This is a genomic window from Allobosea sp. TND4EK4 (assembly GCF_900156025.1).
In the GTDB taxonomy this organism is placed as follows: Bacteria; Pseudomonadota; Alphaproteobacteria; order Rhizobiales; family Beijerinckiaceae; genus Allobosea.
Genome location: NZ_FTMO01000007.1, coordinates 168503 through 219587, shown reverse-complemented (window position 1 = coordinate 219587; position 51085 = coordinate 168503). Strand labels below are relative to the sequence as shown.

At 67.8% G+C, this 51085-nt stretch carries 47 protein-coding genes (1 of these 47 only partly in view); 36 read left to right on the top strand and 11 right to left on the bottom strand.

Annotated elements, in window-relative coordinates; translation table 11 throughout:
* On the bottom strand, positions 1-1049 hold a 1049-nt coding region (locus BW981_RS14335), incomplete at its 3' end, for a HAMP domain-containing protein (RefSeq protein ID WP_139333765.1).
* A gap of 207 nt (positions 1050-1256) precedes the next feature.
* Here BW981_RS14335 and hslV point away from each other — a divergent pair.
* From hslV to BW981_RS14245, 18 genes are all read left to right on the top strand, one after another.
* Positions 1257-1826, top strand: a complete 570-nt coding sequence (gene hslV / locus BW981_RS14330; protein WP_076440352.1) for an ATP-dependent protease subunit HslV — start codon at positions 1257-1259, stop codon at positions 1824-1826.
* Positions 1823-2911 carry a DUF2339 domain-containing protein gene (locus tag BW981_RS14325; RefSeq protein WP_076440289.1) on the top strand — a complete coding sequence of 363 codons (1089 nt, stop codon included), beginning with the start codon at positions 1823-1825 and terminating at the stop codon, positions 2909-2911. The genes hslV and BW981_RS14325 overlap by 4 nt, the downstream gene beginning before the upstream one ends.
* A gap of 67 nt (positions 2912-2978) precedes the next feature.
* Positions 2979-4289, top strand: a complete 1311-nt coding sequence (hslU, locus tag BW981_RS14320; protein ID WP_076440287.1) for an ATP-dependent protease ATPase subunit HslU — start codon at positions 2979-2981, stop codon at positions 4287-4289.
* A gap of 26 nt (positions 4290-4315) precedes the next feature.
* The gene (gene murJ, locus BW981_RS14315; RefSeq protein ID WP_076440285.1) at positions 4316-5887 is read left to right on the top strand and encodes a murein biosynthesis integral membrane protein MurJ; all 1572 of its coding nucleotides are present in this window, start codon (positions 4316-4318) and stop codon (positions 5885-5887) included.
* Between the two features lie 127 nt (positions 5888-6014).
* Positions 6015-7076, top strand: a complete 1062-nt coding sequence (trpS, locus tag BW981_RS14310) for a tryptophan--tRNA ligase (RefSeq protein ID WP_076440283.1) — start codon at positions 6015-6017, stop codon at positions 7074-7076.
* Positions 7077-7158: 82 nt separating this feature from the next.
* Entirely contained in the window at positions 7159-7653 is a 495-nt protein-coding gene (locus BW981_RS14305) for a universal stress protein (RefSeq protein WP_076440281.1), read from the top strand.
* A 92-nt stretch (positions 7654-7745) separates the two neighbouring features.
* On the top strand, positions 7746-8306 hold the full coding sequence (locus tag BW981_RS14300) for a NifU family protein (protein ID WP_076440279.1): 561 nt from the start codon (positions 7746-7748) through the stop codon (positions 8304-8306).
* Between the two features lie 82 nt (positions 8307-8388).
* Positions 8389-9072 (top strand): tRNA (adenosine(37)-N6)-threonylcarbamoyltransferase complex dimerization subunit type 1 TsaB, encoded by a 684-nt coding sequence (gene tsaB / locus BW981_RS14295; protein ID WP_076440277.1) that lies wholly within the window; start codon positions 8389-8391, stop codon positions 9070-9072.
* 53 nt (positions 9073-9125) lie between these two features.
* The gene (locus BW981_RS14290; RefSeq protein ID WP_076440275.1) at positions 9126-9635 is read left to right on the top strand and encodes a GNAT family N-acetyltransferase; all 510 of its coding nucleotides are present in this window, start codon (positions 9126-9128) and stop codon (positions 9633-9635) included.
* Positions 9632-10516 (top strand): lysophospholipid acyltransferase family protein, encoded by an 885-nt coding sequence (locus BW981_RS14285; protein WP_244560328.1) that lies wholly within the window; start codon positions 9632-9634, stop codon positions 10514-10516. Before BW981_RS14290 ends, BW981_RS14285 begins: the two co-directional genes overlap by 4 nt.
* 107 nt (positions 10517-10623) lie before the next feature.
* On the top strand, positions 10624-11994 hold the full coding sequence (gene miaB, locus BW981_RS14280) for a tRNA (N6-isopentenyl adenosine(37)-C2)-methylthiotransferase MiaB (RefSeq protein WP_076440348.1): 1371 nt from the start codon (positions 10624-10626) through the stop codon (positions 11992-11994).
* 225 nt (positions 11995-12219) lie between these two features.
* Positions 12220-13293 (top strand): PhoH family protein, encoded by a 1074-nt coding sequence (locus BW981_RS14275; protein ID WP_244560332.1) that lies wholly within the window; start codon positions 12220-12222, stop codon positions 13291-13293.
* Between the two features lie 215 nt (positions 13294-13508).
* Positions 13509-13967, top strand: a complete 459-nt coding sequence (ybeY, locus tag BW981_RS14270; protein WP_348521407.1) for an rRNA maturation RNase YbeY — start codon at positions 13509-13511, stop codon at positions 13965-13967.
* Positions 13968-13972: 5 nt separating this feature from the next.
* Positions 13973-14965: a hemolysin family protein gene (locus BW981_RS14265; protein ID WP_076440273.1), complete on the top strand. Its 993-nt coding sequence runs from the start codon at positions 13973-13975 to the stop codon at positions 14963-14965.
* Positions 14965-16572: an apolipoprotein N-acyltransferase gene (lnt, locus tag BW981_RS14260; protein WP_076440271.1), complete on the top strand. Its 1608-nt coding sequence runs from the start codon at positions 14965-14967 to the stop codon at positions 16570-16572. Before BW981_RS14265 ends, lnt begins: the two co-directional genes overlap by 1 nt.
* A 113-nt stretch (positions 16573-16685) precedes the next feature.
* Complete coding sequence (locus BW981_RS14255) at positions 16686-17096, top strand: helix-turn-helix domain-containing protein (RefSeq protein WP_076440344.1); 411 nt, start codon at positions 16686-16688, stop codon at positions 17094-17096.
* 150 nt (positions 17097-17246) lie between these two features.
* The gene (metK, locus tag BW981_RS14250) at positions 17247-18452 is read left to right on the top strand and encodes a methionine adenosyltransferase (RefSeq protein WP_076440269.1); all 1206 of its coding nucleotides are present in this window, start codon (positions 17247-17249) and stop codon (positions 18450-18452) included.
* A 231-nt stretch (positions 18453-18683) separates the two neighbouring features.
* Complete coding sequence (locus BW981_RS14245) at positions 18684-19385, top strand: tRNA (guanine(46)-N(7))-methyltransferase TrmB (RefSeq protein ID WP_076440267.1); 702 nt, start codon at positions 18684-18686, stop codon at positions 19383-19385.
* On the opposite strand, the gene BW981_RS14240 is transcribed toward BW981_RS14245, so the two are convergent.
* Entirely contained in the window at positions 19360-20451 is a 1092-nt protein-coding gene (locus tag BW981_RS14240; RefSeq protein WP_076440265.1) for a DUF2336 domain-containing protein, read from the bottom strand. The two genes, BW981_RS14245 and BW981_RS14240, sit on opposite strands and share 26 nt — an antisense overlap.
* A gap of 233 nt (positions 20452-20684) precedes the next feature.
* Here BW981_RS14240 and rimP point away from each other — a divergent pair, with 233 nt between their 5' ends.
* From rimP to truB, 6 genes are all read left to right on the top strand, one after another.
* Complete coding sequence (rimP, locus tag BW981_RS14235; protein WP_139333763.1) at positions 20685-21380, top strand: ribosome maturation factor RimP; 696 nt, start codon at positions 20685-20687, stop codon at positions 21378-21380.
* A gap of 5 nt (positions 21381-21385) precedes the next feature.
* Positions 21386-22990 (top strand): transcription termination factor NusA, encoded by a 1605-nt coding sequence (gene nusA / locus BW981_RS14230; protein ID WP_076440261.1) that lies wholly within the window; start codon positions 21386-21388, stop codon positions 22988-22990.
* A gap of 14 nt (positions 22991-23004) precedes the next feature.
* The gene (locus BW981_RS14225) at positions 23005-23694 is read left to right on the top strand and encodes an RNA-binding protein (RefSeq protein WP_076440259.1); all 690 of its coding nucleotides are present in this window, start codon (positions 23005-23007) and stop codon (positions 23692-23694) included.
* Positions 23691-26507, top strand: a complete 2817-nt coding sequence (infB, locus tag BW981_RS14220) for a translation initiation factor IF-2 (protein ID WP_076440257.1) — start codon at positions 23691-23693, stop codon at positions 26505-26507. The genes BW981_RS14225 and infB overlap by 4 nt, the downstream gene beginning before the upstream one ends.
* Before the next feature lie 228 nt (positions 26508-26735).
* A complete protein-coding gene (gene rbfA / locus BW981_RS14215; RefSeq protein WP_076440255.1) occupies positions 26736-27194 on the top strand; it encodes a 30S ribosome-binding factor RbfA in 459 nt (152 codons plus the stop codon).
* On the top strand, positions 27184-28131 hold the full coding sequence (gene truB / locus BW981_RS14210; RefSeq protein ID WP_076440253.1) for a tRNA pseudouridine(55) synthase TruB: 948 nt from the start codon (positions 27184-27186) through the stop codon (positions 28129-28131). Before rbfA ends, truB begins: the two co-directional genes overlap by 11 nt.
* Before the next feature lie 139 nt (positions 28132-28270).
* Here the strand turns inward: truB and hemA are convergent, their stop codons facing one another.
* The 3 genes from hemA to BW981_RS14195 form a co-directional block, all read right to left on the bottom strand.
* Positions 28271-29482, bottom strand: a complete 1212-nt coding sequence (gene hemA / locus BW981_RS14205; protein WP_076440251.1) for a 5-aminolevulinate synthase — start codon at positions 29480-29482, stop codon at positions 28271-28273.
* Positions 29483-29623: 141 nt separating this feature from the next.
* Positions 29624-30883, bottom strand: coding sequence for an allantoate amidohydrolase (locus tag BW981_RS14200; protein WP_076440250.1), 1260 nt, complete (start codon positions 30881-30883; stop codon positions 29624-29626).
* 75 nt (positions 30884-30958) lie between these two features.
* Positions 30959-31705 (bottom strand): SDR family NAD(P)-dependent oxidoreductase, encoded by a 747-nt coding sequence (locus tag BW981_RS14195; RefSeq protein ID WP_076440248.1) that lies wholly within the window; start codon positions 31703-31705, stop codon positions 30959-30961.
* Positions 31706-32179: 474 nt separating this feature from the next.
* Here BW981_RS14195 and BW981_RS14190 point away from each other — a divergent pair, with 474 nt between their 5' ends.
* The 5 genes from BW981_RS14190 to BW981_RS14170 all read left to right on the top strand — a co-directional run bounded on the left by BW981_RS14190 (position 32180) and on the right by BW981_RS14170 (position 37650).
* A complete protein-coding gene (locus BW981_RS14190; protein WP_244560327.1) occupies positions 32180-32986 on the top strand; it encodes a WecB/TagA/CpsF family glycosyltransferase in 807 nt (268 codons plus the stop codon).
* A gap of 102 nt (positions 32987-33088) precedes the next feature.
* Positions 33089-34132 carry a GMP reductase gene (locus BW981_RS14185; RefSeq protein WP_076440246.1) on the top strand — a complete coding sequence of 348 codons (1044 nt, stop codon included), beginning with the start codon at positions 33089-33091 and terminating at the stop codon, positions 34130-34132.
* A 112-nt stretch (positions 34133-34244) separates the two neighbouring features.
* Positions 34245-35276 (top strand): amino acid ABC transporter substrate-binding protein, encoded by a 1032-nt coding sequence (locus tag BW981_RS14180; protein ID WP_210188670.1) that lies wholly within the window; start codon positions 34245-34247, stop codon positions 35274-35276.
* 164 nt (positions 35277-35440) lie between these two features.
* Positions 35441-36604 (top strand): amino acid ABC transporter permease, encoded by a 1164-nt coding sequence (locus BW981_RS14175; RefSeq protein ID WP_076440242.1) that lies wholly within the window; start codon positions 35441-35443, stop codon positions 36602-36604.
* The gene (locus BW981_RS14170; RefSeq protein ID WP_139333762.1) at positions 36601-37650 is read left to right on the top strand and encodes an amino acid ABC transporter permease; all 1050 of its coding nucleotides are present in this window, start codon (positions 36601-36603) and stop codon (positions 37648-37650) included. The genes BW981_RS14175 and BW981_RS14170 overlap by 4 nt, the downstream gene beginning before the upstream one ends.
* A 176-nt stretch (positions 37651-37826) precedes the next feature.
* Here BW981_RS14170 and BW981_RS14165 read toward each other — a convergent pair whose 3' ends face one another.
* Positions 37827-38369 carry a GcrA family cell cycle regulator gene (locus tag BW981_RS14165; RefSeq protein ID WP_076440240.1) on the bottom strand — a complete coding sequence of 181 codons (543 nt, stop codon included), beginning with the start codon at positions 38367-38369 and terminating at the stop codon, positions 37827-37829.
* Between the two features lie 563 nt (positions 38370-38932).
* On the opposite strand from BW981_RS14165, the gene BW981_RS14160 reads away from it, so the two are divergent.
* From BW981_RS14160 to BW981_RS14150, 3 genes are read left to right on the top strand one after another with little or no spacing between them, the layout of a single operon-like run.
* On the top strand, positions 38933-40153 hold the full coding sequence (locus tag BW981_RS14160) for an aspartate aminotransferase family protein (protein WP_076440238.1): 1221 nt from the start codon (positions 38933-38935) through the stop codon (positions 40151-40153).
* A 34-nt stretch (positions 40154-40187) separates the two neighbouring features.
* Positions 40188-41111 carry an ornithine carbamoyltransferase gene (gene argF, locus BW981_RS14155; RefSeq protein WP_076440236.1) on the top strand — a complete coding sequence of 308 codons (924 nt, stop codon included), beginning with the start codon at positions 40188-40190 and terminating at the stop codon, positions 41109-41111.
* Complete coding sequence (locus BW981_RS14150; RefSeq protein ID WP_076440234.1) at positions 41111-42109, top strand: Hsp33 family molecular chaperone; 999 nt, start codon at positions 41111-41113, stop codon at positions 42107-42109. The genes argF and BW981_RS14150 overlap by 1 nt, the downstream gene beginning before the upstream one ends.
* Before the next feature lie 115 nt (positions 42110-42224).
* On the opposite strand, the gene argE is transcribed toward BW981_RS14150, so the two are convergent.
* Complete coding sequence (gene argE / locus BW981_RS14145) at positions 42225-43403, bottom strand: acetylornithine deacetylase (RefSeq protein WP_280174201.1); 1179 nt, start codon at positions 43401-43403, stop codon at positions 42225-42227.
* Positions 43400-43837 (bottom strand): Co2+/Mg2+ efflux protein ApaG, encoded by a 438-nt coding sequence (gene apaG, locus BW981_RS14140; RefSeq protein ID WP_076440232.1) that lies wholly within the window; start codon positions 43835-43837, stop codon positions 43400-43402. Before apaG ends, argE begins: the two co-directional genes overlap by 4 nt.
* A gap of 155 nt (positions 43838-43992) precedes the next feature.
* On the opposite strand from apaG, the gene BW981_RS14135 reads away from it, so the two are divergent.
* The 3 genes from BW981_RS14135 to BW981_RS14130 all read left to right on the top strand — a co-directional run bounded on the left by BW981_RS14135 (position 43993) and on the right by BW981_RS14130 (position 45954).
* The gene (locus tag BW981_RS14135; RefSeq protein ID WP_076440230.1) at positions 43993-45081 is read left to right on the top strand and encodes a 2'-deoxycytidine 5'-triphosphate deaminase; all 1089 of its coding nucleotides are present in this window, start codon (positions 43993-43995) and stop codon (positions 45079-45081) included.
* A 69-nt stretch (positions 45082-45150) separates the two neighbouring features.
* The gene (locus BW981_RS23095; protein WP_175624132.1) at positions 45151-45327 is read left to right on the top strand and encodes a hypothetical protein; all 177 of its coding nucleotides are present in this window, start codon (positions 45151-45153) and stop codon (positions 45325-45327) included.
* Positions 45328-45354: 27 nt separating this feature from the next.
* Positions 45355-45954, top strand: coding sequence for an SCO family protein (locus BW981_RS14130; RefSeq protein ID WP_076440229.1), 600 nt, complete (start codon positions 45355-45357; stop codon positions 45952-45954).
* Here the strand turns inward: BW981_RS14130 and BW981_RS14125 are convergent.
* The 3 genes from BW981_RS14125 to BW981_RS14115 all read right to left on the bottom strand — a co-directional run bounded on the left by BW981_RS14125 (position 45899) and on the right by BW981_RS14115 (position 49825).
* Complete coding sequence (locus BW981_RS14125; protein ID WP_083712357.1) at positions 45899-47827, bottom strand: glycosyltransferase; 1929 nt, start codon at positions 47825-47827, stop codon at positions 45899-45901. The genes BW981_RS14130 and BW981_RS14125 overlap by 56 nt on opposite strands.
* A 118-nt stretch (positions 47828-47945) precedes the next feature.
* A complete protein-coding gene (trpB, locus tag BW981_RS14120; RefSeq protein ID WP_076440227.1) occupies positions 47946-49163 on the bottom strand; it encodes a tryptophan synthase subunit beta in 1218 nt (405 codons plus the stop codon).
* A complete protein-coding gene (locus BW981_RS14115; RefSeq protein ID WP_076440225.1) occupies positions 49160-49825 on the bottom strand; it encodes a phosphoribosylanthranilate isomerase in 666 nt (221 codons plus the stop codon). The genes trpB and BW981_RS14115 overlap by 4 nt, the downstream gene beginning before the upstream one ends.
* Before the next feature lie 136 nt (positions 49826-49961).
* On the opposite strand from BW981_RS14115, the gene BW981_RS14110 reads away from it, so the two are divergent.
* Positions 49962-51085, top strand: the 5' portion of a protein-coding gene (locus BW981_RS14110; RefSeq protein ID WP_076440223.1) for a TAXI family TRAP transporter solute-binding subunit. It continues 163 nt past the right edge of the window; the window shows 1124 of its 1287 coding nt (coding positions 1-1124); its start codon is at positions 49962-49964; its stop codon lies off the right edge, out of view.

Here is a 51085-nt window from a genome sequence, read left to right as displayed (position 1 = left end):
TCAACCCGGCTCGTCAGATCCCCGCCCGCAATCGCCTGAAGCGCCCCGGCAAACTCCGTCGTCGCCGAATCCACAACCGCGTTGATCTCGTTGATCCCGGCCACCAGCTTCTGCATCTGCTCGTCGGCATCCTCGATCTGCAGGCGCGCCGAGAAGTCGCCAGCAGCCGCAGCCGAAACGACATCCCCCACATCCGACACCACAGCCTCCATCGACTGCGCGCGCGCAAGACGCGCCGCAGAAGCGGTGCGCTCCTGCTCCTGAAGCGCCGCCACCTGGGCGGTCGCTTCCTTCAGCACGGAGACCGAGCGCGCCATGGCGCCGATCTCGTCCTCGCGGTCGGCATGCGGCACCTCCGCTTTCAGGTCGCCTGCCGCGAGCCGTTCCATCACCCGCGAAAGCGCCAGGATCGGCCGCGTGATCGACCGCTGAGCGAAGGCGAGCGCGATGCCGAAGCTCATGAGAAGCGTGACAAGGAGTGCACCCGGGAGCACATAGGTCGCGCGAATCGTAAAGCTGTCCGCTTCCTTGGACTGCACGTTGCTGAGGCCGATATTGGCTTGAGCGAAAGCCACGATGAGGTCGCCAAGCGCCTTTCGGTTGGCGCGGTTGGCCTCGTTGTTGCCCTGTTCGTTCGCCGCCTGAGGAGAGACGGTGCGGCCGAGCCGCACAGTCTCGGTCCTGAACGCGATGAAGTCGTTGATGGCGCGCCCAACCTTGGCGGCAGGCTCGCGCTCGTACTCGGGAACCTTGGCCAGCAGCTCGTCGGAATGCTTGCGCAGTTCAACGAGGCGGTTCTCGACGCCCTTGGCGAAGGGTTCAGCTTCCTGCGAACTCTTCGACATGTAGATGCCACGTGCATCCATCACCACGCCAAGGACAGTCGCATTGATCCGCTCGGTGACGATGGCGATCTCATCCAGGCTGTTCGCGCTCTTGTTGAGACGGTTCGCCTCGAGCAGCGTGTACACGCTGAAGACAGCGCAAAGCACGGCGCCGCCGGCGACGATCGCCAGCATTGCCATGATCTTGAGGCGGATCGATTTCATGGGTTGGTCCTTGGCGCTTTCGCCTGCAGCCGGCTCATTTGGGGCAGCTTTGGCCGCAATCGCTAAAAAAGAGATTAAGGGCTTCACCTTACGTTATCCGTATGGGGCGGCGCGGGGCGCGACGGCAGCGACGATCGACTCGCCTCTTGATACTGGCGTCGCGCCTCAACATCTTGGCTCGCAGCTCTCTTCATGACCGGTCCCGCGATGTCCGAACCCAGCCAAGCTCCCCTGATGCACGCCACCACGATCCTGATGGTGCGCAAGAGCGGGCGGGTCGTCATTGGCGGCGACGGGCAGGTCTCGCTCGGCCAGACCATCATGAAGGGCAATGCCCGCAAGGTGCGCCGCCTCGCCAAGGGGGCGGTGATCGCGGGCTTCGCCGGCGCCACCGCCGACGCCTTCACGCTGTTCGAGCGGCTGGAGACCAAGCTCGAGCAGTATCCGACGCAGCTCCTGCGCGCCTGCGTCGAGCTCGCCAAGGACTGGCGCACCGACCGCTATCTGCGCAGGCTGGAGGCGATGCTGCTCGTCGCCGACAAGGAGGTTTCGCTGCTGATCTCAGGCACCGGCGACGTGCTCGAACCGGAATCAAGCGAGCACGGTTCGGTGATGGCGATCGGCTCCGGAGGCAATTACGCGCTGTCCGCGGCGCGCGCGCTGATCGACATCGAACCCGACGCCGAGGCGATCGTGCGCAAGGCGATGAAGATCGCCGGCGACATCTGCGTCTATACCAACCACTCGCTCGTGATCGAGACATTGGACACGCCATGATCGCCGAGCAGGACCTGCAGGCCGCGGTGGCGGAAGGCATCATCGACCAGGCGCAGGCCGTGCGCATCGCCCATCTGGCGCGGATGCGCCTCGAACGGCAGAGCGCGGCGCCGCCACGCCTGGGTGACCGCATTGTTGCCGGGGCCGGCCGCCCCATCGACCCCGATGACGAGCGCTTCCGGCTGATCGGCGGCTTCAACGACGTCTTCGTGGCGATCGGCGTCGGGCTGCTGGCCGGCGCGCTGCTGGGCCTGTCGCGCGTGGTGGGCTTCGGCGATGCCTTTTCCGCCGTCGCGCTCGTCGCCGCCTGGGCCCTGAGCGAGATCTTCGCCCGGCGCATGCGGCTGGCCCTGCCCTCGATCCTGCTGGCGGCGATGTTTTGCGCCTCGGCCGCGCTGCTGGTGGCGCAACTCACCGCCGATCGCGGCCTGCCCTCCTTCCTCTATGGCGGCTGGGTGCTCGCCGCCCTTGCGTTCTCCGGCGCCGCGCTGCTGCATCACTGGCGTTTCCGCGTGCCGATCAACATGGCCCTTGTGGCGAGCGGGGCCATTGGCTCGGTTCTCGCGCTGGTCTCGGCGCTGGCGCCGGCCCTGGCGCAGGCTTACCTCAATCCGATCCTGGCTCTTTGCGGCCTGTCGGTCTTCGCGCTCGCGCTGCGGCTCGACATGCGCGATCCGCGCCGGCTGACCCGGCGTTCGGATGCCGCCTTCTGGCTGCATCTGCTGGCGGCCGGGCTGATCGTGCATCCGGTGTTCCGCGGCATGGTCGGTGCCGCGGGCAGCTTCACCACCGCGACCTCGCTCGTCGTGCTCGGCCTCTTCGCCGTGCTCGGCATCATCGCGCTGGTGATCGACCGGCGCGCGCTGCTGGTCTCGGCGCTGAGTTATGCCGGCATCGCGGTGGCCTATCTGATCTCGCAGAATCTTTCGGGCGACCTCGGCCTGCCGCTGGCGCTGCTTGGCCTTGCCATGCTGGTGCTGGCGCTCTCGGCCGGCTGGCGCAGCCTGCGTCGTCTGCTGCTGCCGGCGCTGCCGCTCGGGCGCTGGCGCGACAGGCTGCCGCCGATCGACGCGACACCGGCATGAGCCGGCATCATCACATCGTCGCGCATTCAGGCCCGGCGCGCCCTACGCTTCAGGACAAGCGGACATCATGACATCGTTTTCCCCCCGCGAGATCGTCTCCGAACTCGACCGCTTCATCGTCGGCCAGAACGACGCCAAGCGCGCCGTCGCCATCGCGCTGCGCAATCGCTGGCGCCGCCAGCAGCTCGAAGGGCCGCTGCGCGAGGAGGTTTCGCCGAAGAACATCCTGATGATCGGCCCGACCGGTTGCGGCAAGACCGAGATCGCGCGGCGCCTCGCCAAGCTGGCGAATGCGCCCTTCCTCAAGGTCGAGGCGACGAAGTTCACCGAGGTCGGCTATGTCGGCCGCGATGTCGAGTCGATCGTACGCGACCTGCTCGAGGTGGCGATCGCGCTGGTGCGCGAGAGCCGGCGCAAGGATGTCGAGGCCAAGGCTCATCTCGCTGCCGAGGAGCGCGTGCTCGACGCACTGGTCGGGGCCAATTCCAGCCAGGCGACCCGCGATTCCTTTCGTCGCAAGTTGCGCGCCAACGAACTCGACGACAAGGAGATCGAGGTCGAGGTGGCGGCCGGCGCGGGCGCTTCCGCGCCGATGTTCGAGGTGCCCGGCATGCCCGGCGCTTCGATCGGCGCGATCAACCTCTCCGAGATGTTCGGCAAGGCCTTCGGCCAGAAGGGCAAGCCCCGGCGCATGCTGGTGAAGGATGCCTATGCGCCGCTGCTCGCCGAGGAGAGCGACAAGCTGATCGACCAGGACGCCATTATCCAGGCCGCGATCCGCGAGGTCGAGAACAACGGCATCGTCTTCCTCGACGAGATCGACAAGATCTGCGCCCGCGAGGGCAAGGGCGGCGCCGACGTCTCGCGCGAAGGCGTGCAGCGCGACCTGCTGCCGCTCATCGAGGGCACCACCGTCGCCACCAAGCACGGTGCGGTGAAGAGCGACCACATCCTCTTCATCGCCTCGGGCGCCTTCCACGTCTCGCGCCCCTCGGACCTGCTGCCGGAGCTGCAGGGGCGCCTGCCGATCCGTGTCGAGCTTAATCCCCTCGATATCGAAGACTTCAAACGTATCCTGACCGAAACGGAAGCCAGCCTGATCAAGCAGTCTGTGGCGCTGATGGCGACGGAGGCCGTGCAGATCAGCTTCGAGCCGGATGCGATCGACGCCATCGCCCGCATCGCCGTGCAGGTGAATTCGACCGTCGAGAACATCGGCGCGCGTCGGCTGCAGACGGTGATCGAGCGCATCCTCGACGACATCTCCTTCACCGCGCCCGACCGCTCCGGCGAGACGGTGACGATCGATGCGCCTTACGTGCAGTCGCGCATCGGCGACCTGGCGAAGAACGCGGATCTAAGCCGGTTCATTTTGTAACCGGCCGTTGAAGGGGGAGGACGGCGATGCCGGCCGAACCGACAAAGCTCGCCCGCAACTCGCTCGTCGTCGGTCTGGCGACGGTGCTGTCGCGCCTGCTCGGCTTCGCCCGCGACATGCTGATCGCGCGGATGCTTGGGGCAGGACCGGTGGCGGATGCCTTTCTCGTCGCCTTCCGGCTGCCCAACCTGATGCGCCGCGTGCTGGGCGAAGGCGGGCTGAACGCGCCTTTCGTCCCGGTCTATCTCGATCTGCGGACCGAGGCGGGAGTCGAGGCGGCCAAGCGCTTCGCAGGCCAGGCTTTCGCCTGGCTCGCGCTGGCACTCGGCGTGGTCACCGCGCTTGGGCTCTTGCTGGCGCCCTGGCTCGTGCTGGCGATCGCCGGCGGTTTCCACGACGCGCCGGAAACACTCGCCATGGCGACGGGCTACACCCGCATTGCGCTGCCCTTTCTCGCCTTCACGACGCTGGCCTCGCTCCTGGCGGCGGTGCTGAATTCCGAGGGACGCTTCCTCGTCGCCGCGCTTGCGCCCTCCCTGCTCAATCTGGTGCTGATCGCGGCGCTGGTGCTGGCGCTCTCCACGGACCTGCCCTCTCAGCAAGGTGCAGCGCTGATTGCGGCGGCGGTCAGTCTCGGGGGGGCGCTGCATCTGCTGATGGTCGCGGTCGCGCTCTGGCGTGGGGAAACCGGGCTGGCGCGGCCACGACTGCAATGGTCGCCCGGGATGACGCGGCTCGTGAAGCTTGGCGGGCCGGCGCTGCTGGCGGCCTCGACCTCGCAGCTCGTGCTGCTGGTGGCGACGCAGATCGCCTCGGCGCAGCCCGGCGCCGTGTCCTGGCTGTATTATGCCGACCGCGTCTTCCAGCTGCCGCTCGGCTTCGTGGCGGTGGCCATGGGGGTGGTGCTGCTGCCGGCCATCGCCGCCCAGGAAAGCGCGGGCGACGCGGCGGGGCGGTGGCAGACGATCGACCGCGCGCTGCTGCTGGGACTCGCTTTGGCGGTGCCGGCCGCGACGGCGCTCGCCTGGCTGGCGGACCCGATCATCTCCGTGCTGTTCGAGCGCGGGCGTTTCACCGAGCTCGACCGCATCCGGACCGCCGACGCGATGCGCGCCTTTGCCTTCGGTCTGCCCTTCGCCGTGATCGCAAAGGTCTTCGCGCAGGTCTATTTCGCCCGCCAGACGCCGCGCCTGCCGCTTTATGCCGGGCTCGCTGCACTGATCGTGGCGATTGTCGCCGGCCAGTCCGCGACGATGGCGATGCCCGCAACCAACGCAGCGGCCGCAGCCAGCCTCGCCTTCGTGACGCAGGCCGGGGTTCTGGGCGGCTTTCTGCTGCGCGACGGGCTCTGGCGGCCGCGGCGCCGGATGCTGCGGCCGATCCTTGCCATCCTGGCGGCCGATCTCGTTATGCTCGCGGGAATCGAAACCGTGATGCCCCGGCTTCTCGCCAGCCTGTCCGTCGAGGCCGCGCTGAGCTGGCGTATCGGCGCGCTGACCCTGCTCTGCGGCCTGGGTTGCGTGCTCTATGCGCTTGCCGGGCGGATTCTGGGGGCTTTCCGGCTGCGCGAGCTCGGGCGGCTCGGGAAGATGTCCTGACCGGCCACGCCCTGGCGGCTGCCTTGCGATGCGGCTCCCGTCACCCGCCTGCGCCCCTTGCGCCCCGCGCGGGCTTCGGCGAGAACGCGGCACTCCAAACGACCCCCTCTCTTGCGGGAGCGCCCCGATGGCGACGACTTTTCACCAGCGCGTCTTTTCCGGCATGCAGCCGACCTCGACGCTGCATCTCGGCAATTATCTCGGCGCCCTGACCAACTGGGTCGCGATGCAGGATACGCATGAGTGCATCTATTGCGTCGTCGACATGCACGCGATCACGCAGGGGCTCGATGTCTGGGGCGGCCCCAAGGTGCTGACCGGCGCAATTCGCGAGGTCGCGGCCGCCTATATCGCGGCTGGCGTCGACCCAAGGAAGAGCATCATCTTCAACCAGAGCCAGGTCGCCGGCCATGCGGAGCTGGCCTGGGTGTTCAACACGGTCGCCCGGCTCGGCTGGTTGAACCGCATGACCCAGTTCAAGGAAAAGGCCGGCAAGGACCGCGAGAACGCCTCGGTCGGTCTCTACGACTATCCGGTGCTGATGGCGGCCGACATCCTGCTCTACAAGGCGACGCATGTGCCTGTCGGCGAGGACCAGAAGCAGCATCTGGAGCTGACCCGCGACATCGCCCAGAAGTTCAACAACGACTTCGCCGAGCGGATTGCCGAGCTCGGGCTGGGAACCGGTGACCAGGGTTATTTCCCCCTGGCCGAGCCCATCATCATGGGCCCGGCACAGCGGGTCATGAGCCTGCGTGACGGCACCAAGAAGATGTCGAAATCGGACGCCTCCGACAATTCGCGCATCAACCTGACCGACGACGCCGAGACGATTGCCCAGAAGATCCGCAAGGCCAAGACCGATCCGGACGCGCTTCCCTCGGAGCCGAAGGGACTAGAAGGCCGGCCGGAGGCGGAGAATCTCGTCGGCATCTATGCCGGCCTCTCCGGGCAGACCAAGGAGGCCGTGCTGAAGCAGTTCGGCGGCAGCCAGTTCTCCGGCTTCAAGGCGGCGCTGGTCGATCTCGCGGTCGAGAAGCTGAGCCCCATCGCCGGCGAGATGCGCCGCCTTCTTGCCGATCCGACTCATATCGATGCGATTCTCGGCGAAGGCGCGGGCCGGGCCGAGGCGATCGCAGCGCCGATCATGCGCGAGGTCAAGGATATCATCGGCTTCGTCCGCCGCTGACGATGAGGGATGCGAGGGGCTTGCGCCGGGCACCCGGCGCGGGCCACCATCGGCTCTCCTGAAGCGGCGGCAGGTCCAGTTCATGGTGAAGAGACGGCGGTCCTACGAGACGGGCCATCGCGCGAAGTTTCTCGTCGTGGTCGATGACAGTGACGAATGTGCCAAGGCGATCCGCTTCGCGGCGCGCCGCTGTGCCCGTGTCGGCGCGGCCATCGTGCTGCTCGGCGTCGCGCTGCCGCCCGAGCACGAGACCTGGCTCGGCGTCGGCGATGTCATGCGGGCCGAGGCCGAAGCGCAGGCCGAGAAGCAGCTCGACGAAGCGGCCGGCGCGGTCCGCGCCCTGGCCGGGCTGGAGCCCGAGAAGGTCGTCCGCACAGGCGACAAGGCCGCCGAGCTGGTGAAGCTCATCGAGGAGGACGAGGACATCTCGCTGCTGGTTCTGGCAGCGGGCACCGGCCGCGACGGGCCCGGGCCGCTGGTCAGCGCGCTCGCCGGCAAATCCTCCGCCAGCTTCCCGATTCCCCTGGCCATCGTGCCGGGGCATCTGGAAGATGAGGAGATCGACGCGCTGGCGTAATCCGTTGCCTCTCCCGGCTGGAATGATTCCAGCGGCAGGCCTATATCGGAGCCAGGAACGGCGGCCTTGAACCGCCGGTACCGGAGGCAGACATGTTCATCCAGACCGAAGCCACGCCGAATCCGGCGACCTTGAAATTCCTCCCCGGCCGCATCGTCATGGGCAGCGGCACCCTCGATCTGCGCGAGGGCGTGGACGCCGACCGTTCCCCACTGGCGCAGCGCCTTTTCGGCGTGCCGGGCGTTTCGGGCGTCTTCCTCGGCTCCGATTTCATCACCGTCACCAAGTCGGACGGCGAATGGCCGCATCTCAAGCCGGCGATCCTGGGCGCGATCATGGAGCATTTCATGTCGGGCGCCCCGGTGCTCGCCGAAGGCGCGGACCGGGAGATCAACGAGGAGGGCGAATTCTTCGCTCCCGAGGACGCCCGGACCGTCGAGACGATCAAGGACCTGCTGGAGACGCGCATTCGCCCGGCCGTGGCCGGCGATGGCGGTGACATCACCTTCCGCGGTTATCGCGAAGGCACGGTCTATCTGGCGATGAAGGGAGCCTGCTCCGGCTGCCCCTCCTCGACCGCGACGCTGAAGCACGGCATCCAGAACCTGCTGCGCCACTTCCTGCCCGAGGTGCAGGAAGTCGAGGCGATCTGACCCTTCCGGTTCGCGCACGGCAAGCGGTCTTCCTGGGCGTGAGATGTTGCGTCTCTGACGGGGAAGAGGGTAAGCCACCCGGATGCGCATCCTCGCCATAGATACCGCGCTCGGCGCCTGCTCGGCCTGCGTCCTGGAGGCTGGTGCCGACCGGACGCTCGCCAGCGAGCAACTGGCGATGGATCGTGGCCATGCCGAGGCGCTGATGCCGCTGGTCGAGCGCGTGATGAAGCGGGTGGACGGCGGCTTCGTCTCGCTCGGCCGCGTCGCCGTCACGGTCGGTCCCGGCAGCTATACCGGCCTGCGTGTCGGGGTCAGCGCCGCACGCGCGATCGCCTTCGCCGCCGGCATCCCGGTTGTCGGCGTGACCACCGTCGCGGCCTTCGCCGCCCCGCTGATCGGGCGCGAGCCGGGCCGCGTGGTCGCCGCCGCGCTGGACGCCAAGCACGGCCAGGTCTGGTTCCAGGCCCTGAGCTCGGAAGGCAAGCCGCTCGTCTCGCTGCGGCAGGTGAGCTATCGCGATGCGGCGCGGGCGATCGGCGCCGGCCCGGTCAGCCTCGTCGGGTCCTCGGCCCTCGCCGTCGCGAACGAAGCCTGGGCGATCGGGCTCGACGCGCTGGTGATCGACGATGCGAAGGCACCGGACATCGCCTGGGTGGCGCGGCTTGGCCTCATCGCCGATCCGGACAATGCGCCGCCGCGCCCGCTCTATCTCAAGGCGCCCGAGACGACGCCACAGGACAAGGCCCGGTTGCCGCGCCGGTGAAGGACCCCCGCAAAACCCTGTTGACCTTGCGGGACGCCGTGCCATCAAACGGCATGGCGAACACGGTCGATTGGTTGCGCAAGCTGCTGCATTCCGAAGCCGGTCCGGCGCGCACCGGGCGGCTCGATGGCTGCCATGCCGCCGCCGTCGCCGCACTCCATCACCAGGGAGGCTTCGCCCGCGGCTGGGAACCGGGCGAATGCGCGGCGCTGATCGCGGATGCCGCGGTGATCTCGGACGGCGTATTCCGTGCCAGCGCTCGCGAGCCGTCTGGCTTCGTCCTGTCGCGCAAGGCCGCCGACGAGGCCGAGATCCTCAGCGTCGTCGTCGCGTCGTCGCACCGCCGCGAAGGCCTCGGCCGTGCCCTGCTCGCGGCCCATCTGGCACGGCTCGCCGGCGAAGGCGTTGCTCATGTTTTCCTTGAGGTCGAGGAGGGCAACGGCCCGGCCGAGCGCCTCTACCGGCATTTCGGCTTTCGCGAGGTCGGCCGGCGCAAGGGCTACTATCCCAAGCCCGACGGCACCCGCGCCACGGCCATCGCCATGAGGCTCGACCTGGCATGACCAGCCTTTCGGATCGGACGACGGCCGGGAGTCCGGAACGGGCAGGCAACCCCCCCCGCCGCCGGCGCGGCAGCCGGGTCGGGAGCGGCATCGGCCTCGGCGCCATGCTCAGGCTCGGTGCTCTCGCCGCCGGCACGCTCGCCTTGCTGCCGCTGCAGCTGGCGGCGATGCGCCTGGCCCCGGAGCGGGCCGGCGCCCTGCCGCGCCGCTTTCACCGTCTCGCCTGCCTGTGCCTGGGCGTGCGCCGACGGGTCAGGGGAACGCCCCCGCCCCCCGGCGCCGGTGTCCTGATCGTCGCCAACCATGTGTCCTGGCTCGACATCTGCGTGCTCGGCGCCGAGCGCACGCTCTCCTTCGTCGCCAAGAGCGAGGTCGCGGGCTGGCCGGTGATCGGCTCGCTCGCCGACCTTCAGCGCACCGTCTATATCGACCGGCAGCGCCGCGGCGCCACCGCGGGCACGGCGGCACTGATGGGCGCGCGGCTCGCGGCAGGCGATGACATCGTGCTCTTCGCCGAGGGCACGACCGGCGACGGAACCCGCATCCTGCCCTTCCGTTCCTCGCTGCTCGGGGCCGCGCATCACGCCATCGACGAGGCGGGCGGGGACGTCACCGTCTATCCGCTCGCCATCACCTATACGGGGATCCAGGGGCTGCCAGGCGGCCGCACCGGCCGGGCGGCGCTCGCCTGGTACGGCGACACCGAGCTCGTGCCCCATCTCAAACATGTGCTCGCCTCCGGCAAGATCGACGTCGAGCTGGAATGGGGCGCGCCGATCGCGATGGGCCGGGCGACCTCCCGCAAGGACGCCACGCGGCTGGTCGAGGCGAGCATCCGCACCGCCCGGCGACAGGCCGTGGCAGGCCGCGCCGGGGGCTGAGTCCCTTCTGGCGCGGAGCTTGCTTCGGGGGTGGCAGGATGCAGGCCACCGTTTCCAAGCAGCGCGAACAGGGATAAGGAGACGGTTTGGAGAATCCGACCGCGACGATGAAGAAAGTCCACATCAAGTCCTTCGGCTGCCAGATGAACGTCTATGACGGGCAGCGCATGGCCGACATCCTGGGCGAGCAGGGCTTCGAGGAGACGGCGTCGCCCGAGGGGGCGGATCTCATCCTGCTCAACACCTGTCATATCCGCGAGCGGGCGGTGCAGAAGGTCTATACCGAGCTCGGCAAGCTGCGCGACATCAAGAACGCGCAGAAGGCGGAGGGCCAGGAGACGCGCATCGTCGTCGCCGGCTGCGTCGCCCAGGCGGAGGGCGCCGAAATCCAGCGCCGGCAGCCGGCGGTCGACCTCGTCGTCGGCCCGCAGGCCTATCATCGCCTGCCGGAACTGCTGGCGGAAGCTGCGAGCAAGCGCGTCGTCGATACCGATCTGCCGATCGAGGACAAGTTCGGCTTCCTGCCGGCGCCGAGGCCGCAGGCGATCCGCGCCCGCGGCGTCTCCGCCTTCGTCACCGTCCAGGAAGGCTGCGACAAGTTCTGCGCCTTCTGCGTCGTGCCCTATACGCGCGGCGCCGAATTCTCGCGGCCCGTCGCCCAGGTCCTGGCCGAGGTCGAGCGTCTCGCCGAGTCAGGGGTGCGCGACGTCACCCTCATCGGCCAGAACGTCAACGCCTATCACGGCGAAGGGCCGGACGGTTCGGTCTGGAGCCTCGCCCGGCTGATGCACCGCGTCGCCGAGGTGCCGGGCATTGCCCGAATCCGCTACACCACGAGCCATCCGCGCGACATGGACGACGGCCTCGTCGCGGCCCATCGCGATCTGCCGCAGGTGATGCCCTTCCTGCATCTGCCGGTCCAGGCCGGCTCCGACCGCATCCTGGCGGCGATGAACCGAAAGCACACCGCGGACGAATATCGCCGCCTGATCGATCGCATCAGGCAGGCCCGGCCGGACATCGCATTGTCATCGGACTTCATCGTCGGTTTTCCCGGCGAGACCGATGCCGAGTTCGAGGACACGATCCGCCTCGTCGACGAGATCGGCTTCGCCTCGAGCTATTCCTTCAAATATTCTCCGCGCCCCGGTACACCTGCGGCCGATCTGAGGGCGCAGGTGCCGCGCGAAATCATGGACGAGCGACTCTATCGGCTGCAGGAGCGCATCGAGCATCATCGCCAGGCCTTCAACACCGCGATGATCGGCCGCGAGGTCGAGGTGCTGCTGGAGCGTGCCGGTCGTTATCCCGGCCAGCTTGCCGGCAAGTCGCCTTATCTGCAGGCTGTGCAGATCGAGAGCGAGACGAATCGGATCGGCGAGATCGTGCGGGTGGTGATCGAGCGGACCAGCACCAATTCCCTGTTCGGCCGTCCCTTGCCGCACCAGGACGGGGCGCGGAAGGGAATGGCCGCTTGAGCGCGCCCGTCATCGCCCCCATCTGCGCGTCGAGGGCGTTCTGTCATCAGGCTGAAATCGTTGCGTTCGGTTATGCTGCGAGACGACCCGGCCGGTCGTTCCTGCCCGGCGGGACTGGTGCTCAGGGAGATGACGCTTTTGGCACAGGCTGACACGACGACGCCGAGACCCGACCGGACCCCGCGGCGCGAGCCCGCGCGGAGCGAAAGCCTCGCCAGCGGCGGCTTGCCGGCGACCGAGGTCACCTTGACCTTCGAGGACAACCGTCTCGCCAGCCTCGTCTTCGGCCAATACGACCAGCATCTTGCCCATCTCGAGCGAAGGCTCGGCGTCGTCGTCAGTCCCAACGGCAACCATGTCACCGTCAAGGGCCCGCGCGAGACCGCCGAGCAGGCCGGCCGCGTGCTGAAGACGCTCTATGCCCGGGCCAAGGCCGGCGCGGCGGTGGCGCTGGGCGATGTCGACGGCGCCATCGAGGAAAGCAATGTCCAGCGCTCGCTCTTCCCGACGGCGGATGCCGGCAAGGCCTCCTTCGACGCGATCGTCACCCGCAAGCGCGGCCCTGTCAGGGCCCGCAATGCGGCGCAGGACGCCTATCTGCGTCAGCTCAAGCGCCACGAGCTGACGCTGGCCGAAGGGCCGGCCGGCACCGGCAAGACCTGGCTCGCGGTTGGCCACGCCGTCTCGCTGATCGAGCAGGGCGTGGTCGAGCGCATGGTGCTGTCGCGCCCGGCGGTGGAGGCGGGCGAGCGGCTCGGCTTCCTGCCCGGCGACATGCGCGAGAAGGTCGATCCCTATCTGCGGCCGATCTACGACGCGCTCAACGACTTCATGGAGGCCCGCCATGTCGAGCGCGGCCTGCAGACCGGAATGATCGAAATCGCACCGCTCGCCTTCATGCGCGGCCGCACGCTCTCCAATGCGGTTGTGCTGCTCGACGAGGCGCAGAACGCCACCTCGATGCAGATGAAGATGTTCCTAACCCGCCTGGGCGAGGGCTCGCGCATGATCATCACCGGCGACCCCTCGCAGATCGATCTTCCGCCGGGGCAGCGCTCCGGCCTGGTCGAAGCGGTCAAATTGCTCAAGGATGTTGAGGGCATCGGCTATGCTCGCTTCGAGGAGGGTGATGTCGTCCGCCATGATCTGGTGCGCCGGATCGTCATGGCTTATGAGACAGCGGCCCGTCGCGAGCGCGACGAGCGCGAGGAAGCCATGCGTCGCCCGGTCTCCGAGCCGCAAGGCGAGGGCGACAGCGAAGGATTGAAGCGGATGTTGGCGCGGGAGCGGCCGCGATGACAGATCGACCTCGCGCGCGGCGTTCGGCGCCGCCCGCGAAGACCGGAGCGTTGTCGAGCCAAGTGAGCACCGCTTCGCCTGAAGACAATGCGACAACACCAGAATCGCAAGCCTCTGCGCGAGGTGGAGAAGCAGGCAGAGGCTCCAGCCCGGATGTTGCGCTGGATATCCGCGTCCAGTCGCGCCGCTGGCGTGAACTCGGTGACCTGAAGAGCCTGCGAATGCTGGTGAACGAGGCGCTGGCGGCAGGGCTCGCCGTGGCCCCTCGCCGGCCTTTGGCGGGTGCCGAACTCAGCGTGCTGCTCACCGACGATGCCCGCATCCGGCGCGTCAACCGCGACTGGCGCGGGTTCGACAAGGCGACAAACGTCCTGTCCTTTCCCGCTGCCCCGCCCGCCCGCATCGCGCAGAGCCCGCTGCTCGGCGACATCGTACTGGCGTTCGAGACGGTCGAGCGGGAAGCGCAGGCGGAAGGCAAGACCCTGCCGGATCATCTGCGCCATCTCGTGATTCACGGCCTGCTTCACTTGCTGGGCGAGGACCATGAGACCGAGGCCGAGGCCACGCGCATGGAAGCGCTCGAGGTCGCGGCGCTCGCCAGCCTCGGCATCGCCGACCCTTACGCCGATGCGGACCTCGTGACCGCCGCGGCCCCTTTCCCGACAGAACCCTGAAGACGATGAGCGACGACAGTCGACACTCCCAGAACGACAATGGCAGCCGCGGTCTCGGCCACTGGCTCGGACACTTCCTCGACCGGCTCGGCCTGCGCGGCGGCGGCACCGCCCGCGAGGAGATCGTCGAGGCGCTGGCCGAGGCGAATGGCGAACTGGCCGATCTCTCGGCGCAGGAGCGGGCCATGCTCACCAATGTGCTGAGCCTGCGCGAGCGCCGCGTCGGGGATGTCATGATCCCGCGGGCCGATATCGCCGCCGTGCCTTCCGACGTCACGCTGGACCAGCTTCTGGCGGAGTTCCGCAAGGCCGGTCATTCGCGCCTCGCTGTCTTCGACGACTCGCTCGACGACCCGCGCGGCATGGTCCATATCCGCGACTTCCTCGAGCTGATTGCGGAAAAGTCGCTGTCGCCGGCCGCCAGGGCGGTTCCGCCTGACGAACTGCCGACCTCGACGCCGCACAATCTCGCCTCGGTCGATCTTTCCAAGCAGCTTTCGGCGACGAAACTGCTGCGCCCGGTCCTTTATGTTCCGCCCTCCATGCCGGCCGTGGACCTGCTCGTGCGCATGCAGGCGACGCGGACCCACATCGCTCTGGTCATCGACGAATATGGCGGCACCGACGGCCTCGTCTCGATCGAGGACCTGATCGAGATCGTCGTCGGCGACATCGAGGACGAGCACGACATGGATGAGGCCAGCATCGTCGCAGCCGGCGAGGACTGCTTCACCGCCGATGCCCGCGCCACCCTCGACGAGCTCAAGCAGGCCACCGGCGTCGACCTTTCCGGCAATGAAGTGGCGGACGACATCGACACGCTCGGCGGCCTCATCGTCACGCTGGCCGGTCGTGTCCCGACCCAGGGCGAGGTGGTCGAGGGGCCGGAAGGACTCAGCTTCGAAGTGCTGGATTCCGACCAGCGCCGGGTCAAGCGCCTGACCATCCGACGCCGCGACGAGCGCGCGCGCCAGGAAGCGGCGATGGAACCGGGCTGATGCGGCTCGCAGGCGTCGCAGAAGCCGTCATCCTCGCCTGGGGATGGCGCAAGCGCCTGATCGCCTTCGCGGCCGGCGCCTGCGGCGCGCTTGCGCTCGCGCCGCTCGATCTGTGGCCGTTCGTCGTCGTCCCGATGACGGTCGCGATCTGGCTGATCGACGGGGCGGTCGGCACGACGGCCGGGCAGCGCTTCCGGGCCGGTTTCGCAGCCGGCTGGTGGTGGGGCTTCGGCTTCTTCGTCGCCGGGCTCTGGTGGCTGGGCGCGGCCTTCCTGGTCGAGGCCGACAAATTCGCCTGGGCCATGCCTCTCGGCGTTGTGGCGCTGCCGGCCTTCCTCGCGGTCTTTCCAGCCTTTACCTTCGGCGCGGCACGGCTGTTCTGGCCCGCCGGCGCGACCCGCATCCTCGTCCTCGCCGCGATGCTGGGCATCAGCGAGTGGTTGCGAGGCCATGTACTGACCGGCTTCCCGTGGAACGTCTACGGCATGATGCTGACGGGCGAGGTCCATCTCGAGCAGGTTGCTTCGCTGATCGGCCTCTATGGGCTGACGCTCTTCGCCGTCGCGATCGGTGCTGCGCCGGCGACGCTCGGCACAGGTCGCGGCGTTGGCCGATGGGCGCCGTCGGTTTTTGCGCTCATCGGGCTCGCCGGCTTCTTCGGCTTCGGCCTCTGGCGCGTGCCCAGCGGAGCATCGCCGGTCGTTCCGGGCGTCAAGCTTCGCCTGATGCAGCCCAATCTCTCTCAGGACGCCAAGTTCAACGGGACCCACGGCCCCGCCATCCTGGAAAAATACCTCGAGCTGAGCGACAGGGCGACGAGCCCGGAGAATCCTGGCCTTCAGGGCGTCACCCACCTGATCTGGCCTGAATCCGCGTTCCCCTTTCTGCTCGGCCGGACCCCCGGCGCCCTCTCGCGCATCGCCAGCGCCCTGCCGCCGGACGTGACACTGATCACCGGTGCGGCCCGCGCGGGCGAGGCTCTGCCTGGCGAAAGCCGGCCGCCGATCTATAATTCGATCCAGGTGGTTAACGACGAGGGCGCCATCCTCGCCAGCTACGACAAGGTCCATCTGGTGCCATTCGGCGAATATCTGCCGCCGGTTCTGGGAACGCTGATCAGGGCCGTCGGACTCTCTCAATTCGTCTCGGTGCCGGGTGGGTTTTCGTCCGGGACGCGCCACGCGCCGCTCGCGATCAAGGGCCTTCCGCCGGCTGCCCCACTGATCTGCTACGAGGTGGTTTTTCCCGGCGAAGTCACGCCGCGCGGCCCGCGCCCGGCCTTTTTCCTCAATCTGACCAATGATGGCTGGTTCGGCCTCACCAGCGGGCCTCATCAGCACTTTGCACAGGCGCGATTGCGCAGCGTCGAGGAGGGGCTGCCGCTGGTGCGCGTCGCCAATACCGGCATTTCGGGCGTCGTCGATGCCTATGGCCGCGTGGTGGCGAGCCTGCCGTTGGGGGCCGAGGGCGTCCTCGACACCGCCCTGCCGCGCAGGGGGCCCGCGACGCTGTACGGCCGTGCGGGCGATGCCGTCTTCGCCGGGCTCGTGGTCTTATTTTTGGCCATATCGTCTTTCACACGGCGGCGGCGACGACAGCGGACGTAACGTCAACGCGGTAGACCACGTTCCGATGTTGTAATACATCACGCATCCCGCCCCGACCAGGATTGCGGCTCCTGGCCTGACGACGTTTGAGAGCAGGTGACCAGGTGACAGTACTGAAGAAGATTCCGAATCCGATCGACCGCCATGTCGGAAGCCGCGTCCGCATGCGTCGTATGCTTGCTGGAATCAGCCAGGAAAGGCTCGGCGAGGCGCTTGGGCTGACCTTCCAGCAAGTCCAGAAATACGAGAAAGGCTCGAACCGCATCAGCGCGAGCCGCCTGCAGCAGATTGCCAAGATGTTGGACGTGCCGGTCGCGTTCTTCTTCGATGGCGCCCCCACCGGCGACCTGTCGCCTTCCGGCTTCGCGGATATGGGCTCGACGACCTACATCTCCGACTTCCTCGCCACGAGCGAGGGCGTTCAGCTGACCAAGGCGTTCACGCGGATCAAGAGCACGCGCCTGCGCCGCAAGGTGATCGACCTGGTTGAGGCCATGGCCGAGGAAAACGGCGAAACCGCCTGATTTCTGTTGTTCTCCGTTCGGGTTGTCGAACGCTCTTCCCGAAAAACGGATTTCATGCTTGACGGCGAACGCCGTCGGCTGCATTGACGTGCCCGCCATTCGTAAGCCGGCGCGATCGCGCCGCGTTGTCCTGCCGGATCGAGGTCGACCGTGTCACGCCAGAACTACCTCTTCACCAGCGAGTCGGTCTCGGAAGGCCATCCCGACAAGGTCTGCGATCGGATTTCCGACGAGATCGTCGATCTGTTCTTCAAGGAGGCGATCAAGGCGGGCTACGACCCGGCCAAGGTCCGCGTCGCCGCCGAAACGCTCGCCACGACGAACCGCGTCGTCATCGCCGGCGAGGTCCGCACCCATCTCGACGAGAAGCAGATCAAGTCGAAGGTAAAATCGGTGGCCCGCAAGGCGATCCGCAACATCGGCTACGAGCAGGACGGCTTCCACTGGAAGAAGTGCAAGATCGACGTGCTGCTGCATCCGCAGTCCGCCGACATCGCCCAGGGCGTCGACGAGGCCGGCAACAAGGATGTCGGCGCCGGCGACCAGGGCATCATGTTCGGCTATGCCAGTCGCGAGACCCCCGAGCTGCTGCCGGCCCCTATCTACTACGCCCACAAGATCCTCGAGACGCTGACGCTCGCGCGCAAGAAGGGCGAGGGCGACGCCGCCAAGCTCGGCCCCGACGCCAAGAGCCAGGTCACGGTCAGGTACGAGAACGGCAAGCCCGTCGGCGTGACCCAGATCGTGCTGTCGACCCAGCATCTCGACGAGACGCTGACCTCTGCCGATGTCCGCAAGATCGTCGAGCCTTATATCCGCGCGGCGCTGCCGGAAGGCTGGATCAGCAAGGACACCGTCTGGCACATCAACCCGACCGGCAAGTTCGTCATCGGCGGCCCCGACGGCGATGCCGGCCTGACCGGCCGCAAGATCATCGTCGACACCTATGGCGGCGCGGCTCCCCATGGCGGCGGCGCATTCTCCGGCAAGGACCCGACCAAGGTCGACCGCTCGGCGGCCTATGCGGCGCGCTATCTCGCTAAGAACGTGGTCGCGGCGAAGCTCGCCGACCGCGCCACCATCCAGCTGTCCTACGCCATCGGCGTCGCCAAGCCGCTGTCGATCTATGTCGACCTGCACGGCACCGGCAAGGTCGACGAGGCAAAGCTGGAGGAGGTCCTCGGCCAGATCGTCGATCTGTCGCCGAACGGCATCCGCACCCATCTCGGCCTCAACAAGCCGATCTACGCCAAGACCTCGGCCTACGGCCATTTCGGCCGCAAGGCCGGCCGCGACGGCTCCTTCTCCTGGGAGAAGACCGATCTGGTCGACGCGCTGAAGAAGGCCGTCGCCTGAGCATCGCCCATCGGGTGACCTGATGAGGCCGGAGCGGATCGCTCCGGCCTTTTCCTTTTGCTACATATCTCTCCCCAACGCGCCGTCATCCCGGGCGCAGCGAAGCGAAGACCCGATCCATGCCGGAACCCTCCCTGGTGAGGCTCAGGCATGGATCCCGGATCTGCGCCGCTTCGCGGCTTGTCCGGGATGACAGCCCGTCTCTCGCATCCGGTTACAGCGCGTCTCACCATGTCCGAACCGACACACGACTACGATCCCGACCGGGCGTTCTTCGGAAGGCGCAAGGGCAAAGCCCTGCGCGAAGGCCAGAGCACGATGATCGACACCGTGCTGCCCAGGCTGCGGCTGCCCGAGGCGGACATCCCCGACCTTGCGGCCCTGTTCCCTCAGCCGGTCGACGCCGTGCGGCTGGAAATCGGCTTCGGCGGCGGCGAGCATCTGCTTCACCGCATGCGCGAGAGCCCGCAGATCGGCTTCATCGGCGTCGAGCCCTTCATCAACGGCATGGCGAAGTTCCTTGCCGTGATCGAGCGCGAAGGGCTCACCAACATCCGGATCTGGGATGGCGATGCGGCTCTGATGCTGCCGCGACTGCCGGCCGGCTCGCTCGACGCCATCGACCTGCTCTATCCCGATCCCTGGCCGAAGCGACGCCAACGCAAGCGCCGCTTCGTTTCGGACCGGACATTGGCGCTTTTCGCCCGCGTGCTGCGGGATGGCGGGCGCTTCCGCTTCGCCAGCGACATCGACGACTATGTCGGCTGGACGCTGTCGCGCCTCCTCGCCTCGCCGGATTTCGACTGGGCCGACGAGCGGGCCGAGGATTGGCGGCAGCCTTATCCGGGCTGGCTGCGGACGCGCTACGAGGCCAAGGCGGTGCGCGAGGGCCGCGTCTCGAGCTACCTTACGGCTTTGCGTCGCGCATCCTGAGGAAGCCGAGCACGCGCTCCGCGGTGCCCTTGCCGATATTGCGGAAGCTCGTCCGCGCCCGGTCCAGCGCCGCGTCGGACTTGCCGAGATCCTTGCGCAGCGTGATCAGCGCGGCGGTTGTCTCCCAAGACCAGCCGAGCCCGCGCCCGACCAGCAGCACCGCCTCGCGATCGGCTCCGAGGATGACCTGCTCGCTGGCGGGCAGGCTCAGCTGCGCCAGCAGGGCCAGCGCGCAGATCGCGTGTTCCGTGGCGCCCTGGCGGGCGAAATCGCGCAGATGCGCCTCATCGAGCCGGCCCTCGTCCTTCAGCGCCTGCACCTCCGCGAGCGCGCCGCCGACCGAGTCGAGCTCGCCTTCCATCGCCGGCGTGGCGGCCAGGGCCGCTGCCCCGCGCTCGACCGCGTTGTCGAGGTCCTGTGCGGCGACGCCGGGGGCCATGCTGCCCGCCAGCCGGTGCCGGGCCGCGGCCTTGGCTGCGGCCATGAGCTGGTCCGCGAGTTCGTTGGGAATGTCGTGGCGCGTGCCCAAAGTCGACTGCAGCAGGTCGTCCTGGCCGGCGCGCATCACCAGCACGCCCATGCCATGGCGGGAGAACCGGGCCGTCAGGTTGGCGGCGACCGCGTGGGTCACGACGCGCCCGCCGCGCAGGATCAGGAAGTCGGTGACCGGCTCGCCGAGATCCGGCCGTTCCGAGATGGCGAGCATGTGGTCGCGTCCCTTTGCGGCGGAAATCGCGACGAGGTCCTGGTCGCTGAGCCGGGGCGACCGGATCAGCACCGGACGCGCAACGGCGATCTCGTCGAGCGCCAGTTGGCGCACGACGCTGCCCGGCGCGTTCGGCACCGGCGCCAGGCGTTCGGCGAGTTCTGCGCGGGCCCGCAGCTCGATCGCGCGGGAGAGCCGCCCGATGATCACGTCGAACACGCCGATCTGCTCGTCGCTCATCAGCGGAGCCGAGGCGAGGAACAGGTCCGTCAGATGCAGCAGCATCGCTTCGCGCTCCGCCTCGGAGCCGCGCTGCATCGTCGTTTCCAGGTCCCGCAGCAGCGTGCCGACCGCGCTCATCGCATATCCTCGCAGAGTTCAGCTGTGCAGTATCTCAGCCAAGGATGACCAGGATGTTAGCGTGATCGGCTGCGCTCCGTGCTGCTTGCATCTCGGAGCGCGCCGGATTACATAGCGCTCAACAGCTCTGGTATCGGTCTAGGCCGGTGATCAAGAGCGGGCCCACCGGCCCGCTCTTTTTTATTGGCTTCGACCCTGCGGGCACAGCGACGGTCCGGCTCATGGACGAACCGATGAACGAAGAACAGCACTCTGCACAGCCTGCGACCCCCGAGGCGCGTATTGTCGTCGAAACCGGCGTCGCCGCCCGTGTCGCCGCGATCATCGAGCCCGCGATCGAGGATCTCGGCTACCGGCTGGTTCGCGTGCGGATCAACGGCCAGAATGGCTGCACGGTACAGATCATGGCCGAACGGCCGGACGGCACGATGAATGTCGAGGGTTGCGAGGAGATCAGCCAGGCGATCTCGCCGCTGCTCGACGTCGACGATCCCGTCCAGACCGCCTATTATCTCGAGATCTCGTCGCCCGGGATCGATCGCCCGCTGGTGCGCGCCGGCGATTTCGACCGTTGGGCCGGCCACCTCGCCAAGATCGAGATGACCGAGCCGGTGGGCGGCCGCAAGCGCTATCGCGGCATCCTGCGCGGCACCGACGGCAAGAACGCGCTGCTCTCGCGAGACGATGCCAAGGGCGACGAGGAGCGTGACGTCGGCGTGCCGATGGCGCTGATCGGCGAGGCGCGGCTGGTGCTGACGGATGCGCTCGTCACCGAATCGCTGCGCCGCGGCAAGTCCGGACTGCCGCCCGAAATGCCGGCGGCGGACGATATCGCGGCCCCCAAGAAGGGCCGGGGAAAATCGCTGGGGCCGCGGCCCGGCACCAAGAGCGGACCTGCTCCGCACGAAACCGACACGGAAGAGGAGTGAGCGCCATGGTGGTCGCCGCCAACAGGCTCGAATGGCTGCAGATCGCGGACGCCGTCGCCCGCGAGAAGTCGATCGACCGTCAGATCGTGCTCGACGCGATGGAGGACGCCATCGCCCGGGCCGCCCGCTCGCGCTACGGTGCCGAGACGGACGTGCATGCCGAGATCAACACCAAGACCGGCGAGCTTCGCCTGGCCCGCCACCTGCAGGTGGTCGATCAGGTCGAGAATCCGGCCATCGAGATCACTGTCGACGAGGCCAAGCGCCACAATCCGGCCGCCCAGGCCGGTGACGTCATCGCCGATCCGCTGCCGCCCTTCGATTTCGGCCGCATCGCCGCCCAGTCGGCCAAGCAGGTCATCGTGCAGAAGGTGCGCGAGGCCGAGCGCGACCGTCAGTACGACGAGTACAAGGATCGCATCGGCGAGATCGTCAACGGCGCGGTCAAGCGCGTCGAATACGGCAATGTCTTCGTCGATCTCGGCCGTGGCGAGGCGATCATCCGTCGCGACGAGATGATCCCGCGCGAGACCTTCAAGGTCGGCGACCGCGCCCGCGCCTATGTCTACGATGTCCGCCGCGAGCCGCGCGGCCCGCAGATCTTCCTCTCCCGCACCCATCCGCAGTTCATGGCCAAGCTGTTCGGCCAGGAAGTGCCGGAGATCTATGACGGGATCGTCGAAGTCAAAGCCGTGGCCCGCGACCCCGGCTCGCGCGCAAAGATCGCCGTCATCTCCCGCGATTCCTCGATCGACCCGGTCGGTGCCTGCGTCGGCATGCGCGGCTCTCGCGTGCAGGCCGTCGTCGGCGAGCTTCAGGGCGAGAAGATCGACATCATCCCGTGGTCGCCGGATATCGCGACCTTCGTCGTCAACGCGCTGCAGCCGGCGGAAGTCGCCAAGGTCGTGCTCGACGAGGAGGCCGACAAGATCGAGGTCGTGGTGCCGGACGAGCAGCTCTCGCTCGCCATCGGCCGTCGCGGCCAGAACGTCCGCCTCGCCTCGCAGCTCACCGGCTGGGACATCGACATCCTGACCGAGGCCGAGGAATCGGAGCGGCGCCAGAAGGAGTTCGTCTCGCGGACGGACATTTTCATGAACGCGCTGAACGTCGATGAGACGGTCGGCCAGCTGCTCGCCTCGGAAGGCTTCCGCACGGTCGAGGAGGTCGCTTATGTCGATCTGGGTGAACTCGCCTCGATCGAAGGCTTCGACGAGGATACCGCGACCGAGATCCAGACCCGCGCACAGGACCACCTCGCCGCTGTCGAGGCCGAACTCGATGAGAAGCGCCGGTCGCTCGGGGTCGACGATGCCTTGCGCGATGTCGAGGGCGTCACCACCTCCATGATGGTCGCGCTCGGCGAAAACGACGTGAAGACGGTCGAGGATCTGGCCGGCTGCGCCACCGACGATCTCGTCGGCTGGACCGAGCGCAAGGATGGCGAGGCCACGCGGCACTCCGGTTATCTCGACGGGTTCGACCTGTCCCGCCAGGAGGCCGAGGCGATCATCATGTCCGCGCGCGTCCACGCCGGCTGGGTCGAGGCACCGGCCGAAGTGGCTGAAGCTGAGGCCGAGGCTGAGGTCGACGAGGCTGGACAGGGCTGAAGCGGGCTCCCGCGGTGAAAGCGGCGCAGAAGGAGGGGCCTGAGCGGAGCTGCGTCGTCACGCGCACCGTCAAGGCGCCCGAAGATCTGATCCGTTTCGTTGCGGGTCCCGACGGGGCATTGGTTCCCGATCTGCGGCGCAAGCTTCCCGGCCGCGGCGTCTGGGCCAGCCTCAGCCGCAAGACGGTTACGGAAGCCATCCGGCGCAAGGCCTTCGAGCGCTCGCTCAAGGCGAAGGTGACGGTGCCGGCCGATCTGGCCGAGACGGTCGACGCGCTGATGCATCGCGATGCGCTTCAGGCGCTGTCGATGGCGAACAAGGCGGGGCTGGTCACGGCCGGCTTCGCCAAGGTCGAGGCTCAGATCGAAAGCGGGCGCTGCAAGGCGGTCATCGCGGCCAGCGATGGCGCCGAGGACGGCAAGCGCAAGATCGGCCAGGCGGTCAGGCGGGCTTCCGCCACCCGGCAGGGCGAAGGGCTGAAAGCCCGGGAACTGCCCGTCGTCGCAATTTTCTCGGCGGCGGATTTGGAATTGGCGTTGGGGCGGGCACATGTGATACATGCCGCGCTTGCTCCGGGTCCGGCGACTGAGGGTGTCCTCTCCCGCTGGCGTCGGCTCGTCCGCTACCGGACGGACGATACCGCCGCATCCGACCAGAACGATACCGAAGATACGACCGAACCGGCAGGACCGAACGCTGAATGACCGATACCAAGACCCCGGGCGACAAGACTATCTCCGTCAACCCGCCCAAGACCCTGTCGCTGAAGCGGCCCGAACAGAGCACTGTTCGGCAGAGCTTCTCGCATGGGCGCACCAAGCAGGTCGTCGTCGAGGTCAAGCGCCGCGTCGCGGGGCCTGAGGCGCCGGCTCCGCGTGCGCCGCAGCCGGCTCCGGCCGCTCCGGCTCGCCCGGCTGCGCCCAATCCGGGGCCCGCTTCGGCTCCCCCGCAGCGCCCGGCCGGCAGCATGCTGCTGCGTACCCTCTCCGACGAGGAGAAGGAAGCGCGCCAGCGCGCGCTGTCCGATGCCCGCAGCAGCGAGGCCGAGGCCCGCCGCATCGCCGAGGAGGAGGCGCGCCAGCGCGCCGCCGCCATCGAGCGCGAGCGCCAGGAGCGCGAGGCCGCCGCGGCGCGTCAGCGCCAGGAGGAAGAGCGCCGTCGCCAGGAAGAAGACCAGAAGCGTCGTACCGAGACCGTCGTGCGCCAGCGCGACGAGCAGGTCGCGCCGCGTCCGTCGGCGCCCCCGCCGCCCGCCCGTCCGGCTTCCGCGCCCGCTCCGCAGCCGACCCAGTATTTTGGCCGCCCTGCTCCGTCCGGCCCGCGCGAGTTCGCACCCCGTCCGGCGGGCGGTCGCGACATCGGCGCCCGTCCGCCCCGTCTGGATTCCCGTCCGCCGCGCCTTGACACGCCGCGGCCCCCGCGGGTCGATGCGTCGGCTCCGGCCGAGCCCGCCATCACCCGGCCGGCCCGCCAGGCCCCGTCCAGCGGTGCCCCGCGCAACCGGTCGGACGATGTCGACGTCAAGGCAGCCTTCCGGCGGCCCGCGCTCGGTGCGGGTCCGCGCGGTGCCGCTCCTGCAGCCCCGAAGACGCCGAAGGTCACCGGTGGTGACCGGCCTCGCGGTCGCCTGACGCTCTCCACCGCGACCGGTAGCGAGGACGAGCGGACACGCTCCGTCGCCTCTTTCCGTCGCCGCGTGCAGCGCATGACCGGTCATCGCGCCTCCGATGCCCAGAAAGAGCGCGTGATGCGCGAGGTGATCATCCCCGAGACGATCACCATCCAGGAACTCGCCAACCGCATGACGGAACGGGCGGTCGATGTCATCCGCCTGCTGATGAAGCAGGGCGCGATGCACAAGATCACCGACGTGATCGATGCCGACACCGCCCAGCTCATCGCCGAGGAGATGGGTCACACCGTCAAGCGCGTCGCCGAATCCGATGTCGAGGAAGGTCTGTTCGACACGCCCGACACCGACGAGACGCTGGCGTCGCGTCCGCCGGTCGTGACCATCATGGGCCATGTCGATCACGGCAAGACCTCGCTGCTCGACGCGATCCGCAAGACCAAGGTCGTCACCGGCGAGGCCGGCGGCATCACCCAGCATATCGGCGCCTATCAGGTGACGACGCCGCTGGGTTCCACCGTGACCTTCATCGACACGCCTGGCCACGCCGCCTTCACGGCGATGCGTGCCCGCGGCGCCAAGGTGACCGACATTGTCGTGCTGGTCGTCGCTGCCGATGACGGCGTCATGCCGCAGACGGCCGAGGCGATCCACCACGCCAAGGCCGCGGGCGTCCCGCTGATCGTGGCGATCAACAAGATCGACAAGGCCGATGCCAGCCCGGAGCGCGTGCGCGCCGAGCTGCTGCAGTACGAGATCCAGGTCGAGACCCTGGGCGGCGAGACGCTCGAGGTCGAGGTCTCGGCCAAGACGGGCAAGAACCTCGACAAGCTGCTCGAGGCGATCTCGCTCCAGGCGGAGCTGCTCGATCTCAAGGCCAATCCCGATCGTCCCGCCGAGGGCACGGTCATCGAGGCCAAGCTCGATCGCGGTCGCGGGCCGGTCGCGACCGTCCTCGTCCAGCGCGGCACGCTGCGCACCGGTGACATCGTCGTGGCGGGCGCCGAATGGGGGCGCGTCCGCGCCCTCATCGGCGATACCGGCGCGCAGATGAAGGAGGCTCCGCCCTCTATGCCGGTCGAGGTTCTCGGCTTCAACGGCACGCCCGAGGCCGGAGACCGCGTCGCGGTCGTCGAGTCCGAGGCCCGCGCCCGCGAGATCACCGACTACCGCGAGCGTCAGCGCCGCGATCGCCTTGCCGCGCGTGGTGCGGCCTCGGGCGCCGGTCGCTCGCTGGCCGACATGATGCGCGACCTCAAGGAAGGCGCTGGCCGCAAGGAGTTCCCGCTGGTCGTCAAGGGCGATGTGCAGGGCTCGGTCGAGGCCATCGTCGGCGCGCTCGAGAAGGTCGGCAACGACGAGGTGCGCGCCCGCGTGCTCTCCTCGGGCGTCGGCGCCATTACCGAATCCGACATCACCCTGGCCCAGGCTTCGGGCGCGGTCGTTGTCGGCTTCAACGTCCGTGCGCACAAGGAAGCACGCGAGGCGGCGGAGCGGGCCGGCGTCGAGATCCGCTACTACAACATCATCTATAACCTCATGGATGACGTGAAGGATGCGATGTCGGGCCTGCTGGCGCCGACCTTGCGCGAGACCATGCTCGGCAACGCGCAGATCCTCGAGATCTTCAATGTCTCGAAGGTGGGCAAGATCGCCGGCTGCCGCGTCACCGACGGCACGATCGAGCGTGGCGCCAATGTCCGCCTGATCCGCGACAACGTCGTGGTCCACGAGGGCAAGCTCAGCCAGCTCAAGCGCTTCAAGGACGACGCCAAGGAGGTCGTGGCCGGTCAGGAATGCGGCATGTCCTTCGAGAACTACCAGGACATGCGCCCTGGCGACGTGATCGAGTGCTACCGCGTCGAGGAGATCAAGCGCAGCCTGTAAGGCTTCCGCTTCCTGGAAAGCACGTCATGGCCGGGCAGGCCGGCCATCTCGTGACGAGAAGAGCGCGCAAAAAGCGTCGGGTCAATCCGGCGCTCCAGCAATCAACCGATCATCGCGATCACCTCCAAAAGGAGGCGCGATGATCGAGGCGCCTTGTCTTCCGAGAGATGGTCGGGCCAGGCCCGACCGTGACGTTTGATCCGGTCCGATCCCGGAGAACGAGACATCATGGCAAAACCCGTCAAAACAGCCGGCCCGTCGCAACGGCAATTGCGCGTCGGCGAGCTTATCCGTCACGCCTTGGCCGAGATGCTCGCCCGCGGCGACATTCATGACGACGTGCTTGCCAAGCATGTCGTGACCGTGCCGGAGGTGCGCCTCTCGCCCGATCTCAAGCTGGCGACGGCCTACATCATGCCGCTTGGCGGCCAGGACGTTCCGGCCGTCCTCAAGGCGCTGGAGGCGCACAAGAAATATCTGCGCGGCGAGATCGCGCATCGCGTGAACCTCAAATACGCGCCGGACATCCGCTTCCGCGCCGACGAGAGCTTTGCCGAGGCCGAGCGCATCGACGCCTTGCTGGATTCCGAGGAGGTCCGCCGGGACACGCTTGTCGAGCGCCTGAGGATCGAACAGTCCGACCAAGACCCCGCCCCCGAAGACGACCGCCGTGACGATGACCGCTGACAGCCCCAACCAGTCCGCCTCGCCAGAGGACAGCGCGCGGCCGCCGCGCCCGAAGAAGCGGGACGTGCATGGCTGGGTCGTGCTCGACAAGCCGGTGGGCATGACCTCGACTCACGCCGTCAGCGTGGTCAAGCGCGCCTTTTCCGCCAAGAAGGCCGGCCATGCCGGCACCCTCGATCCGCTGGCCTCGGGCCTGCTGCCGATCGCGCTGGGCGAGGCGACCAAGACGGTGCCCTTCGTCATGGACGGACGCAAGGCCTACCAGTTCACGGTCGCCTGGGGCTCGCAGACCGATACCGACGACACCGAAGGCCGCGTCATCGCGACCTCGGACGAGCGACCGGAGGCCTCCGCCATCGCGGCCCTGCTGCCGCGTTTCACCGGGACGATCCTGCAGACGCCGCCCAAATACTCGGCGATCAAGATCGCCGGCGAGCGGGCCTATGACCTTGCCCGCGACGGCGAGGACGTGACGCTGGAAGCCCGCCCGGTCGAGATCGATGCGCTGACCATCGTCAGCCATGACGGCGGCACCACGACCTTCGAGGCCGAATGCGGCAAGGGCACCTATGTGCGCGCCATCGCGCGCGATCTCGGCCTGGCGCTCGGCTGCCTCGGCCATGTCGCGCATCTGCGCCGCACCCGCGTCGGCCCGTTCACGGTCGCCGAGGCCGCGAGCGTCGACACCCTGCGTGAAAGCCCGGAGAGCGCCCTGGCGGCGCTCCAGCCGGTGAAGGCGGCGCTGACGCTGATCCCCGAGATCGTCCTGCACCGCGACGCCGCCAACCGCCTCAAGCGCGGCCAGAGCGCCTTGCTGCGCGGCGCCGGCGCGCCCGTCGAGCTGGAAGCCGCCTACGCGACCTGTGCCGGCACGCTGGTCTCGACCGGCTCGGTCCAGAACGGCGAATTCGTCCCGCACCGGGTGTTCAACCTCTGAAGCGGCAGGACTGGCAGGGCGTCATGCTCGGGCTTGGCCCGAGCATCTCGAAACGCCTGGCAGGCGGACCGCGGGAGCCTTCTCTGGAGGCAGAGGGGTTATCCGTCGCGTTTCCCAGACAATGAACCGGGACGGGTGCCTAAGCCGCGCGCTTCAGCCCGTCCCGTGCCCAGATCGCCGTCAGCGCCGCCACCAGCCGGTCGATGTCGGCATCGCTGTGGAAGGGCGAGGGGGTGATCCTGAGCCGCTCTGTGCCGCGCGGCACCGTCGGATAGTTGATCGGCTGGACATAGATGTCGAAGCGGGCGAGCAGCTCGTCGCTGATCGCCTTGCAGGCCTTTGCCTCGCCGACCATCACCGGCACGATATGGCTGGGATTCGGCAGATGCGGAATGCCTGCGGCATCCAGCTTGCCGCGCAGCGCCCGCACCCGGTCATGCTGGCGCTCGCGCTCGGCGGAACTCTCCTTGAGATGGCTGATCGCGGCGATCGCCCCGGCCGCCACCGCCGGCGGCAGGGCGCTCGAGAAGATGAAACCCGAGGCGAAGCTGCGGATGAAATCGCAAAGCGCCGCCGAGCCGGTGATGTAGCCGCCGATCACGCCATAGGCCTTGGCCAGCGTGCCCTGGATCAGGGTGATGCGGTCCTGCAGGCACTCCCGTTCCGAAATGCCGCCGCCGCGCTCACCGTAGAGGCCGACCGCGTGGACCTCGTCGAGATAGGTCATGGCGCCGAACTCCTCGGCGATGTCGCAGAACGCCGCGATCGGAGCGACATCGCCATCCATCGAATAGACGGACTCGAAGGCGATGAGCTTGGGGCGGGCCGGGTCGAGCGCCGCCAGCTTGCGGCGCAGATCGGCGGGGTCGTTATGGGCGAAGATCAGCTTCTCGGCCCGCGAGTGGCGGATGCCTTCGATCATCGACGCGTGGTTCAGCGCATCGGTGAGTACCACGCAGCCGGGGATGCGCGCAGCCAGCGTCGAGAGCGAGGCCCAGTTCGAGACATAGCCGGAATTGAAGATCAGTGCCGCTTCCTTGCCGTGCAGATCGGCCAATTCGCGCTCCAGCAGGACATGATAGTGGTTGGTGCCGCCGATGTTGCGGGTGCCGCCGGCACCGGCGCCGCTGCCGTCGAGCGCTTCGTGCATGGCGGCGAGCACCTTGGGATGCTGGCCCATGCCGAGATAATCGTTGGAGCACCAGACGGTGACCTCGCGCGGGCCGTCTTCGCCATGATAGGTCGCGAGCGGAAAACGACCGGCCTGGCGCTCCAGATCGGCGAAGACGCGATAGCGTCCCTCATTGCGGAGTCCGTCGAGCTCGCGGCGGAAGAAATTCTCGAAATCCATGGCCAGCCTCCTGCGGCAGGCCTGTCTCTAGGCCCGGAGCGGGGATGAAGGAATGCTGCGCTGTGTCGCGGCTGGAATCCTTCTAGAGCATCGCCCGGAAATGGGTTTGCGGTTTCGCAAGAGGCGATGCTGCGGGAACACCTAGCGCAGCTGTGCCGCGAGCTCCAGCAGCGTCTCGATCAGCACGCGGATGGCGAGCCCCGCATCGGCCTCGGTCATCTTTTCCAGCGGCGAGTGGCTGATCCCCTTCTCGTTGCGCACGAACAGCATGGCGGCAGGGGCGATGGCAGCCATCGCCATCGCGTCATGCCCTGCCCCGGAGGGCAGGCGCCGCGCCGAGAGATTGCTGCCGCTGCGGGCGATGCCGGCGGCGAGAGCGTCCTGCAGTGCCGGGTCCATCGGCACGGCCGCCGCGCGCGCATAGGGCACGATCTCCAGGCCGACGCCGCGGCGCGAGGCGATGGCCGCGAACCGGTTCCGGATCTCCGTCTCCATCGCCGCCAGCGTTTCGTCCAGCGGGGCGCGGAAGTCGACCGTGAATTCGGCGGCGCCCGGGACAACGTTCGTGGCGCCGGGCTCGGGTCTCAGCACGCCGACGGTCCCGACCGCATTGTCATGGGCGGCCGCGATGGCCTCGAGCGCCAGCACCATTTCGGCGGTAGCGCTCAGCGCGTCCTTGCGCAGGGCCATCGGAACGGTGCCGGCATGGCCGGCCTCGCCGGTGACGCGCACCCTCGCCCGGCTCTGGGCATTGATGGCGGTGACGATGCCGACGGCCTCGTTCTGTGCCTCCAGCACGGGCCCCTGCTCGATATGCAGTTCGAGATAGGCCCGGAGCGATCCGGGCTCGCGCGCCAGCGCCGGGATTCCGTCCGGATCGCCGCCGAAGGCGCGCAGCGCCTGCGAGAGCGTTTCGCCATCCTCGTCCTTCGCATTCAGCCAGGCGGGGTCGTAATGGCCGGCCAGCGCCTCGGATGTCGAAAGATGCGTCGGGAAGCGGACATTCTCCTCGTCCCCGAAGGCCACGACCTCGACCGGGAAGGGCAGGGCAACCCCGGCATCGCGCAAGGCCTGGACCGCGAGGATGCCCGCGACGACGCCGAGATTGCCGTCGAAGCGCCCGCCATCCTTCACCGTGTCGATGTGGGAGCCGATCATCACCGCCGCAGCCCCGGGCACGGCGCCCTCGCGGCGGCCCTGCACCGAACCGGCGGCGTCGATGAAAGCGGTGAGCCCCGCCACCTCCATCGCGCCCTTGACCCATTCGGCCGCCTGCCGGTGGGCTGGCGACAGATAGAGCCGCGTCAGCTTGCCGGGCTCGTCGGAGAAGCGGTTGAGCCCGGCCAGCGCGGCGAAGGCGCGGGCACCGAGGACGGCGGCGGAGGGAAGAGTCTGCGTCATGGTTGGAAGATTACGCCAATCCTGGCCGGTTCGGGCACGGCGAAATTCGCAAAGCTGCTTCGCCGGTTCCGGTGGTCAGTAGGTTGCGCGCCCGCCCGAGAGGTCGAACACGCCCGCCGTGGTGAAGCTGTTCTCCGCCGAAGCCAGGAAGGCCACCATCGAGGCCACCTCCTCGGGCTGCAGGAAGCGTCCGCGCGGAATCTTGGCGAGCATGTAGCCGATATGCTCTTCGCTCATCTGGTCGAAGATGCGGGTGCGGGCCGCGGCCGGCGTGATGCAGTTCACCGCGATATCCTTGTCGGCCAGTTCCTTGCCGAGCGACTTCGTCAGAGCGATTACCGCCGCCTTCGAGGCGGAATAGGCCGAAGCGTTCGGGTTGCCCTCCTTGCCGGCGATCGATGCGACGAGGACGATGCGGCCATAATTGCGCGCGATCATGCCCGGAACCACCGCGCGGCAGCAATGCAGCGTGCCGTCGACATTGAGCCGCATCACGCGGGCCCAATCCTCCAGCGGGTATTCCCAGGTCTTGTGGTTCGGCCCGGCGATGCCGGCGCTGGTGACGAGGATGTCGATGCTGCCAAGCCGGGCTTCCAGCGCCTGGCTCGCCGCCTCGACCGCCGCTGCATCCGTGACATCGACGGCGGTCCCGACGGCCCCGTTCCCGATCTCGGCGGCGGCCTTCGCTGCAAGCGCGCCATCGACATCCCAGATCGCGACGCTCGCGCCGCTGGCGGCGAAGCGTTCGGCGACGGCGCGCCCGATTCCCTGCGCCCCGCCCGTGACGATGGCGACGCGCTTGCTCAAATCGATCCGGTTCAATGGTCATCCTCCGCGCGGGCTGATCTGCCGCAGTCCGCTTCCCCCCATCAGAGCCGAAGGCGGGGCGCCGATCAATCGCCTGACGCTCTTTCCGGCCCGCCACGCCGCCGCGGGCTTCGCCAGCCTTGCACCGGCAGCCGGACGGCCATGCCCTTGGTTAATGGCAGGTGGAGAAAACCCACAGTAATGAACACATCGTCTATGTATCGAAAAGAACCAAGATTGCCGGCGATGTCCCGATTGGTGACAGATCGTGCAAGTGCGGTTTAACCAGCCAGCCTACCGTCTGAACGGATCGTTTCGGATTGGAACAAATATCTTATGATCCGCAAAAATGGCCGTTAATGCGGCTTCGACAGTTTGAGGAAGGTCATGTTCACCTTCTGCTTGACTTCACCTTGACCTTCGGCGGCAATCGGCGATGTCATCCTCGGCATCATGAGCCTGTTTCACTTGCCGGGACAGAAGACGACCGTGCCTACAGCACTGACCATCAGCATTTCGAGCGAAGCCGACGGCCGCAAGCGGCAGCGCTACGCCAAGCGCGACATCGGCGGCATCGGCATCGCCGTCGTCAGCCGCGGCAGCGCGATCGGTGAGCTGAATGAAGCGATCGTCGAGGGCGGGCATGTGAAGCTCGCCTTCTGCAACGCCAATCTGGTGAACGTCGCGGCGGACGATGCCCCCTTGAAGCGCAGCCTCGCGACCTTCCTCGTGCTCGCCGACGGCATCGGCGTCGATATCGGGAGCTGGCTGCTCTATGCCTCCCCCTTTCCGGACAATCTGAACGGCACCGATTTCTTTCCGGCTTTCTTCGGCTCGCAGCAGCGCTCGCTCCATGTCGCGCTCCTCGGCGGTCGGCCGGGCGTTCCCGATCGTGCCGCGGCGCAGCTTGCGCAACGCTATCCCCAGCACCGCTTCAGCATCGTCTCCCATGGCTACTATTCTCCGGAGGAGGAGGAGGGGCTGCTCGAGCGGCTCAAGGCGGACCGGCCCGACATCCTGCTGGTCGCCTTCGGCAACCCGCTCCAGGAGCGTTTCATCGCCGCCAAGCTCGGTCCGCAGCATTGCGCTGTCGCGGCCGGAGTCGGTGCGTTGTTCGACTTCTTCGCCGGCGAGGTTCAGAGGGCGCCGGAAGCCTTCCGCCGGATGCGGCTGGAATGGGTCTATCGCCTCTGGCTGGAGCCCCGCCGCCTCTGGCGCCGCTATGTGCTGGGCAATCCCGCCTTCCTGATGCGGGTGCTGCGGCAATACCTCTCCGGGACCCACGCCGCGCGCTAGACGCGCTTGGTGCGCGATTTGCTTCCTCTTCCGGCGCGGGCTTAAGAACAGTTGTGCGCCGGCCGGCGTGCCGATCCGTGATTCGCCGAGACCGGGGCCGCCATGCGTATCGAGAACGATCCGAAGCTCGATTTCCGCGATGTGCTGATCCGCCCGAAGCGCTCCACGCTGGGCAGCCGGGCCCATGTCGAAGTCGAGCGCAGCTTCCGCTTCGCCCATACCGGCGGCGAATGGACCGGGTTTCCGCTGATCGCGGCCAATATGGATGTGGTCGGCACGATGGCGATGGCGCGCGCCCTGTCGCGACATGGCGCCATGGCCGCGCTTCACAAGCACTACGCCGTCGAGGAGCTGATCGCCTTCTTCCGCGAGCCGGAAGCGGCCAACGCCTTCTACTCGCTCGGCACCACCGAGGCCGACCACGACAAGCTCAAGGCCGTGCACAAACAGGCGCCGATCACCAAGATCTGCCTCGACGTCGCCAACGGCTACACCGAGAAGTTCGTCGATACCGTCAAGGCGACCCGCGAGGCCTTTCCCGAGGCTGCGATCATGGCGGGCAACGTCGTCACGGGCGACATGACCGAGGCGCTGATCCTGGCTGGCGCCGACATCGTCAAGGTCGGCATCGGCCCCGGCTCGGTCTGTACCACGCGCAAGATGACCGGTGTCGGCTACCCGCAGCTCTCCGCCATCATCGAATGCGCCGATGCAGCCCATGGCCTCAAAGGCCTGGTCTGCGGCGATGGCGGGCTGACGGTTCCCGGCGACGTCGCAAAGGCCTTCGGCGGCGGCGCCGACTTCGTGATGATGGGCGGCATGCTCGCCGGCCATGACGAATGCGAGGGCGATATCCGCTACGAGGAGCGCGGCGGCGAGCGCGTGCCGGTCGCGATGACCTTCTACGGCATGTCGTCGGACACGGCGATGAAGAAGTATGCCGGCGGCGTCGCCCGCTACCGCGCCTCCGAAGGGAAAACCGTCGAGGTGCCTTATCGCGGTCCGGTCGAAGGCACGATGCTTGATCTGATCGGCGGCGTGCGCTCGGCCATGACCTATATCGGCGCCGTCCGCCTCAAGGAAATGCCGAAGCGCACCACCTTCATCATGGTCGGCAGCCAGCTCAACACGGTGTTCGGCAGCTGATCTACGGCGCTCTGGCAACAGCAGGACGCAAAACCGATTCCCCTTTCCGCCGCAATCCCTATAGTCCGCGCTTCGACACGGAAAAGCCGCAAACGGCGACGGGAGACGGATGATGAAGATCAGGACTTTGGTTGCGGCGGCGGCGCTCGCTTCGGTCGGCTCGCTGGCACAGGCGCAGCAGCTGGCGCCGAGCCCGACGCTCGATGCCGTGAAGGCGCGTGGCCATCTCGAATGCGGCGTGCATCTGGGCCTGCCCGGCTTCTCCTTCGCCAACGACAAGGGCGAGTGGACCGGCCTCGACGTCGATTACTGCCGCGCGCTCGCTGCTGCCATCTTCGGCGACGCCAGCAAGGTCAAGTATACGCCGACCTCCGTCCAGCAGCGCTGGCCGATCCTGCAGTCGGGCCAGGTCGACGTGCTGGCGCGCAACTCGACCATCACTTTCTCGCGCAACGCCACGCTGGGCCTCAATTTCCAGGGCATCAACTTCTACGAGGGCCAGACCTTCATCGTCCGCAAGTCCACCGGCGTGAAGGAGGCGGAGGGCCTCGACGGCGCTTCGGTCTGCGTCGCCGCCGGCTCGACCGAGGAAAAGAACGCCGCCGACTGGTTCCGTGAGCGTAACCTCAAGGTCACCATCACGAACTTCCAGAAGAACGACGATGCCATCGCGGCCTATGATGCCGGCCGCTGCGACGCCTACACCGCCGGCGTCGGCGCGCTGGCCGGCCAGCGCATCAAGCTCAAGGCTCCCGACGACCATATCATCCTGACCAAGCCGATCTCGAACGACCCGCAGGGCCCGGTGACCCGCTGGGGCGACGAACGCTGGCAGCTCATCGTCCGCTGGGTGCTGAACGGCACGATCGCGGCCGAGATGCTCGGCGTCACCTCCAAGAACGTGGACGAGATGAAGGCGAGCTCGAAGAACTCCGAAGTTCGCCGCCTGCTCGGCGCCGAGGGCGGTTTTGGCGAGATGATGGGCCTCCCCAACGACTGGATGTTCAAGGCGATCAAGCAGGTCGGCAATTACGGCGAGAGCTATGAGCGCACCGTCGGCATGGCCTCGCCGCTCAAGCTCGAGCGCGGCCAGAACCAGCTCTGGGTCAAGGGCGGCCTGCTGTTCACCCCGCCTTTCCAGTGAGAGTGACGCTGTCATTCCGGAGCACGCCGAAGGCGTGAACCCGGAACCCGCGACTGGGTTGGGCCGGTCATCGCCATTCTTCATCGCTCACCCTGTCGTGGGTTCCGGGTTCTCCGCTGCGCGAAGCCCCGGAATGACATTCCACCCCGAATGACGGTCCCGCCTTGACCAGCCCTCTCTCCCTCCTCAACGACAAGCGCGTGCGCGACTGGATCTACCAGATCGCGCTCGTCGTGTTTCTGGTGGCGCTTGCCGTCTTCTTCGTGCGCAACGCCTCGGAGAACATGGTCAAGGCCGGCATTGCCTCGGGCTTCGGCTTCCTGTGGCGCACCTCGGGCATCGAGGTGCCCTTCGTCCTCACCGGCTACACCCAGGCCGACAATATTCTGGGCCTGTTCTGGGTCGGTGTCGCCAACACGATGCTGGTCAGCGTGATTGCGGTGGTGCTGTCGACGCTGCTCGGCTTCGTCATCGGCGTCGCGCGGCTCTCCTCGCACTGGCTGCTTTCGGCCATCGCCGGCGCCTATATCGAATTCGTCCGCAACATCCCGCTGCTGTTCTTCGTGCTCTTCTGGTATTTCGGCGTCATCGCGGCGCTGCCGCAGCCGCGCCAGAGCCTCAGCGTCTTCGGCGTGGCCTTCCTGAACAACCGCGGCCTCACCATCCCTCTTCCGGATGGGCTCGAGAGCCTGCGCGTCGCCGGGCTGCTCATCCTCGCCTGCCTCGTCGGCTATATCGCCTTCGCTCTATGGGGGCGGCGCCGTCAGGAGCGCACCGGCCGCCACGCGCCGACCCTGCGGGTCGGCCTCGTGCTGCTCGTGGCCGTGCCGCTGCTGGCGTTGACCTGGGCGGTGCTGGCGACGCGCTGGGATGTACCGGCCCTGCGCGGCTTCAACTATCGCGGCGGTTTCGTCGTCATTCCGGAATTCGTCGCGCTCCTGGCCGCACTCGTCACCTACACGGCCGGCTTCATCGCCGAGATCGTGCGCGGCGGCATTCAGTCCGTGTCCCATGGCCAGACCGAGGCCGGGGCGGCGCTCGGCCTGCGGCCCGGCCAGATCCTGCGCCTTGTCACCATCCCGCAGGCGCTGCGGGTGATGATCCCGCCGATGACCAACCAGTATCTCAACGTGCTGAAGAACTCTTCCTTCGGCGCGGCCATCGCCTATCCCGACCTGGTCAGCCTGTTCATGGGCTCGGCGCTCAACAACACCGGCCAGGCGATCGAGATCATCGCGATGACGCTCGCCGTCTATCTCGTGATCGGGCTCGCCGTGTCCGCGCTGATGAACTGGTACAATGCCCGCATCGCCCTGGTGACGCGATGAGCGCTCCCGCCACCTCCTCGGTCTCCCTTTGGCGCGAGCGCCTGTTGGGCACGCCCTTCACCGCCTTCGTCACGGTGGTGCTGGCACTGGCCATCGCCTGGGTCGCCGTGCCGCTGATCCGCTGGGCCTTGATCGACGCGACCTTTCGCGGCACGACGCGGGCGGACTGCACGGCCGGCGGCGCCTGCTGGGTCTTCATCCGGGCCCGCTTCGGCCAGTTCATGTACGGGTTCTACCCGGCCGACCAGCGCTGGCGGCCCGATCTCGCCGGCATCGCCTTCGTGCTCGGCATTGCCTCCGTCGTCCTGGCACCGCAGCGCCTCAAGCTCAGCCTGGGCCTCGCCATGCTGATCATCCTGCCGCTGCTCGGCATCTGGCTGATCGGCGGCGGTTTTGGCCTGCGCCCGGTGGAGACGCGCGACTGGGGCGGGCTGATGCTCACCCTGTTCATTTCGATCTATGCCAGCCTGATCGCGATTCCGCTCGGCATCCTGTTCGCGCTCGGCCGGCAGTCGGAATTGCGGATCGTCCGGCTGGTCAGCGTCATCTTCATCGAGTTCTGGCGCGGCGTCCCGATCATCGCGGTGATCTTCCTCGCCTCGCTGCTGCTGCCGCTGATCATGCCGGGCGGCATCGACATCGACCGGCTGGCCCGGGCAGTGATCGGGCTTGGCCTCGTCATCGCGGCCTATATGGCGGAAGCCGTGCGAGGTGGCCTGCAGGCCCTGCCCAAGGGCCAGCGCGAGGCGGCGACCGCGCTCGGCCTGACCTATTGGAAGGCGACCGGCCTCATCGTCCTGCCGCAGGCGCTGCGCATCTCGCTGCCGGCGATGACGAACGAGTTCATCGCCCTGATCAAGAACACGACGCTTGTGCTCGTCGTCTCGATCCTCGATCTGCTCGGCATCGCCCAGGCCTCGCTCGCCGACCCCAATTGGGTCGGCATGAACATGGAGGCCTATGCCTTCTCGGGTGCGATCTACTGGCTGATCTGCTTTGGGCTCTCGCGCTGGAGCCGCTCGCTGGAGAAACGGCGGCGTCTGTAAGAGGCGGCTCGGCCGTCATTCGCGGGGCGAGCGAAGCGCAGGTCCGCCAATCGCTTTGGGCCGCCGCTCTTAGCCAGAGGCTCGGATCGGGCCCGAGCACGACGCCTTCGGACACGACAACAAAAAACCGGCCGCGCGGGCCGGTTTTCCATATCCTGACGGACGAAGAGGGCCGCTCAGGCCCGCGCCTTGCTCCGGTCGCGGCGGCGGTCGGCAGCCGGCTGGTAGGCGATGCGGGCGTGGTGGGTGCAATAGGGCAGGCCGGTCTGCGAGCGCGCTCCGCAGAAGCGGAACTCCGCGGTGGTGGGGTCGCCCATCGGCCAGCGGCACATGTATTCGCGCAGGTCCATGATGGTGACGCGCTCGGAGAACGGGATCACCACATCCTCGGAGACCTGGGGCACGGCGCGCACGTCCGTTTCGGGCTCGGCCTCGAAATCGGGTGCCAGCGCGTTGGCGCCGCGGGTCTGGGCTGGCGCCGCCATCGGATGGCTCGGCGCGCGAGGAGGCTGCTTGCGCGGCGCTGCGTTGCGCGGGGCCGCCGGCGCCGCGGCGCTCTTCGCACGGCCCGAGAGGCCGAGCCGGTGCACCTTGCCGATCACAGCGTTACGCGTGACGCTTCCGAGCTCGGCCGCGATCTGGCTCGCGCTCAGACCGTCGCTCCAGAGCTTCTTGAGCAGTTCGACCCGCTCGTCCGTCCATGCTCCGGCTTCGTTCATCCGCATCACCTGTCTGTCGGGGCGGCTTCGGAGGAAGTCGCCCGTGAGGGTGCTTCGCTTGGAATCCAAAGTCGCGGCTTCTGCCATGAGGGCAAAAACCGTTGCTGTCGCAACAGGCTGGACTGGGGACGCCGCACGAAATGTCGTATCTGACGAGGGCGACCATACAAGGGGCAGTGACTCCCGGACAAGAGTCGCCGAATCAGAAAACATCTTTTCCCCAGCCGAGTGCCGATTGCGCGGGCAAGAGAATCTTTTCGGCAACACCTCGCCGGAGCCGGGTGTGCCGGCGGCGTCATTGACAGGGCGGACGGCATTCAGCATATTTATCCACAAGGTCGCCGCCCGTTGGGGCGGCGCTTATGTTTTGTGGAACGGGATCGCTCCCGAGTCAGGGCTTGACGATGCGGATGACGGCGCGACGAGAGGTCGGCAAAGGGCTGCGACGATAACGTCGTCGCCGGGTCGTTTTTTGGCTGCAGGCTGCAGCATCACACCCGGATCGCGTTTTCGACCCCAGCGCCCATCCGGTCTCACCCGTCCCCTCGCGAGGATCTGACGTCATGGCCTCCGCTTCCGTTTCTGCTTCCCCATCCGTTCTCCTGCCGACCTATGCCCGCGCCCCCGTCGCGTTCGAGCGCGGCGAAGGCCCTTGGGCCATCACTGCCGATGGTACCCGCTATCTCGATTTCGGCGCCGGCATCGCCGTCAACGCGCTTGGCCATGCCCATCCGCATCTGGTCAAGACGCTGACCGAGCAGGCCGGCAAGATCTGGCACACCTCGAACCTCTATGGCGCGCCGGATGGCGAGCGCCTGGCGCGCCGTCTCTGCGAGGCTACTTTCGCCGAACGGGTGTTCTTCACCAATTCGGGGGCCGAGGCCAATGAGTGCGCCATCAAGATGGCGCGGAAATACCATGCCGCGAAGGGTCATCCCGAGCGCTACCACATCATCACCTTCGAAGGCGCCTTCCACGGCCGCACGCTCGCGACCATCGCCGCCGGGGGCCAGCAGAAATACATTGACGGCTTCGGCCCCAAGGTCGACGGCTTCGATCAGGTGCCCTTCGACGACGAGAAGGCGCTGCGCGCGGCCATCACGCCCGAGACCGCGGCGCTGATGATCGAGCCGATCCAGGGTGAGGGCGGCCTGCGCACCGTTCCGGGCCGTTTCCTCAAGCTCCTGCGTGAGCTGTGCGACGAGCACGGCCTCCTGCTGATCTTCGATGAGATCCAGACCGGTGTCGGCCGGACCGGCAAGTTCTTCGCCCATGAGCATTACGGCGTGACGCCCGACATCATGTCGATCGCCAAGGGCATCGGCGGCGGTTTCCCGATGGGCGCCTGCCTGGCGACCGAGGAAGCGGCCTCCGGCATGACGCTCGGCACCCATGGCACCACTTTCGGCGGCAATCCGCTGGCCATGGCGGTCGGCAACGCCGTGCTCGACGTCGTGCTGGAGCCGGCCTTCATCGACCATGTCCGACAGGTCGCGCTCAGGCTCAAGCAGTCGCTGGCCGAGCTGAAGGACAAGCATCCGCAGGTGATCGAGGAGATCCGCGGCGAAGGCCTGATGCTTGGCCTCAAGCTGCGCACGCTCAACACCGAATTCGTCAATGAGGCGCGTGCCCACGGCATCCTTGTCGTCGGCGCGGGCGACAATGTCGTGCGCCTGCTGCCGCCGCTGATCATTTCGGACGCCGATGTGGCCGAGGCGGTCAAGCGGCTCGACGCCGCCGCGAGCGCCGTCGAGGCCGGCCTGAAGCGGCCGGCGGCCGAGTAATCTCATTCCTCCCAGCGAAGCGAAGGAAGCGCCCGTGACGCGCCATTTCCTCGACCTTTCCGATTTCTCCGGAGCCGAACTGCGCGCCATCCTGCGCGCGGGCGAGGAGATGAAGGCGCGACGCCGCACGCCCGAAGCCGCCGGGGACCGCCTGCTCGAGGGCAAGGTCGTCGCCATGGTGTTCGAGCAGCCGTCCCTGCGTACCCGCGTCTCCTTCGACGTCGGCATCCGCGAGCTCGGCGGCTCGCCGATGATGGTCACCGGCCGCGAGATCGAACTCGGCGAGCGCGAGACCATCGCCGATACCGCGCGCGTGCTGTCGCGCTATGTCGACGCGATCATGATCCGCATGCTCGACCACGATGCCGTCGTCGAGATGGCGAAATACGCCTCCGTTCCGGTCATCAACGGCCTGACGAAGCGCCAGCATCCCTGCCAGGTCATGGCCGACGTCATGACCTTCGAGGAACGCAAGGGCTCGATCGCCGGCAAGCGCATCGCCTGGACCGGCGACACGAACAATGTGCTGACCTCCTGGGTCCACGCTGCCGGCCGGCTCGATTTCGAGCTTGCCATCGCGACCCCCGAAGAGCTGGCGCCTCCGCCAGCCCTGATCCAATGGGCGAAGAAGCAGGGCGCGAAGCTCTCGCTGACCACGCGGCCCGAGGAGGCGGTCGAGGGAGCCGATTGCGTCATCACCGATTGCTGGGTCTCGATGGGCGACGACGACGAAGGCACGCGCCACAACCTGCTGCGGCCCTATCAGGTCGACGACCGGCTGATGGACCGCGCCGAGAAGGAAGCGATCTTCATGCACTGCCTGCCGGCGACGCGCGGCGAGGAGGTCACGGACGAGGTGATGGACGGCCCGCACTCGGCCGTGTTCGACGAGGCCGAGAACCGCCTGCACGCGCAGAAGGGCATTCTCGCCTGGTGCTTCGGCGGGGTCCCGGCCTGATGGCCGACCAAGCTCGGGGTGCCTCACCCGACGACCGGGTCGTTCCCTTTGCCGTGCCCGATCTCGACGTGCGCGGGCGCGTTGTGCGGCTGGGCGCCTCGATCGACACCATCCTCGACCGGCACGGCTATCCCGCGCCGGTCTCGCGCGTGCTGGGCGAGGCGGCGGCTCTCACCGTGCTGCTCGGCACGGCGCTGAAATTCGAGGGCCGTTTCCAGCTCCAGACCAAGAGCGACGGGCCGATCTCGATGATGGTCGTCGATTTCAACGCCCCGGATAATTTCCGGGCGGTCGCCCATATCGACGAGGCCAAGCTGGCCGAGGCGATCGCGCTCGACAAGGTCTCGACCGGAGATCTGCTCGGTGAGGGCCATCTCGCCATGACCATCGATCAGGGCTCGGCCACGACGCGCTACCAGGGAATCGTGCAACTCCAGCGCCAGAGTCTGGAAGAGGCGGCGCACCAGTATTTCCTGCAGTCGGAACAGATCCCGACGCGGGTGCGGCTGGGTGTCGGCACGGTGACGAGCGGCGGAAAGCCGCAATGGCGTGCCGGCGGCATCCTCGTCCAGTTCATGCCGCATTCGCCGGACCGGCTGCGCGCTGCCGACATCCATCCGGGCGATGCGCCGGAGGGCCATGACATCCTGACCAGCCAGGACCCGGACGGCATCGAGGACGATGCCTGGACCGAGGCCCGCTCGCTGGTCGAGACGGTCGAGGATCACGAACTGCTGGACCCGATGCTGGAGAGCGAGCGCCTGCTCTATCGGCTCTTCCACGAGCGCGGGGCGCGGGTATTCGAGCCGGTGGCGGTTCACGAGGCGTGCCGCTGCTCGCGCGAGCGGGTGCTGTCGATGCTGCGCGGCTTCTCGCCGGAGGATCGCCGCGCCATGGTCGCCGATGACGGCCAGCTCGGCGTCACCTGCGAGTTCTGCTCCCGGCGCTATTCGTTCGAGCCGTCCGAGGTCGAGGCTGGGACGTCAGCCGGGTCTTGAGCTTCGCCGTCAGTCTCGGGCGCCGCGAAGTGGCGACCCGAGCCTCCCATGAAGGAAGAAAGCGGGAAGCTTTCTCGTCGTGAGATGCTCGGGTCGAGCCCGAGCATGACGCGTCCTACGAGCCCCGGCACTCCGCCATCAGCTTGCGCATGAAGGCCTCCCCGGCCTGCAACTGCTCCAGCGTGATGTATTCGTCAGGCTGGTGCGCCTGGTCGATCGAGCCCGGCCCGCAGACGACGGTCGGCAGGCCCGCGCGCTGGAAATGCCCGGCCTCCGTCGCATAGGCGACGGCGATGGTGTCGTTGCGGCCCGAGAGCCGCATGGCAAGCCGCTCGGCCTGCGAGCCCGGATCCGGTGCCAGCCCCGGCACGTCCGAGGTCATCGCCGTTTCGATCGTGGAGGACGGCGCTGTCTCGCGCATCCGCGCCAGCACGGTCTCCACCCTGGCGGTGAAGCGAGCCGGCCCTGCCTCCGGATCGGAGCCAGGCAGGGTGCGGATTTCCCAGGAGAGTTCGGCCTTGTCGGCGAGGATGTTGCGGGCGATGCCGCCATGGAACTTGCCGACATGGACGGTGTCGTAGGGCGGGTCGAACCGCCCGCTCCCGTCCGGCCGCTCCTTGGCCTCCTCCTGCATGCTGTCGAGCTCGGCCGCCAGCAGGGCGCCGGCATGCACCGCGCTGGCGCCCAGATGCGGCTTGGAAGAGTGGGCGGCGAACCCGGTAATCGTGGTCAGGAAGGTGCGGATGCCCTTGTGCGCGTCGGCGATGTCGAGCGATGTCGGCTCGCCGACGATGACGGCTGTCGGGCGCGGCAGGGTCTTGCCCATCGCGGCGATGCCGTCGATCACGCCGAGGCAGGTCACCTCTTCGTCATAGGACAGGAACAGATGGATCGGCGTCGCGAGGTCTGCCGCCAGGAAATCGGGCACGAGGGCCAGCGCCAGCGCGACGAAGCCCTTCATGTCGACCGCGCCGCGGCCATAAGCGCGCCCGTTCTCGATATGCAGCGTGAAGGGATCGCGGCTCCAGGGCTGGCCTTCGACCGGCACCACATCGGTATGGCCGGAGAGGACGACCCCGCCGCGATCCTGCGGGCCGAGCGTGGCGAACAGCGCCGCCTTGTCGCCCGCCGCATTGGGGAAGCGATGGCAGGTCACGCCCCAGCCGGCGAGGTAATCCTCGACGAAATCGATCAGCGGCAGGTTGGATCTGTGGCTCACCGTATCGAAGGCGACGAGACGGGCGAGCATGTCGAGCGGCGTATAGCGCTGCCCGGCTTTGGAGGCGGCAGTCAATGCAGGACCTTCTTCACATAAGGGGAATCGAGCGGGAACAGCGGCACGGCGACGTCGAAGGTTGCCCCGCGCTCGTCCTGCATGGTGTAGGCGCCTTCCATCGAGCCGTGTGGCGTCGCCAGCGGGCAGCCCGAGGTGTAGCTGAAGCTCTCGCCCGGACGCAGGACCGGCTGCTGGCCGACCACGCCCTCGCCGCTCACCTCATGGACCTGGCCCCGGCCATCGGTGATGGTCCAATGCCGGGTCAGCAATTGCAGCACGTCGCCCGAAAGGTTCATGATCTCGATCGCATAGGCCCAGAAATAGCGGCTCTGCTCATGCGAGGATTCCGCTTCCATGAAACGCGGCTCGGCGGTGACGCGCACGCCATGGGTCTCGGCCCGATAGACGGCCTGAGTCTCTTGCCGGCCCGCGCTCTGTCGATCCTTCGCCATGCGCCAGTTATGGTGGCGTGAGCCGGGGCGTCAATGGTCCGTGCAGTTCAGACGAGCGTGGACAACGCGTCATAGCGGCGCTCCATCGTGCCGCCTTGCCTTGGCCTTTGACGCGGCCTTCGCTAGCAATGACCGATTATCCTCCCGGAACACGCATGCTGCCCTTCAATCCCGGCATCCAGCCCGACAGCTCCATCCGCGCCTTCATCGAGCAGGGCGCGATCCGGCTCGCCTATCCGCCGGCCGATGGCCAGATCCAGCCGGCGAGCCTCGATCTCAGGCTCGGCGCCCGCGCCTATCGCGTTCGCGCCAGCTTCCTGCCGGGGCCGGAGCGTACGGTGCGCAGCCGTATCGAGGATCTCTCGCTGCATGAGATCGACCTGACGCAAGGTGCGGTTCTGGAGACCGGCTGCGTCTATATCGCCGAGTTGATGGAGGGATTGAGCCTGCCGAAGGGTTTGCGGGCGGCTGCCAATCCCAAGAGCTCGACCGGCCGGCTCGATGTCTTCACCCGCGTCATCACCGATCGCGCCCGCGAGTTCGATCTCGTCGAGGACGGCTATGACGGCCCGCTCTTCATCGAGATTTCGCCGCGTACCTTCCCTGTTCTGGTCCGCAGTGGCTCGCGGCTCTCGCAGATCCGATTCCGCTCCGGCGAGACACGGCTCGACGATCGCGCGCTGGAGGAGGTCCACGCCCGCGAGACGCTCGTCTCGGCCGCCGTGCCTTCCTTCCAGGGCGGCGTCGCCGTCAGCGTCGATCTCTCCGGCTTCGGGGGGCTGCTCGGCTATCGCGGCAAGCACCACACGGCGCTGATCGATGTCGACCGCGTCGGCGCCTATCGCGCGGCCGAATTCTGGGAGCCGATCCCGGATGACCGCTCCGGCGCCATGATCCTAGACCCTGGACAGTTCTATATCCTCGCCTCGAAGGAAGCGGTCCACGTCCCGCCGGATTATGCCGCCGAGATGACGCCCTTCGACGCGCTCGTGGGCGAATTTCGGGTGCATTATGCCGGCTTCTTCGATCCCGGCTTCGGCCACGCGGCGGCCGGGGGGCGCGGCGCGCGCGCGGTGCTGGAGGTGCGCTCGCGGGACGTGCCCTTCATCATCGAAGACGGGCAGACCGTCGGCCGGCTGGTCTACGAGGCGATGGCGGCGCGGCCGGAAGCCCTCTACGGCTCCGGACTGAAGTCGAACTATCAGGGCCAGGCGCTCAAGCTCTCGAAGCATTTCATCGACTGACCGACGGCGAGAACGCCCTGCGTCACCCGGCCGCTTTCATGAAGCGGGGTTCGGCGCTATTCATGAGCCATGGCCGAGGTCGAACCCCGCTCAGGATCTGAAGACGGTTCGTCGAGCCGCACCGGCATCCTGCTGCTCTGCGCGGGCGCCTTCGCACTGCTGCTGACGGGGCTGCTGCTCTGGTGGCGCGAGGGCAGCCGCCTCTTCACCGACGGGCTGATCGCCGCCATCGTCGCCTGCTTCTAGCCGCCTGCGGCCATCTTTCGGATATCCATCGTGAACCGCCGCCTCGTCCTGCCCCTCGTCGTCTTCCTCTTCGGCGCGCTCGCGCTGGCCGCGGCCGCGATCCTGACCTTCTCGCCCGGTGCACGGACGACCAGTTCCGGAACGGCGAGCGTCGGCGGGCCGTTCACCCTGACCACGCAGGACGGCAAGCCGCTCTCGGACACCGATCTGAAGGGCTCGCCCTTCCTGGTCTTCTTCGGCTTCACCCACTGCCCGGATATCTGCCCGACCAAGCTCTTCGAGATTTCCGAAGTGCTGCGCGCCGCCGGCGACGGCGACAAGGCGAAGAAGCTGAAGGCGCTCTTCATCACGGTCGACCCCGAGCGCGACACGCCCGAGACGATGAAGAGCTATCTCGGCTCCTTCGACTCGCGCATCGTCGGCCTCAGCGGCGATCGGCCGGCGATCGATGCGGCGATCAAGGCCTATCGCGCCTATGCCAAGAAGGTGCCGCTCAAGGACGGTGACTACACGATGGACCACACCGCGCTGGTCTATCTGATGGACAAGGACGGCGGCTTCGTCGGCGCCTTCAATATCGAGCAGCCGCCGGCGCAGGCGGCGGCCGAATGGCTGCGCCACTTCTAGGCTCCTCGGACGCCCCCGGCGCCTGCCGCCGGCGAGCCAGGCCGTGCTCGGTCTTGTTCCAGGCGAAGCGCCGCGCAAAGAACTCGTAGAACGCCATCCAGGCGGCGATCGAGACGAGCCCGTAATAGAGCGGCAGGATCGGCAGGAGCAGCAGCAGGCCGGGATCGCGCCGCCGGATGGCGCCGACGGCAGGCGGCGCAAAGAGCGCAACCGCTCCCAGCAGCCAGACCGTCGTGGCGAAGGCCGAGGTCAGCGTCACGAAGGGCGTCGGGGGCGAGAAGACCGACCCTTCCCAGTAGGCGGCGATCGTCGCCAGCGCGAAAATGGGGAAGCCCAGGGCCGTCACGATCGTGCCGATGATCAGCGACGTGAAGGTGATTGTGGCGGCAGGCCCGGCTTCCCGCAGCAGGGCGAGCGGCGCGCGCGAATGCGTCATCGCCGTCTGCATGTAGCCCTTGATCCAGCGGGAGCGCTGCCTGAGCCAGGCCTTGATGCTGACTGGCGCCTCCTCCCGCGTGTCCGAGGGCAGGTCGCCCATGCGATAGCCCGCCCTGACCAGCCTGAGGCCGAGATCGGCATCCTCCGTCACGTTCCAGGCGTCCCAGCCGCCGACCGCGCGCAGCGCCTGCGTGCGGAAATGGTTGGATGTGCCGCCGAGCATGATCGGCAGGCCCGCCGTCAGCAGTCCGGGATTCAGGACCTCGAAAAGGCTGGCATATTCAAGCGCGAACAGCGCCGGCAGCAGCCCCTCCTCGGCATGGTCGATGACGAGCCGGGCCTGCAGGCAGGCGAGTTCCGCCGGCGCGCGCTGGAAGCGCGCAGCCGCGAGGCGTAATTGCTGCGGATCGGGAATGTCCTCGGCGTCGAAAATGGTGAAGAGGGTGCCGCGCGCCTCACGCAGGGCGAGGTTGAGGGCACGCGGCTTGGTGCGCGGCTGGCCGGGCGGCATGACCGCCACCGTGACATGCGCGGGCAGCCGGAGCCGGGCCAGGGCGGCCCGCATGCCGTCGTCGTCGGCCTCGATCAGCAGGCGAATGTCGAGTTTCGCGGCAGGGTAGTCCAGCGCCGCCAGCCCGCGCAGCATCTGGTCGAGCACGGCCTCTTCGCGATAGAGCGGGATCGCGACCGTGTAGACCGGCAGCCTCGCATCGTCGAGGCGCCAGCGCTGGGTGCGCCAGAGGTCCTCGGCCTCAGGTTCGATCGACGCGGCGAGGCGCAGCAGGATCAGGCCGAGAAAGACCGGGCAAAGCAGCAGGGCCAGGGTGAAGAACGCCTCCAGCGGCGCTAGGACGCCTCCCAGCGCTGCGGCCGCCACGGCGACCCCGGCGGCGATCTTCTGGCCGCGACTGGCCTTCAGCCGAGCGCTGTCGCGGACAAGACCCGCCTCGTCGAGATTGGCGGCATGCAGAGCGACGTCCGACGCATTGGCCAGGCGCAGCGCCTTGGCGAAGCGACGGGGCGTCGTGACGGCCACGTCGTCACGCGCCCGCGGTCCGGCCTCGATCATCCTGCGCAGCCCGGCCTCCTGCGGCGCGAGGATGAAGCGGTAGTGCCCGGTCTGACTTGACGCGCCGGGCGCGATACCGGCTCGCAGCACTGCCTCATACTCGCCGCCAGCCGCGAGTGCGAAGGCGTTTTCGCAGAAGGGTAGTGCCAGCTCGGCCGCAAAGGCGCGGTAGTACCGGTCCTCGTCGATCAGGCGGAGCGCGTAGGCCTCGCGCAGAGGCGACGTGCCATTGCGCGTGGCTCGCGTCGCGGCTGCAGACAGGCCAGAGGGCGACAGGCCGTGGCGTTGAAGGAATGCGAGCTCGACCGGCAGAGCGAAGTCTCGCCGCTCGGCATCCTCCGCTTCGTTCGCCCCCGCGCCGCCCAAATCGGCCAGACCTCGCGCAATCCGTTCCGGCTGTGCCGCCAGTCGCGACAAGCCTTGCCGAATTGCACGCAGGAGTCGAGTCCGGACGACGCCAAGAGAACTGGCCTGCCGAAAGAGCTCAGCGGCTGCCCAGAATCTCCGCCACCTGCGGGATGTCCTTGTCGCCGCGGCCGGAGAGGTTGACGACCATCAGATGGTCCTTCGGCTTCTGCGGGGCAAGCTCGGCGACGCGGGCGAGGGCATGGGCCGGTTCGAGGGCCGGGATGATGCCCTCAAGCTTCGAGATCAGCTGGAAAGCCTCCAGCGCTTCCTCGTCGGTCGCGGACAGATAGGTCGCGCGGCCGATATCGTGCAGCCAGGAATGCTCGGGGCCGATGCCGGGATAGTCGAGCCCCGCCGAAATCGAATGCGCGTCGGTGATCTGCCCGTCATCATCCATCAGCAGGAAGGTGCGGTTGCCGTGGAGCACGCCGGGTCGCCCGCCGGTGAGCGAAGCGGCATGCAGCCCGCTCGCGACGCCGTGGCCGGCGGCCTCGACGCCGTAGATCTCGACCGAAGGGTCGTCCAGGAAGGGGTGGAACAGGCCCATCGCGTTGGAGCCGCCGCCGATGCAGGCGATCAGCGAGTCGGGAAGGCGGCCTTCCGCCTCCATCATCTGCTCGCGGGTCTCCTTACCGATGATCGACTGGAAGTCGCGCACCATCGCCGGATAGGGATGGGGGCCGGCCACCGTGCCGATGCAGTAGAAGGTCGTGCCGACATTGGTCACCCAGTCGCGCAGCGCCTCGTTCATCGCGTCCTTCAGCGTCTTGGTGCCGGATTCGACCGGTACAACGGTGGCGCCGAGCATCTGCATGCGGAACACGTTGGGCGCCTGCCGGGCGACGTCGACCGCGCCCATATAGACGATGCATTCCAGCCCGTAGCGCGCGCACAGCGTCGCGGTGGCGACGCCGTGCTGGCCGGCGCCGGTCTCGGCGATGATCCGCTTCTTGCCCATGCGCCGTGCCAGCAGGATCTGGCCGAGCACGTTGTTCACCTTGTGGGAGCCGGTGTGGTTCAGCTCCTCGCGCTTCAGATAGATCTTTGCGCCGCCGAAATGCTCGGTCAGCCGCTCGGCGAAATAGAGCGGCGAGGGCCGGCCGACATAATGCTTCAGCCCGTCCATCGTCTCGGCGTGATAGGCGGGGTCGGCCTTGGCGGCGTTGTAGGCTTCTTCCAGCTCGAGGATCAGCGGCATCAGCGTCTCGGCGACGAAGCGGCCGCCGAACAGGCCGAAACGGCCGTTCTCGTCCGGCCCGTTGCGGTAGCTGTTCGGATGGGAGGGGGCGTTCATGCGCTCGAACCTTCTTGCACCGAGGCTGCGGCTTTGCGGGCCGCTGCGACGTATTCCACGATCCGGGCCGGATCCTTGACCCCCGGAGCGCTCTCGACACCGGATGATACGTCGACACCGGCCGGTCGGGTCACATGGACCGCCGTGCCGATATTCGCCGGATCGAGCCCGCCCGATAGCATGAAGGACAGCGCAGGGTCGAGGCTGGCGAGCAGGCCCCAGTCGAAGGGCCGGCCGTGCCCGCCGGGATAGGCCGCGTCCTTCGGCGGCTTGGCATCGAGCAGGATGCGGTCGGCCACGCCGGCATAGCGTGCGATGCCGCCAAGGTCGTCCGCGGCGGCGATGCCGAGCGCCTTCATCACCTGCCGGCCGCTGGCCGCTGCAAGGCCGGCCACCGCCTCCGGCGTCTCCGATCCGTGGAGCTGCAGCCAGTCCGGCCTCAGCATGCCCGCCATCTCCGCGGCCCGCGTCCCGTCCCAATCGACGATCAGCGCGACGATCTCGGCCTTGCCGCGTGCGATGCCGGCCAGTTCGACGGCCTGTTCCATCGTGACATGGCGCGGGCTTTTCGGATGAAGCACAAGCCCGATCATGTCGGCGCCGGCTGCAAGAGCCGCCTCCATCGTCTCGGGTGTGGACAGGCCACAGATCTTGATCAGCACGCGCGGAACCTTTCTTCGCCGCGGCTCTTAGCATGAGGCCGCGCAAGGTGCATGCCGTTACGGTCATGCCGCACTTGCGACATCATCGCGAGAGAAGCCATGCTGGCGCGAGGCTGAGGGGGACAAGGCATTGGGCATGGGGCGGCGCGGGTTTCTGGTGCTGGCTGGCCTCCTCGCCTTGTCCGGCATGGCGGCCACGGCCTTTTACCTCTTCACCCAGCCTCGCACCTTGCGGCTCGCTGTCGGGCCGCTCGGATCGGAGGATGCGCGGATGGCCGCCGCCTTCGTGCAGGGGCTCAACCGCGACAAGGCTTCGGTGAGGTTGCGGCTGATCCTGACGGAAGGCTCGGACGACAGCGCGAAGAAGGTCGATGACGGCCAGGCAGAGCTCGCCATGCTGCGCCCGGACATCGCGGTGCCGTCCAGGGCCGACACGGTGCTGATCACGCGCCGGAGCTACCCCTTCTTCATCACCAACAAGGACAGCGGGATCGGCCGCATCGCCGACCTGCGCGGGCGCAGGGTGGGCGTTTCGCGCAATCCGGCTGGAAACATCGCGCTGCTGAAGCGGGTGCTCGCCCAGTATGAAGTCGGTGCTGACGAGCTGGGGATCGTCGGCCTGAACCAGGACGAGATCGTCCAGGCCGCCCGCGACAGGCGCATCGACGCCTTCTTCGCGATCCATGCCGTGGGTTCCCACACCAACAATGATGGGCTGAAGCGGCTGCGCTCGGCCTGGGGGGAGGACCCGGTCCTGATCCCGATCCGGGAGGCCGCTGCGTTGGCGGCGCATTACCGGGCGATCGAAACCGGCGAGATCGTGCGCGGGGCGCTGGGGGGCGATCCGCCCCGTCCGGCCGAGAGCCTGCCGACGATCTCGATTACCTCCCGGCTGGTCGCCGCACAGAGCCTCGACGATAATCTCGTCGGGGAGCTGACCAAGGACATCCTCGATCTGCGCCTCACGCTGGCCTCGGAGCTGCCAGCGATCCAGGCGCTCGAGACGCCAGCGACAGACAAGGACGCCCCGCTCCCGGTCCATTCCGGTGCGGCCGCCTACATCGACGGCGAGCAGGAGAGTTTCTTCGACCGCTATGGGGACTGGTTCTATATCGGCGCCATGGTTCTGTCCGGCGTCGGCACCGGCGGGGCCGCCCTGCTCGGCCGCGAGAGCGCCAACCGCCGCCGCCGCGCGATGCAGGGGCTCGACGAACTGCTGACGCTGCTGGGTGTGATCCGCTCCTGCGAGGACGAGGCCGA

Excerpts from the sequence above, each read along its gene's own strand:
- truB (WP_076440253.1), top strand. The coding sequence starts at position 27,184 with ATGACCGCTGACAGCCCCAACCAGTCCGCCTCGCCAGAGGACAGCGCG.
- infB (WP_076440257.1), top strand. The coding sequence starts at position 23,691 with ATGACCGATACCAAGACCCCGGGCGACAAGACTATCTCCGTCAACCCG.
- BW981_RS14300 (WP_076440279.1), top strand. The coding sequence starts at position 7,746 with ATGTTCATCCAGACCGAAGCCACGCCGAATCCGGCGACCTTGAAATTC.
- BW981_RS14185 (WP_076440246.1), top strand. The coding sequence starts at position 33,089 with ATGCGTATCGAGAACGATCCGAAGCTCGATTTCCGCGATGTGCTGATC.
- trpB (WP_076440227.1), bottom strand. The coding sequence starts at position 49,163 with ATGAACGCCCCCTCCCATCCGAACAGCTACCGCAACGGGCCGGACGAG.
- BW981_RS14285 (WP_244560328.1), top strand. The coding sequence starts at position 9,632 with ATGACCAGCCTTTCGGATCGGACGACGGCCGGGAGTCCGGAACGGGCA.
- tsaB (WP_076440277.1), top strand. The coding sequence starts at position 8,389 with ATGCGCATCCTCGCCATAGATACCGCGCTCGGCGCCTGCTCGGCCTGC.
- BW981_RS14165 (WP_076440240.1), bottom strand. The coding sequence starts at position 38,369 with ATGAACGAAGCCGGAGCATGGACGGACGAGCGGGTCGAACTGCTCAAG.
- BW981_RS23095 (WP_175624132.1), top strand. The coding sequence starts at position 45,151 with ATGGCCGAGGTCGAACCCCGCTCAGGATCTGAAGACGGTTCGTCGAGC.
- BW981_RS14200 (WP_076440250.1), bottom strand. The coding sequence starts at position 30,883 with ATGACGCAGACTCTTCCCTCCGCCGCCGTCCTCGGTGCCCGCGCCTTC.
- BW981_RS14170 (WP_139333762.1), top strand. The coding sequence starts at position 36,601 with ATGAGCGCTCCCGCCACCTCCTCGGTCTCCCTTTGGCGCGAGCGCCTG.
- hslV (WP_076440352.1), top strand. The coding sequence starts at position 1,257 with ATGTCCGAACCCAGCCAAGCTCCCCTGATGCACGCCACCACGATCCTG.
- BW981_RS14305 (WP_076440281.1), top strand. The coding sequence starts at position 7,159 with ATGGTGAAGAGACGGCGGTCCTACGAGACGGGCCATCGCGCGAAGTTT.
- rimP (WP_139333763.1), top strand. The coding sequence starts at position 20,685 with ATGAACGAAGAACAGCACTCTGCACAGCCTGCGACCCCCGAGGCGCGT.
- BW981_RS14265 (WP_076440273.1), top strand. The coding sequence starts at position 13,973 with ATGAGCGACGACAGTCGACACTCCCAGAACGACAATGGCAGCCGCGGT.
- apaG (WP_076440232.1), bottom strand. The coding sequence starts at position 43,837 with ATGGCGAAGGATCGACAGAGCGCGGGCCGGCAAGAGACTCAGGCCGTC.
- BW981_RS14290 (WP_076440275.1), top strand. The coding sequence starts at position 9,126 with ATGGCGAACACGGTCGATTGGTTGCGCAAGCTGCTGCATTCCGAAGCC.
- hemA (WP_076440251.1), bottom strand. The coding sequence starts at position 29,482 with ATGGATTTCGAGAATTTCTTCCGCCGCGAGCTCGACGGACTCCGCAAT.
- rbfA (WP_076440255.1), top strand. The coding sequence starts at position 26,736 with ATGGCAAAACCCGTCAAAACAGCCGGCCCGTCGCAACGGCAATTGCGC.
- nusA (WP_076440261.1), top strand. The coding sequence starts at position 21,386 with ATGGTGGTCGCCGCCAACAGGCTCGAATGGCTGCAGATCGCGGACGCC.
- BW981_RS14240 (WP_076440265.1), bottom strand. The coding sequence starts at position 20,451 with ATGAGCGCGGTCGGCACGCTGCTGCGGGACCTGGAAACGACGATGCAG.
- BW981_RS14160 (WP_076440238.1), top strand. The coding sequence starts at position 38,933 with ATGGCCTCCGCTTCCGTTTCTGCTTCCCCATCCGTTCTCCTGCCGACC.
- BW981_RS14325 (WP_076440289.1), top strand. The coding sequence starts at position 1,823 with ATGATCGCCGAGCAGGACCTGCAGGCCGCGGTGGCGGAAGGCATCATC.
- hslU (WP_076440287.1), top strand. The coding sequence starts at position 2,979 with ATGACATCGTTTTCCCCCCGCGAGATCGTCTCCGAACTCGACCGCTTC.
- BW981_RS14245 (WP_076440267.1), top strand. The coding sequence starts at position 18,684 with ATGTCCGAACCGACACACGACTACGATCCCGACCGGGCGTTCTTCGGA.
- trpS (WP_076440283.1), top strand. The coding sequence starts at position 6,015 with ATGGCGACGACTTTTCACCAGCGCGTCTTTTCCGGCATGCAGCCGACC.
- BW981_RS14180 (WP_210188670.1), top strand. The coding sequence starts at position 34,245 with ATGAAGATCAGGACTTTGGTTGCGGCGGCGGCGCTCGCTTCGGTCGGC.
- miaB (WP_076440348.1), top strand. The coding sequence starts at position 10,624 with ATGAAGAAAGTCCACATCAAGTCCTTCGGCTGCCAGATGAACGTCTAT.
- lnt (WP_076440271.1), top strand. The coding sequence starts at position 14,965 with ATGCGGCTCGCAGGCGTCGCAGAAGCCGTCATCCTCGCCTGGGGATGG.
- BW981_RS14135 (WP_076440230.1), top strand. The coding sequence starts at position 43,993 with ATGCTGCCCTTCAATCCCGGCATCCAGCCCGACAGCTCCATCCGCGCC.
- murJ (WP_076440285.1), top strand. The coding sequence starts at position 4,316 with ATGCCGGCCGAACCGACAAAGCTCGCCCGCAACTCGCTCGTCGTCGGT.
- BW981_RS14150 (WP_076440234.1), top strand. The coding sequence starts at position 41,111 with ATGGCCGACCAAGCTCGGGGTGCCTCACCCGACGACCGGGTCGTTCCC.